General features: G+C 62.2%; 53 protein-coding genes (1 of these 53 only partly in view). 35 read left to right on the top strand and 18 right to left on the bottom strand.

All coding sequences use genetic code 11. The annotated features are described in order from the left end of the window. The 20 genes from Q1A07_RS20435 to Q1A07_RS20530 form a co-directional block, all read left to right on the top strand. On the top strand, positions 1-586 hold a 586-nt coding region (locus Q1A07_RS20435), incomplete at its 5' end, for a methyltransferase domain-containing protein (protein ID WP_299784087.1). Then, on the top strand, positions 583-2,184 hold the full coding sequence (locus tag Q1A07_RS20440; RefSeq protein WP_299784089.1) for a transporter substrate-binding domain-containing protein: 1,602 nt from the start codon (positions 583-585) through the stop codon (positions 2,182-2,184). The genes Q1A07_RS20435 and Q1A07_RS20440, both read left to right, overlap by 4 nt. Continuing rightward, positions 2,181-2,783 (top strand): hypothetical protein, encoded by a 603-nt coding sequence (locus tag Q1A07_RS20445; protein WP_299784091.1) that lies wholly within the window; start codon positions 2,181-2,183, stop codon positions 2,781-2,783. The genes Q1A07_RS20440 and Q1A07_RS20445 overlap by 4 nt, the downstream gene beginning before the upstream one ends. A 123-nt stretch (positions 2,784-2,906) precedes the next feature. After that, positions 2,907-3,479, top strand: coding sequence for a DUF4255 domain-containing protein (locus Q1A07_RS20450; RefSeq protein ID WP_299784093.1), 573 nt, complete (start codon positions 2,907-2,909; stop codon positions 3,477-3,479). After that, positions 3,479-4,216 carry a hypothetical protein gene (locus Q1A07_RS20455; protein ID WP_299784095.1) on the top strand — a complete coding sequence of 246 codons (738 nt, stop codon included), beginning with the start codon at positions 3,479-3,481 and terminating at the stop codon, positions 4,214-4,216. The genes Q1A07_RS20450 and Q1A07_RS20455 overlap by 1 nt, the downstream gene beginning before the upstream one ends. Before the next feature lie 13 nt (positions 4,217-4,229). Then, positions 4,230-6,407 (top strand): cadherin-like domain-containing protein, encoded by a 2,178-nt coding sequence (locus Q1A07_RS20460; protein WP_299784098.1) that lies wholly within the window; start codon positions 4,230-4,232, stop codon positions 6,405-6,407. Between the two features lie 20 nt (positions 6,408-6,427). Continuing rightward, positions 6,428-6,886, top strand: coding sequence for a phage tail protein (locus Q1A07_RS20465; protein WP_299784100.1), 459 nt, complete (start codon positions 6,428-6,430; stop codon positions 6,884-6,886). A 5-nt stretch (positions 6,887-6,891) separates the two neighbouring features. Beyond that, entirely contained in the window at positions 6,892-7,347 is a 456-nt protein-coding gene (locus tag Q1A07_RS20470; RefSeq protein WP_299784102.1) for a phage tail protein, read from the top strand. Next, positions 7,347-7,520, top strand: a complete 174-nt coding sequence (locus Q1A07_RS20475) for a hypothetical protein (RefSeq protein ID WP_299784104.1) — start codon at positions 7,347-7,349, stop codon at positions 7,518-7,520. Before Q1A07_RS20470 ends, Q1A07_RS20475 begins: the two co-directional genes overlap by 1 nt. Before the next feature lie 3 nt (positions 7,521-7,523). Then, positions 7,524-8,216, top strand: coding sequence for a peptidoglycan-binding protein (locus Q1A07_RS20480; protein WP_299784106.1), 693 nt, complete (start codon positions 7,524-7,526; stop codon positions 8,214-8,216). A 9-nt stretch (positions 8,217-8,225) separates the two neighbouring features. Next, positions 8,226-9,989, top strand: a complete 1,764-nt coding sequence (gene vgrG, locus Q1A07_RS20485; RefSeq protein WP_299784108.1) for a type VI secretion system tip protein VgrG — start codon at positions 8,226-8,228, stop codon at positions 9,987-9,989. Between the two features lie 15 nt (positions 9,990-10,004). After that, positions 10,005-10,295 carry a PAAR domain-containing protein gene (locus Q1A07_RS20490; protein WP_299784110.1) on the top strand — a complete coding sequence of 97 codons (291 nt, stop codon included), beginning with the start codon at positions 10,005-10,007 and terminating at the stop codon, positions 10,293-10,295. A 2-nt stretch (positions 10,296-10,297) separates the two neighbouring features. Further along, the gene (locus tag Q1A07_RS20495; protein WP_299784112.1) at positions 10,298-10,729 is read left to right on the top strand and encodes a GPW/gp25 family protein; all 432 of its coding nucleotides are present in this window, start codon (positions 10,298-10,300) and stop codon (positions 10,727-10,729) included. Beyond that, a complete protein-coding gene (locus Q1A07_RS20500) occupies positions 10,726-11,640 on the top strand; it encodes a hypothetical protein (RefSeq protein WP_299784114.1) in 915 nt (304 codons plus the stop codon). The genes Q1A07_RS20495 and Q1A07_RS20500 overlap by 4 nt, the downstream gene beginning before the upstream one ends. A 149-nt stretch (positions 11,641-11,789) precedes the next feature. After that, entirely contained in the window at positions 11,790-15,698 is a 3,909-nt protein-coding gene (locus Q1A07_RS20505; protein ID WP_299784116.1) for a hypothetical protein, read from the top strand. Then, a complete protein-coding gene (locus Q1A07_RS20510) occupies positions 15,695-16,540 on the top strand; it encodes a hypothetical protein (RefSeq protein WP_195822703.1) in 846 nt (281 codons plus the stop codon). Before Q1A07_RS20505 ends, Q1A07_RS20510 begins: the two co-directional genes overlap by 4 nt. Continuing rightward, positions 16,537-18,729 (top strand): hypothetical protein, encoded by a 2,193-nt coding sequence (locus tag Q1A07_RS20515; protein WP_299784123.1) that lies wholly within the window; start codon positions 16,537-16,539, stop codon positions 18,727-18,729. The genes Q1A07_RS20510 and Q1A07_RS20515 overlap by 4 nt, the downstream gene beginning before the upstream one ends. Further along, a complete protein-coding gene (locus Q1A07_RS20520; RefSeq protein ID WP_299784125.1) occupies positions 18,726-22,016 on the top strand; it encodes a contractile injection system tape measure protein in 3,291 nt (1,096 codons plus the stop codon). Before Q1A07_RS20515 ends, Q1A07_RS20520 begins: the two co-directional genes overlap by 4 nt. Further along, positions 22,009-23,370 (top strand): ATP-binding protein, encoded by a 1,362-nt coding sequence (locus Q1A07_RS20525; protein ID WP_299784127.1) that lies wholly within the window; start codon positions 22,009-22,011, stop codon positions 23,368-23,370. The genes Q1A07_RS20520 and Q1A07_RS20525 overlap by 8 nt, the downstream gene beginning before the upstream one ends. After that, a complete protein-coding gene (locus Q1A07_RS20530; RefSeq protein WP_299784129.1) occupies positions 23,367-26,681 on the top strand; it encodes a hypothetical protein in 3,315 nt (1,104 codons plus the stop codon). The genes Q1A07_RS20525 and Q1A07_RS20530 overlap by 4 nt, the downstream gene beginning before the upstream one ends. Before the next feature lie 18 nt (positions 26,682-26,699). Here Q1A07_RS20530 and Q1A07_RS20535 read toward each other — a convergent pair whose 3' ends face one another. The 5 genes from Q1A07_RS20535 to Q1A07_RS20555 are packed head-to-tail and all read right to left on the bottom strand — an operon-like array spanning position 26,700 to position 30,341. Continuing rightward, positions 26,700-27,275 carry a TetR/AcrR family transcriptional regulator gene (locus tag Q1A07_RS20535; protein ID WP_299784131.1) on the bottom strand — a complete coding sequence of 192 codons (576 nt, stop codon included), beginning with the start codon at positions 27,273-27,275 and terminating at the stop codon, positions 26,700-26,702. Next, positions 27,265-28,338 carry an FAD-dependent oxidoreductase gene (locus tag Q1A07_RS20540; RefSeq protein ID WP_299784133.1) on the bottom strand — a complete coding sequence of 358 codons (1,074 nt, stop codon included), beginning with the start codon at positions 28,336-28,338 and terminating at the stop codon, positions 27,265-27,267. Before Q1A07_RS20540 ends, Q1A07_RS20535 begins: the two co-directional genes overlap by 11 nt. 3 nt (positions 28,339-28,341) lie before the next feature. Continuing rightward, a complete protein-coding gene (locus Q1A07_RS20545) occupies positions 28,342-29,025 on the bottom strand; it encodes an SDR family NAD(P)-dependent oxidoreductase (RefSeq protein WP_299784135.1) in 684 nt (227 codons plus the stop codon). Further along, positions 29,025-29,693: a cupin domain-containing protein gene (locus tag Q1A07_RS20550; RefSeq protein WP_299784137.1), complete on the bottom strand. Its 669-nt coding sequence runs from the start codon at positions 29,691-29,693 to the stop codon at positions 29,025-29,027. Before Q1A07_RS20550 ends, Q1A07_RS20545 begins: the two co-directional genes overlap by 1 nt. A gap of 27 nt (positions 29,694-29,720) precedes the next feature. Next, complete coding sequence (locus Q1A07_RS20555) at positions 29,721-30,341, bottom strand: glutathione S-transferase (protein ID WP_299784139.1); 621 nt, start codon at positions 30,339-30,341, stop codon at positions 29,721-29,723. A 289-nt stretch (positions 30,342-30,630) separates the two neighbouring features. On the opposite strand from Q1A07_RS20555, the gene adhP reads away from it, so the two are divergent. Together adhP and Q1A07_RS20565 are read left to right on the top strand one after the other, a co-directional pair. Then, positions 30,631-31,653 (top strand): alcohol dehydrogenase AdhP, encoded by a 1,023-nt coding sequence (adhP, locus tag Q1A07_RS20560; RefSeq protein WP_299784140.1) that lies wholly within the window; start codon positions 30,631-30,633, stop codon positions 31,651-31,653. A gap of 59 nt (positions 31,654-31,712) precedes the next feature. Continuing rightward, positions 31,713-34,385, top strand: coding sequence for an HAD-IC family P-type ATPase (locus Q1A07_RS20565; RefSeq protein ID WP_299784269.1), 2,673 nt, complete (start codon positions 31,713-31,715; stop codon positions 34,383-34,385). 15 nt (positions 34,386-34,400) lie between these two features. Here the strand turns inward: Q1A07_RS20565 and arcC are convergent, their stop codons facing one another. Then, positions 34,401-35,315 (bottom strand): carbamate kinase, encoded by a 915-nt coding sequence (gene arcC, locus Q1A07_RS20570; protein WP_299784142.1) that lies wholly within the window; start codon positions 35,313-35,315, stop codon positions 34,401-34,403. A gap of 117 nt (positions 35,316-35,432) precedes the next feature. Next, positions 35,433-36,056 carry a hypothetical protein gene (locus Q1A07_RS20575; RefSeq protein WP_299784144.1) on the bottom strand — a complete coding sequence of 208 codons (624 nt, stop codon included), beginning with the start codon at positions 36,054-36,056 and terminating at the stop codon, positions 35,433-35,435. Between the two features lie 85 nt (positions 36,057-36,141). Here Q1A07_RS20575 and Q1A07_RS20580 point away from each other — a divergent pair, with 85 nt between their 5' ends. After that, on the top strand, positions 36,142-36,849 hold the full coding sequence (locus Q1A07_RS20580; protein ID WP_299784146.1) for an endonuclease/exonuclease/phosphatase family protein: 708 nt from the start codon (positions 36,142-36,144) through the stop codon (positions 36,847-36,849). Here Q1A07_RS20580 and Q1A07_RS20585 read toward each other — a convergent pair. Beyond that, a complete protein-coding gene (locus Q1A07_RS20585; protein ID WP_299784148.1) occupies positions 36,839-37,678 on the bottom strand; it encodes a universal stress protein in 840 nt (279 codons plus the stop codon). The genes Q1A07_RS20580 and Q1A07_RS20585 overlap by 11 nt on opposite strands. A 54-nt stretch (positions 37,679-37,732) precedes the next feature. Continuing rightward, on the bottom strand, positions 37,733-38,218 hold the full coding sequence (locus Q1A07_RS20590; protein ID WP_299784150.1) for an Hsp20/alpha crystallin family protein: 486 nt from the start codon (positions 38,216-38,218) through the stop codon (positions 37,733-37,735). A gap of 148 nt (positions 38,219-38,366) precedes the next feature. Between Q1A07_RS20590 and Q1A07_RS20595 the strand changes: the two genes are divergently transcribed. Next, the gene (locus Q1A07_RS20595; protein ID WP_299784152.1) at positions 38,367-39,548 is read left to right on the top strand and encodes a hypothetical protein; all 1,182 of its coding nucleotides are present in this window, start codon (positions 38,367-38,369) and stop codon (positions 39,546-39,548) included. 20 nt (positions 39,549-39,568) lie between these two features. Then, positions 39,569-40,000, top strand: coding sequence for a DUF2267 domain-containing protein (locus tag Q1A07_RS20600; protein ID WP_299784154.1), 432 nt, complete (start codon positions 39,569-39,571; stop codon positions 39,998-40,000). A gap of 13 nt (positions 40,001-40,013) precedes the next feature. Here Q1A07_RS20600 and Q1A07_RS20605 read toward each other — a convergent pair whose 3' ends face one another. Then, positions 40,014-40,691 carry a helix-turn-helix domain-containing protein gene (locus Q1A07_RS20605; RefSeq protein ID WP_299784157.1) on the bottom strand — a complete coding sequence of 226 codons (678 nt, stop codon included), beginning with the start codon at positions 40,689-40,691 and terminating at the stop codon, positions 40,014-40,016. Between the two features lie 173 nt (positions 40,692-40,864). Between Q1A07_RS20605 and Q1A07_RS20610 the strand changes: the two genes are divergently transcribed. After that, positions 40,865-41,626: a response regulator gene (locus Q1A07_RS20610; protein ID WP_299784159.1), complete on the top strand. Its 762-nt coding sequence runs from the start codon at positions 40,865-40,867 to the stop codon at positions 41,624-41,626. Here Q1A07_RS20610 and Q1A07_RS20615 read toward each other — a convergent pair. Then, complete coding sequence (locus tag Q1A07_RS20615; RefSeq protein ID WP_299784161.1) at positions 41,593-43,143, bottom strand: ATP-binding protein; 1,551 nt, start codon at positions 43,141-43,143, stop codon at positions 41,593-41,595. The genes Q1A07_RS20610 and Q1A07_RS20615 overlap by 34 nt on opposite strands. Positions 43,144-43,306: 163 nt before the next feature. Between Q1A07_RS20615 and Q1A07_RS20620 the strand changes: the two genes are divergently transcribed. Continuing rightward, positions 43,307-43,753, top strand: coding sequence for a universal stress protein (locus tag Q1A07_RS20620; protein WP_299784162.1), 447 nt, complete (start codon positions 43,307-43,309; stop codon positions 43,751-43,753). A gap of 13 nt (positions 43,754-43,766) precedes the next feature. On the opposite strand, the gene Q1A07_RS20625 is transcribed toward Q1A07_RS20620, so the two are convergent. Then, positions 43,767-44,897, bottom strand: coding sequence for a site-2 protease family protein (locus tag Q1A07_RS20625; protein ID WP_299784164.1), 1,131 nt, complete (start codon positions 44,895-44,897; stop codon positions 43,767-43,769). Between the two features lie 217 nt (positions 44,898-45,114). Between Q1A07_RS20625 and Q1A07_RS20630 the strand changes: the two genes are divergently transcribed. Continuing rightward, a complete protein-coding gene (locus tag Q1A07_RS20630; RefSeq protein WP_299784167.1) occupies positions 45,115-45,468 on the top strand; it encodes a phasin family protein in 354 nt (117 codons plus the stop codon). Here Q1A07_RS20630 and Q1A07_RS20635 read toward each other — a convergent pair. Genes Q1A07_RS20635 through Q1A07_RS20655 form a run of 5 tightly spaced genes read right to left on the bottom strand, consistent with a single transcriptional unit; the run spans position 45,465 to position 51,978 of the window. Next, positions 45,465-47,117, bottom strand: coding sequence for an alpha/beta fold hydrolase (locus Q1A07_RS20635; RefSeq protein ID WP_299784169.1), 1,653 nt, complete (start codon positions 47,115-47,117; stop codon positions 45,465-45,467). The genes Q1A07_RS20630 and Q1A07_RS20635 overlap by 4 nt on opposite strands. Then, positions 47,114-48,325, bottom strand: coding sequence for an HlyD family efflux transporter periplasmic adaptor subunit (locus Q1A07_RS20640; RefSeq protein ID WP_299784171.1), 1,212 nt, complete (start codon positions 48,323-48,325; stop codon positions 47,114-47,116). The genes Q1A07_RS20635 and Q1A07_RS20640 overlap by 4 nt, the downstream gene beginning before the upstream one ends. Positions 48,326-48,329: 4 nt before the next feature. Further along, positions 48,330-50,693, bottom strand: coding sequence for an ABC transporter permease (locus Q1A07_RS20645; protein ID WP_299784173.1), 2,364 nt, complete (start codon positions 50,691-50,693; stop codon positions 48,330-48,332). Positions 50,694-50,699: 6 nt separating this feature from the next. After that, on the bottom strand, positions 50,700-51,407 hold the full coding sequence (locus Q1A07_RS20650; protein ID WP_299784175.1) for an ABC transporter ATP-binding protein: 708 nt from the start codon (positions 51,405-51,407) through the stop codon (positions 50,700-50,702). Positions 51,408-51,465: 58 nt separating this feature from the next. Further along, positions 51,466-51,978 carry a hypothetical protein gene (locus Q1A07_RS20655; RefSeq protein ID WP_299784177.1) on the bottom strand — a complete coding sequence of 171 codons (513 nt, stop codon included), beginning with the start codon at positions 51,976-51,978 and terminating at the stop codon, positions 51,466-51,468. 53 nt (positions 51,979-52,031) lie between these two features. Here Q1A07_RS20655 and Q1A07_RS20660 point away from each other — a divergent pair, with 53 nt between their 5' ends. Together Q1A07_RS20660 and Q1A07_RS20665 are read left to right on the top strand one after the other, a co-directional pair. After that, positions 52,032-52,622, top strand: coding sequence for a cyclic nucleotide-binding domain-containing protein (locus tag Q1A07_RS20660; protein WP_299784179.1), 591 nt, complete (start codon positions 52,032-52,034; stop codon positions 52,620-52,622). 152 nt (positions 52,623-52,774) lie between these two features. Then, positions 52,775-52,957 carry a hypothetical protein gene (locus tag Q1A07_RS20665; RefSeq protein ID WP_299784182.1) on the top strand — a complete coding sequence of 61 codons (183 nt, stop codon included), beginning with the start codon at positions 52,775-52,777 and terminating at the stop codon, positions 52,955-52,957. Positions 52,958-53,322: 365 nt separating this feature from the next. Here Q1A07_RS20665 and Q1A07_RS20670 read toward each other — a convergent pair whose 3' ends face one another. Then, positions 53,323-54,093 carry an IclR family transcriptional regulator gene (locus tag Q1A07_RS20670; RefSeq protein WP_299784184.1) on the bottom strand — a complete coding sequence of 257 codons (771 nt, stop codon included), beginning with the start codon at positions 54,091-54,093 and terminating at the stop codon, positions 53,323-53,325. Between the two features lie 218 nt (positions 54,094-54,311). On the opposite strand from Q1A07_RS20670, the gene Q1A07_RS20675 reads away from it, so the two are divergent. The 5 genes in view from Q1A07_RS20675 to Q1A07_RS20695 are tightly spaced (at most 43 nt apart) and all read left to right on the top strand, a layout consistent with a single transcriptional unit that may run on beyond the window. Further along, complete coding sequence (locus Q1A07_RS20675; protein ID WP_299784186.1) at positions 54,312-55,148, top strand: cyclase family protein; 837 nt, start codon at positions 54,312-54,314, stop codon at positions 55,146-55,148. Then, positions 55,148-55,501, top strand: coding sequence for a cupin domain-containing protein (locus Q1A07_RS20680; protein ID WP_299784188.1), 354 nt, complete (start codon positions 55,148-55,150; stop codon positions 55,499-55,501). Before Q1A07_RS20675 ends, Q1A07_RS20680 begins: the two co-directional genes overlap by 1 nt. A 4-nt stretch (positions 55,502-55,505) precedes the next feature. Further along, positions 55,506-56,291 (top strand): SDR family oxidoreductase, encoded by a 786-nt coding sequence (locus Q1A07_RS20685; RefSeq protein ID WP_299784190.1) that lies wholly within the window; start codon positions 55,506-55,508, stop codon positions 56,289-56,291. Between the two features lie 3 nt (positions 56,292-56,294). Beyond that, positions 56,295-57,221, top strand: coding sequence for a 3-hydroxyacyl-CoA dehydrogenase NAD-binding domain-containing protein (locus tag Q1A07_RS20690; protein ID WP_299784192.1), 927 nt, complete (start codon positions 56,295-56,297; stop codon positions 57,219-57,221). Positions 57,222-57,264: 43 nt separating this feature from the next. Next, positions 57,265-57,528, top strand: the start of a protein-coding gene (locus tag Q1A07_RS20695; RefSeq protein ID WP_299784193.1) for an ABC transporter substrate-binding protein. The gene runs 1,017 nt beyond the window's last position; 264 of the gene's 1,281 nt are visible here — the first part of the coding sequence; the start codon lies at positions 57,265-57,267; the stop codon falls past the right edge of the window.

Here is a 57,528-nt window from a genome sequence, read left to right on the forward strand (position 1 = left end):
GAAAGGGCGGGCAGGGGTGGCGGCCGGGTTCGACATCAACACCGCGGCGCTGGAGATGCTGGCAGAGCGGGCGGCGGAGATGGGGTGGTCCGACCTGAAGGTGCTGGGCCCGGAGAGGGAGATGTTGGATGCGCATGTCACGTCGCAGGGGCGGGCCGATCTGGTGTTGTGCCTCTTTGGCGTGCTGGCGCATATTGACGAACGGGCCGCGCGGATTGCGGCCCTGCGCCAGATGCACCGATTGCTGAAACCGGAGACAGGACGGTTGCTGATATCAGTCCCTAACAAGGCGCGGCGCTTCCTGCGGGAACAGCGGGCGGCGGGGTCCGCGGCGCAAGGGCTGATCCGCTACACCCGTACCATGGAGGGCACCGAGGTTACGCTGCCCTATCAGCTTTACGACCCGGACCACCTGCGCGCCGAATTGTCTGAGGCGGGGTTCCGGGTCGATAGCCTGCGCGCCGAAAGCGTGCTGCCAGAAAGCCTGCTGACCACCCATGCGCCGCTACGCTGGATCGACAGCCTGCTGGTGCGTTTTTGCCCTGCGCGGCTGGGCTATGGGCTGATTGCCGTGGCGGTGCCGTGATCCGGTTTCTGAGCGTGGTTTTCTGCCTGTGGGGGCAGGTGATGCTGGCGCAGGTGCAGCTGCCGGAGGCTGCCGACGGGCGGCTGGCGCATATCCTGCAGCGCGGCACGCTGATCGTGGGGGTAAAGACCGATTACCCGCCCTGGGGCATGCTGGACGCAGAGGGCAATATAACTGGGTTAGAGCCTGATCTGGCCCGCGCACTGGCCGCGCGGATGGAGGTCAAGCTGGAGCTTGTGCCGGTCACCGCCTCGAACCGGCTGGCGCGGGTCAATCAGGGGGTCATTGACGTGGTGATCGCGACCATGGGCGACACGGTCACGCGGCGGGCGCAGGCGGGGCTGCTGGAGCCCAGTTACTATTCGAGCGGGGTCGTGGCCTACGGGCCGGGAGACCGGGCACATCAGTCGTGGGAGGACCTGCGCGGGCAGCCCGTCTGCATGACGCAGGGCGCCTATTACAACCGCACGCTGGAAGAAACCTACGGCGTGGCGGGGCAGTATTTCCCGGCCAATCGCGAAGCCAAGATGGCGCTGTCCTTTGGGCGCTGCGTCGCCTGGGCCTTTGACGATACGGCGCTGGTGCAGCGGGTGCTGGCCAATGCGGACGATCCCTATACCGTCATGGAGGAGCGTATCCTGGTCACGCCCTGGGCCATTGCCGTGGCGCGAGGCGAGGCCGAGGCGACGCTGGGGCGGTTTATCTCTGCGATGATCGGAGAGTGGCACGCCACCGGGCATATTCTGGCGCTGGAGCGGAAATGGCAGATCGGGGAGAGCGCCTATCTGCAGGGGCTGAACGCGGCCTGGGCGCAGCCGTCGCTCTGCCGGGGGGATCCCTTGCCCGCCCCCTGTCTGGGCGCGCCACCCTTCCCGCAGGCCGAAGAGACCGAGCCCCCGCCTGCCTGGATGCTCACCCTGCGGGACCGCACCGGGATTGATCTGCGGGTTTTTCACGATGCCTACAGCCGGGGGCGGTTGATGCGCGGGCTGGGGCTGACGCTGGCGCTCTCGGCGGTGGCGATCCTTGGGGCGCTGACGGTGGGTCTGGCGCTGGGGATGATGGAGGCGGCGCTGCGCGGGCGCGGCCCTTGGGCGCGCCTGCTGCTGGCGCCGCAACGCATTCTGGTGACGGTCGCGCGGATGACACCGCCGATCCTGCAGATGTACATCGTGTTCTTTGGGTTGGGCGGTGTGCTGGCGCAATCGGACCTGATCACGCCGGGGGCCTTTGGGGTCGCCGCCCTGATCCTGTCACTCTATGCAGGCTCTACAAACGCGGTTTTGCTGTCGCACGCGCTGGCGCAGGAACGCAGCACACGGCCCGAGGCTACCGTTTGGGCGCTGGTGCCAGGCGCGTTCCAGCGCGCCTATGACGGGCTGGTGGCGGCCTGCGTGAACATCGTCAAGGCGGCGGGCATGGCGAGCGCGATTGCGCTGGCCGAGCTGGTGTCGACCGTCAATCTGATTGTCTCCGAGGGCGGCGACGTGGCCACTTTCATGAACGGGCTGCTGGTCTTTTACTTTCTGCTGATGCTGGGGGTGCTGTGGCTCTTTCGGCGTTTGCGTGGCTGGGTCGTGCGGGAGGGCGCGCGATGATCGAGGTGCTGCTGACCCATACCGGCTATCTCGCGGGCGGCTTTGGGACCAACCTGCTGATCTCGGTGCTGTCCATGGCGATGGGAACGATAATCGGCGGCGCTTTGGGCTGGCTCCGGGCGCGCCGCATCCTCGGGGCGGGGCATCTGGCGCATCTGGGGACCAACCTCTGCCGCAATGTGCCCAGTTTTGTGCTGCTGTTCTACATGGCCTCGATGATTCCGAGCGAGGTCGAGATCAGCGGCACGATCATGGCGGTGCCGCTCTGGATCAAGGCAACGCTGGCGCTGACCTTCCCGGTGATCGGTTTCACCTCGGACCAGGCGCGCGGCTATTTCGAGCAGCGCCAGAAAGGCCTCTCCGGCGCCGGGGAGACCTTTGGGGTCGCCTGGGTGCAGTACTTCCTGATCATCATCATGGCCTCTGCCACGGCGTCGGTCATCGGCGCGGATGAGATCGTGGGCCGGGCAAACATCATTATTTCCCAGAACGAAGGCGCACCCTTCCTGCTTGTCACTTATCTTTATGTTTCGCTTTGGTTTTTGGCTTCGGGGCTGGTGCTGACGGGCCTTGTTAAGGCTTTGGTTCGGGTCCGTTAACTTTACGTAAGGGAAAGGGCGCTTGCTTTTTGGCGGCGGGTCGGTACGGTAAATTCAAACTAAAGTTGAATTTTCTATCCGCCCACACGTTTTCGTAGGCGGGTGGCGGGCGGAATATTGTCGATGATTGACCAGGCACTTCAACTCGTACGTGATCGGCTGAATGATCACCTCAGGGTGCGGTTTTCGGTGGCCGAAGACCTGGTAAATCTGTCCTCGCTGACCGATGCCGACGGCAAACCCGCGCAGGCCGCGCGTAACCGGCTGGCGCTTTTCCTGACCAATATCTCCCGCGATGCGGTGCCCAGATCGCGCCCGGGCGGCGGGGTAGGGCCGGTGGCGCAGGCGCAGCCGATGCATGTGGATGTCTATTTCATCGTGGCCTCGGGCCATGACGCGGATCTTTACGGCGAGGGGCTCAAGCTGATCTCTGCTGCCCTGATGTTCTTTCAGGCGCAGCCGGTCTTCACGCCGCAGAACACGCCCGATATGCCACCGGGTCTGTCGCAGCTGACGGTCGAGGTGAGCAACCTGAGCGTGGATGAGATTTCACAGCTGTGGTCCAATCTGGGCGGACGCTATGTGCCGTCGATCATGTTCAAGATGCGGTCGGTTCTGATTGATGCGGGCGCGGTTGCCGGTGTGACGCCGACCATTACCGCGCCATCGCAGCGGGCCGAAGCGGAAGCCGTCTGATGGCCTATGCCGAGATACTGCGCCTCTCGCTGAGGCATGCGTATTTCGGCTCCGAGGTTCCGCCGGTGACGGTGGCCCCGACCGATGCACAGGGCTTTGGCCGGGCCGGGTGCCTGTTGCGCCAGCGTGGCGCGGTGGTGCATGTGCTGGCGGATGAGGCAGAGGCGCGGCCGGATGCCGTGCGGCTGACCGTCACGGCGCAATCGGATCACGTGATGCAGGTCACGCGCGGCGTGGTCTGGGGCAGGGCGGCGGCGGTTGCGGCCCCGCTGCAGGTGGCGGAGGTCGGCCTGCCGGAGGCGGGCGATGCGCCGCCCTCTGACGCCCCCCGCACATTGGGTGCGGATATCTGTGTTCTGGAGATTGACCTGCCTGCAGAGGGGCTGCGCGATCTGACGCTGTCGCTGGAGGCGGTGGAGAGCCATTGGGCCTATCATCTGGTCGGCATGCGCGATCTGGATGGGCTGGAGGTGATCGACAGCGCCGGTGAGATGCGGTTCGAGGACCTGGGCCTTCTGGATCTGCCCGACGGTCGGCCCGCCCGGGTGATCCGCACCGCTGAAGCGCTGGCCGCCCGCGCGCGGCCCGGCGAACGTTTTGCCCTGCAGAAATCAGGCGCCTTCGGGCCGGAGACACTGGTCTCTGTGCTGCCCGCGGCGGCCCCCCCGTTCAAACCCATCCCGGAACCGGGTGCGCCTGCGCGCCTGCAATCCGACATCTTCGTCACGCTTTGGTAAAGGAGAGCCCACAATGGCTATGAAGACCCCCGGTGTATATGTCGTCGAGAAGAGTGCGTTTCCCAATTCGGTCGTTCAGGTTGCCACGGCGGTGCCTGCCTTCATCGGGTATACGCAGACCGCGATGAACGGGAATGTTTCGCTGCACGGCACGCCGTGGCGGATCACCTCTATGTCGGAGTTTCACAGCTATTTCGGTGGTGCGCCGGAGCCGAGTTTCGAGATCAAAGCTTACGAGGATTTCGATGATGTCTCGCCCCTGTCGGCGAAGGGGGCGGACAAGCCTGCAGCACTTCCCCGGGCGGTGTTCACCACGCAAGGCCCGCGCGGGCAGGAGCAATATGAGCTGGTGCAGAAGAACCGCGCCTTTGCTCTGTATGGTGCGATGCGGCTGTTTTTCCAGAACGGGGGCGGCGCCTGTTATGTGACCTCCATCGGCACCTATGACGCGGATGAGATCGATGCCGAAGCGATGCTGGCGGCGATCACCCGGCTGAAAAAGGAGCCGGAGCCCACGATGGTGGTGATCCCCGAGACCACGCGGCTGGTGCGGCAGAATGCGGTCAAGGTGCAGCAGGCGATGCTCAAGCATTGCGGCAACGACATGAAGAACCGCTTTGCCATTCTGGACATGTCGGGCGGCTACCTGCCGCAGGCCGATCCGCTGGGCAACCCGGTGGCGACCTTCCGCAATGACATCGGCATCAACAACCTCGATTTCGGCGCGGCCTATTACCCCTGGCTCGACAGTTCGATCTATCAGTCGCGCGATTTCACCTTTGAGAATATCGAGCCGGGCAGCCGCAAGACGCTGATCGGGCTGATGCGCCGCAGTGTCGGCAAATCGGACGAGCTGCGCCACGAGATCGAGCGGATTTCAGCGCCGGTGCTGATGGGGGATTTCACCCTGTCGCTGCCCAAGGGCGGGACCATTGCGCTGACCACCACCGACATCAGCGCCAGTGATGACGAGAGCGATGCCGAGGGGCTGACCTATCTGGTCGAGGGCGACGAAGACGCGATGGCGGGCAAGCTGGTCAAGACCGGTAGCACAGATGCGCTGACCAGCTTTACCCAGGCGCAGCTGGAAGCGGGTGAGGTGAGCTTTATCCATGACCCCGAGAAAGGCAACGCGGGTCAGTTCGACCTCGTGGTGACCGATGAGAATGAGATCGCCACGGATGCGCGCACCATTGCGGTGGAAGTTGTGGGTGGTCTGCTGGACGCGCCTGCCGTGGCGGCGGGCACCTCTGTCGTGGTGGATGTCCCGGCGGATCATCCCGATGGCGACAAGGCCAGCGTGAAGCTGGTGGATGCGGACACTGATGCGGGCAAGGCCAAGACCGAGGAAGGCGTGGGCACCTGGAAGGTGGGCAGCGGCGGCAAGGTCACCTTTGCGCCGGACCCCGACTTTGTCGGGCCGGAGGCCACGGTCAGCTATACCATCGAGGTCGGTGGCGCGGTGCAGCCGCCGCAGAAAATCCGCATCCTGATGAACGACAGTCAGGACGGGGTTGAGACCGACGGGCCGTCCCCCGAGACCATCGACAAGACGCTGCGCGCGGTGGTGCCGATGTACACGGATGTGATGAACGAGATCACCGGCTACATGAATTCCATGCCCGCCTCGGCGGCGATGGCGGGCATCTACACGATGGTCGACAACAGCCGGGGGGTCTGGAAAGCGCCTGCCAATGTCTCGCTGAATTCCGTGGTGGCGCCGATGGTCAACATCAGCCACGAGGAGCAGGAGAACCTCAACGTTTCCACTACCGGCAAGTCGATCAACGCGATCCGGCCGTTCGTGGGCGAGGGCACGCTGGTCTGGGGCGCGCGGACGCTGGACGGCAACTCGCTTGATTGGCGCTATATCAACGTGCGGCGGACGATGATCATGATCGAGGAATCGATCCGGTTGGCCTCCAAGGCCTATGTCTTTGAGCCGAACAACGCGCAAACATGGGTCACCATGCGGTCGATGATCGAGAACTTCCTGACCTCGGTCTGGAAACAGGGCGGTCTGGCAGGCGCTGTGCCGACGGATGCGTTTTCGGTGCATGTGGGCCTGGGCGAGACCATGACGCCGGTGGATATTCTGGAAGGCATCCTGCGGATTACCGTGCTGGTGGCGGTGACGCGGCCTGCGGAATTCATCGAGATCACCTTCCAGCAGCAAATGCAGAAATCCTGAGTTAGAGAGGAAAATCAGACATGGCAGACGACGGTTCCGCACAAACGCAGGCCATCTGGCCGCTTCCCAAGTTCCACTTTCAGGTCAAGTGGGACGATACAGAGCTGGCCTTTCAGGAGGTCTCGGGCCTCGACATCGAGAGCGAGGCCATTGAATACCGGGCGGGCAACAACCCGGTGTTTTCCACCATCAAGATGCCCGGCATGATCAAAACCGGCAATATCACCATGAAGAAGGGGGTGTTCGCCAAGGACAACGCCATCTGGGACTGGTTCGCCGAGATCAAGATGAACACGATCACCCGCAAGGCGTTGACGATTTCGCTGCTGGATGAGGGGCAGAACCCGACCATGGTCTGGAAGGTGCAGAACGCCTTTCCGGTCAAGGTCACGGGCACGGATCTGAAGGCCGATGGCAATGAGGTCGCGGTGGAGAGCATCGAGATCGCGCATGAAGGCTTTGTGATCGAGAACGCCTGAGCCTGATGGACCTGTTTGATCCTCCTGTCGCGTTTCATTTTTCGGTGGTGTTTGCGGGCATGGTCCCGCCGGTGCCGGATATGGCGTTTCAGGAGGTCAGCGGGCTGGAGAGCGGCATCGATCTGGAGCCGCTGGTGGAGGGGGGCGAGAACCGCTTTGTGCATCAGCTGCCGAAACCGGCGGCCCGGAGCAATCTGCAGCTGAAACGCGGGATGACCACATCGGCCAGCGGGCTGGTGCAATGGTGCAAGAGCACGCTGGAGGGGGATTTCGCCGAGGCGATTGTGCCCAAGGACATCACCGTCTCGCTGCTCAACCAGATGCGGATTCCGGTGGCCTCCTGGTCGGTGGGCAATGCCTTCCCGGTGAAATGGAGCGTCGGGAATTTCGATGCGATGAAAAACGAATTGGCCATTGAGACGATCGAGCTGGCCTACACGACTTTGAAGAGGATGATGTGATGGCGATTGAAATCGGATCGCTGGTGGTCAAGGGACAGTTCGGCCCCGCCCCGCGGGCCGCCGAGCAGGAGCGTGTGGATTTGGCGCGGGCGCTGGCGGAGATGCGGCGCGACCTGCTGGAGGACATGCGGGAGATGATGGCGGACGCGCAGCGCCGGTCGCAGGATCGCTGATCCATGGCGAAGTTGAAGATCATCCGCTGCAAGATCCAGAACGGGCAGATCAAGGAGCAGAAGGGGGAGGCCAATACCTTTGAAGCCACCATCAACCCGCAGGATTATTCGCATAGTTTCGGGCTGAAATACTCCGGCACCGGCGAGGGCAGCAGCACGGCGGGCGCGCTTGGAAAATCGGCACCGGTGGCGAAATTCGCCAGTTCAGAGGCGGAAAAGCTGGGGTTCACCATTGTGCTGGACGGCACCGGTGTCGTGCCCGATGCCGCCGGTGTGACCGTGGCCGAGCAGATCGATAAGCTGCGCACCATTGCCTATGACTATGACGGCGACGAGCACGAGCCGACGCCGGTCAAGGTGATCTGGGGCAAGGGGCTCAAGGCGTTTTTCGGGCGGCTGACGTCGCTGAATGTGGATTACAACCTCTTTCATCCCGATGGCTCGGCGCTGCGCGCCAAGATCAAGCTGGATTTTGTCGAGGCCAAGACCGATGCGGAAGAGGCGCGGGAGGCCAAGCGCAAATCCCCCGACATGACCCATGTGATCCGCGTACAGGAGGGCGATACGCTGCCGCTGCTCTGTCAGCGGGTCTACAAGGACGTCAGCAAATACCTCGAGATTGCCCGGATCAACGAGCTCGACACCTTTCGCGATCTGCAGCCCAACACGCTGCTGCGCTTTCCGCCGATGCGATGAGGGGGACCGATGGCTGACAGTCCCAATACCGGCGCCGACGGGCCGATCACGGTCACGATCAAAGTGGCGGGCAGTGCAATCGATGACGAATTGCAGATCGCGCGCGTGCAGGTGGATGCGGGCGTGGGGCGTCTGCCCGAGGCGCAGCTGGTGCTGATGGCGGGGTCCATCGCGGAGAATGAGTTTCCCGAGGCGGATGGGTCGGATTTCAAGATCGGGTCGGAGATTTCCATGGCCGCCGCTTATGGGGATGGGTCGGATCAGGAGCTCTTCAAGGGGGTGATCATCGCCAAGCGTCTGCGCATCACCCGGGGCGCGCCGCGGCTGGAGCTGTCGTGCATCGACAAGGCGGCCAAGCTGACGCACACGCGCAAATCCGCGTTTTACGAGCAGAAGAAAGACAGCGATGTGATGTCGCAGATCCTGTCGGATGCGGGTTTGTCGGCGGATGTGACCGCAACGACGGATACGGCGCGCGACATCCTGCGCCACGCCTGCACGGACTGGGGCTATCTGCGCAGCCTTGCGGACCGGAACGGTCATGTGCTGACGGTGAGCGACGGCAAGGTCACCTCGGCGCCGCCCGAGGCGGATGGCTCTGCGGTGCTGACGGTCACGCTGGGGATCGATATGATCAGCTTTGACGCGCGGGTGGATGCCCAGACCAGTCTGGGCGGCGCGCAGGCCAGTGCCTGGGATTCCGTGGCGCAGGAGATCGTGCAGGAAAAAGGCAAGGACCCGGCGACGGGCAAATGGGGCAATTACACGCCTTCTGATCTGGCCGATGTGCTGGGCGCGCGCGACCATCTGCTCAGCACCCCGCGCGAGATCCCGGCGGCAGATCTGAAACTCGTCACCGATGCGCGCACCCTGCGCACGGTGCTGGCCTCGATCCAGGGCACCTGCAGCTTTCAGGGGTCCGGTCTGGCCGTGCCGGGCGCGGTGATCGAACTGGTGGGGCTGGGCGATCGCTTCAGCGGCGATGCCTATGTCGGCGGCGTGCGGCAGGTCATCGAGGAGGGGGCCTGGACCACGGAGGCCATGCTCGGCCTGCCCGACAGCTGGAACGTGGATACGCCGGGGTTCGAGGGCGAAAGTGCCGCCGGGCTGGCCGCGCCCATTCACGGGTTGCAGGTCGGCAAGGTGGTCAAGCTCGACGAAGACCCCGACAGCAAGATGCGGATCAAGATCAAGCTGCCGATGATCGCGGACCCGGCCCCGGAGGTCTGGGCGCGCTATGCGCAGCCCTATGCCTCCAAGGATGCGGGCATCCAGTTCATGCCAGAGATTGATGACGAGGTGCTGGTGGGGTTTCTGAATGCAGACCCCAATGCGGCGGTGGTGCTGGGGTCGGTGCATAATGCCAAGACCCCGCAGGCGGAGACCCCGACTGCGGAAAATTTCATCAAGGGCATCGTGACCCGCGAGGCGATGAAGCTGACGTTCGATGAGGAGAAGAAGATCATCACCATCGAGACGCCCGGCGGTCACAAGGTGACGATGGATGATGATGCCACCAGCGTGACGCTGCAGGATTCCACCGGCAATAAAATCGAGATGACCAGCAGCGGGATCGCCCTGAGCAGCCCCGGCGACATCTCTCTGACGGCCACGGGCGCGGTGACCATCGCGGCCACCAGCGACACCAGCATCAGCGGCATGAATGTCACCGCCGAGGGCGATGTCGGGTTCACCGGCAAGGGCGGGGCCACGGCCGAGGTCAGCTCCGGCGGGCAGACGACCGTCAAGGGCGCGATGGTCATGATCAACTAGGGGGAGGAGAGGGCAATGCCACCAGCAGCACGGATCACGGATATGCAGACCTGCCCGATGGTGACGGGGATCGTGCCCCATGTCGGCGGGCCGGTGATCGGCCCCGGCGTGGCCACGGTGCTGATTGCAAGCCTGCCCGCGGCGGTTCTGGGTGACAATTGCACCTGTGTCGGTCCGCCTGCGACCATCGTCAAAGGGTCGGCCACGGTGCTGATCGGCGGCATGCCCGCGGCGCGCATGGGCGATTCCACCTCGCATGGGGGCAGCATCGTGCTGGGCGCCCCCACCGTGATGATCGGGGGTTAGGGATGGCTGATCCATCTTTCCTGGGGCGCGGCTGGGCCTTCCCGCCCGCGTTTGACAATGGCACCGGCGAAGCCCGTCTGGTGCAGGCCGAAGAGGATATCGCCGAGAGCCTGCGCATCCTGATGGAGACCCGCCCGGGCGAGCGGATCATGCACCCCAACTACGGTTGCCGTCTGCATGATCTGGTGTTCGAGCCGATGAACAGCGAGACCGAAGCGGAGATCGAAGTGGCGATTTCGCGTGCGATCCTGTTTTTCGAGCCGCGCATCAAGCTCGGCGCGGTGACCGTGGACGTGCGTCAGGCCCTGGAGGGGCATCTGGCGGTGACGCTGACCTACACGGTGATAGAGACCAACGAGCGGCACAACATGGTGTTTCCCTTCTACCTCACCGAGGGGACGCTTGTGTCGCAGAAACCGGTGCCCGCTGCATGAAGGCTGCCGTCACATATCTGCTGGTCTTTGCGCTGGCGGGCTGTGGCGCAGTGGAGGCGGTGCAGACCAGCAAGACGTTCGAGTTGCTTGGGCTGGCACCGGATGAACCCTGCGTCGTGACCCGGCGCGAAGGCAAGCGGCTGGCCGGGTCCTATCTGCGGCAACCGGTGGCGTCCGAGGGCAGCGATGTGTTCTTCGTGACAGGCAAGACATCCCGCAAGGGCTTGCCGCGTAATCTGGTGTTCAACGATCAGACCCTGCGCCGCATTCGCCCGCAGGAGGATGGCACATTGGATGGGTCCCGCCGGTCGGTGGCCACACCGATTGACGGGCTTGGCATCGCCGGGCAACTGCCCGCCGCCTATACGATGACCTACCGCGCGGAGCGGATTGACTACGACGGTCCGGTGGTGGTGGGGCCGAGCCCGACCGGTTTTGAAATCCCGACGACGGGCCGGGTGGTCTATGTGGGCAAGGTGCAGCTGACGCTGACGACATCCCCCGACGCGGGGGCGCCGGTCACCACGGTCAAGACTGCCGACTTCACCGCCGATATCGGGTACGGATCGCAGCAGGCGCAGTTTACCGTGGACGCAAGCGCTGCCGGTCTGCCGTTCGAGGGCGTGCAGTGGACGCGGCTTGGCCTCTGCGGCACGCGGGTGACCAGTTCGGGACAGGGGCAGGTGTTTTTCACGCAGCAAGACGGCAGCCGCCAGATCCCGTTTCAGGCCGGGCGTGCGGCGACGCCGATTCGCGCTTTGCTAGAATCATCGCAATTTGCCAGCGCTGACCGGCCTGGCCCGCCGGACAGTTTCGGGGGGACATTCATTATTGCCGGAGATGTCGGCACGCTCAGCGGTGTTTTCATCGCAACACAACCTGAAAGGGAAGGAAATACCGACCCGTTATAGGGTCAAGGACTGCGGTTTTGCTTGCATCAGGCAAGCGGACGCATAGTGTTAAAAGGTCTCCTATTGTTCTCAAACGTTTATGATTGCTCAGGTTTTTTGGCCAGGGGTGGCCGCTGTTTCAATGACTGCCAGAGGTGTCGATAGCTGCCGTGCATCGAAATTGGGATGATATTCTTGTAACACCGGGGTCGCTCAGCAGCGACAGGTTGCCGGTTGCGTTGCACCGGGGTCGCACGGATGTGCGGCCTGAAACGCTGGCCGAGGCGTTTTGCAAGGCCGGGCGCAGGCTGCACGCAAAAGATGTGCCACGGGGTGACCGGCCCAAGAGATCCGGCCCCTGGGTGCGGCTTTTCCGGTCCGAACCGGCCTATATTTGTTCGGAGCTTGCATCCTTCGACGTGCGCCAGGCGGCCTTTGCGTTTGACCGGGCCATCGAGACCGATCCGGAGCGGGCCGCGCAGGTAATCTCTGAGCTTGCGAGGCGGTTGCAGGATTGGATTTCACGGCTGGAGACCGGGCGATCTTCGCCGTTTTCGAAACAGATCCAGCGGCTGAATGCCGAGGCCGATCTGCAGGCGCGGCTTGTCAGGCTGACCGGCGTCGCGCCGCCCGGCATCCTGCGGGTGGTGCGCAGCATCATCCCCAATGTCAGCCGCGTGCGGGGCGATGCGCTGACCCAGGCGCGGGCGGTGGTCACGGCCTACCGCTCGACCCATGCGCTGCTGCGCAACGCGGTGGAAACGCTGCGCCCCCATGCAATTGCCGCCTTTGAGGCGCGCATCAACTCCGGCGACATGGACCCGGCTTTGGGTCTGCTGGTGGCAGAGCTGCAGACGGCGCTGCAGGTCGACGGGGTGATCAACGGGGTGGTCGACCGGTTTGTGCATTTCTACTACGAGGACATCATCGGTCAGCAGGCGGCCCCGGCCTCGCCGGAACGGGTGCTGCTGCATCTGGACGCAGGACCGCAGGCGCTGTTCCTGCCGGAAGGCACCACGCTCTCCGCGCGCAAGCCGGACAACAGCGTACAGCGCTTTGCCACCGAAGCGCCGGTGCATGTCAGCTCCACCCGTCTGAAATCCGTGGCCACCCTGACCTATGAGACGGACCCGCAGATATCCTTCAACGCGGAGTTGGGCGGGATCACCGGCCTGCAGTTCACCCATTGGCAGCCGAAACCGGAGGTGGCGCAATCCGCCGGGGCAGGGGTTTTTTCCGTAGGCACCGCAGGGCCGGTGCGCATGGGGCTCGACATCAGCTCGCCCATGCTGGCGCTGGCGCAGGGCACCCGTCGGATCGAGGTGGCGCTGGTGCTGCAGCGGGCGTCCGGCCTGCCCGCGCTGCCCGACGCAGCAGAGGTGGTGCGGTTTTCGGAAGAGGCCCCGGCAGCGGCGGAGACGCTGGTCACCCTGCAGTCCGATCCCGCGCTGGTGCGGGCGTTCTTTCCGGGCAAGCTGGAGGCAGGCATTCAGTCGCTGGCCAAAGGGGCGGAGCGCATGGCCGCCGAGGCGGGGGAGAGCCTGTGTCTCAGCAGGCTTTATCACTATCTGGCGACGCGGATCGAGACGGCGGGGCAGCTGCGGTTGCTGTTGGGTAGGATTGTCACGCTCTGCCTGATTGAGCGCGTGCCCTTCCCGCGAGATGGTTTCCGCGATCTGCTTAACAACAAGATCGAGACGCACCGCGCGGCGCTGTCCGAAGGGGTGCGCGACCTGACGGGCATCGGCGATGTGCCCGCCTCCATGATCCTTGAGATTTTTGCCGACGGGCCGGACAGCCTGACGCCGGAAGACCTGTTCCAGAAGCTTCTGGGCGATGCCTTTGACCTGTCGCTGAGCACCAAGGACGGGCCGATCACCGCGTCGGTCAGTCAGGTGCTGCCCTCGGGCAAAGCCGGGCAGGCAGGGATCACGCTGGTGCTGGTGCTGGCACCGGGCATGCCTGCCGTCGCGGCAGGAGAGGGGATGCCCGCGCCGACCCTGATGCTGCGCAATGCCGCCAATCCGCGTATCTGCCCGGTTTCCTTTCTGGAGATGTATACGCTGGAGGCCATTGACATCGAGGTGTCGGCAACCGGTATGCAAAAGCTGCTGGCCTGGTCGGACGACGGGCCGCTGGCCACGGATCAGTCGTTCCTGCCCTTCGGTGCGCGGCCACAGGATGGGGCGAGTTTCATCGTGGCCAGCCCGGAAATGGCGCAGAAACCCGTGACGGAAATCGCCGTCACGCTGACCTGGGCAGAGATGCCGGACCCCCTGGGCGGGTTTGCCGCCCATTACGCCAGCTATGCCGGGAAACCCGACATCCCGCAGCCGAAACTGTCGGTGACCTATCTGAGCGGCGACGGCTGGAAACCGGTGAGTGACGCGCCGCTGCCGCTTTTTGAAACCCTACCGGTGACCGGGGAGTTGACGCCCGAGCGCAGTTTCGGCGGGCGCATCAAGGGGCATTCGGTGCGCGCACCTGGCCGTCTGACGCCGGAGATGTTCACCGCGCGGCAAAGCCTGCGCGCGGGGGCCGTGCGCCTGACGTTGTCGGGCACTGCAGGCGGGTTTCACGCCGATCAATATCCGCTGGCGCTGGTCGAGGCGATGCGACCCCGGTTGCTGCCCTTTCCCGCGCGCAAGATCCCGCCCGCGCCTTTCGTGCCGAAGATCGATGCGTTCGAGCTGTCCTACACGGCGCGGGCGTCCATCGAGGTCAACGCGCCCGATGCCGCCAACCCGGGTGAGCGGATCGTGCAGATCAACCCCTTTGGCCGGGTCGAGGTCTTTCCCAACCGGATGCTGCGCGAGATCGGGGTTTTCCCGCGCAGGCTGGGGTTCGGGCATCTTTTCCTGCATCTGACGGGCGATCATGCCACCGGCCCGGTGCCGCTGTTGTTCGATATGGCAGAGAGTGGTCATCTGCGGCTGGTGCCCCGGCCCAACCCGGTGAAATGGTTCTATCTGGCCAGCCATGGCTGGACCGAGCTGCCCGATACCGCGATCTCGTCTGATACCACCGCCGGGCTGATGCGCTCGGGGCTGGTGATGGTGGACCTGCCCGAGGATGCCGCCCAGCATTCGCCGGAAATGCCTGCTGGCGGCGTCTGGATGGCGGCGGTGGCAACCGAGCCGGACCTGAGCGTTTTCCCGGACCTGTCGGACTTGCGCACAAACGGTGTTTGGGCCACGTGCACGGATGGCAGCTATCATGACCGCAGCCTTGATCGGGTCTGGACCTTCAACCCCGCACAGCCGGGCATTGCTGCGATCACCGAAATTCCGACCCCTGCCGACGTGCGCCCGCCCGAGCATCGCGATGCTTTTGTCGCCCGCGTGGCGGAGCGGTTGCGGCACCGCAAGCGGGCGGTCACGCCCTGGGATATAGAGCGGCTGGTGCTGGATGCCTTTCCGGAGGTCTGGATGGCGAAATGCCTGCCGGGTTTGCGCCGTGACGATCCCGCCCCCGCGCCCGGTCAGGCCATGCTGGTGGTGGTGCGACAGCCCCCGCCCGAGCCCACGGCACAGATGTTTGATGTCAGCACCCTGCAGCGCATCCGCGATTACGTGGATGCCCACGCGCCCGGTTTTGCCCATGTGGAAGTGGTCAACCCAACCTATGACCGTCTGCTGGTGCGCGCCAAGCTGGCCTTTGACCCCTACCGCGATGACGGGGCCATGGCGCAGCGGTTGCAGCGCGATCTGCGGCGGTTCCTGTCGGTCTGGACGGCACCGCAAGAGCTTGGGCGGTTCGGCTGGTCGCTCAACCTCAAGATGCTCAACGCCCATATCAACGATCTCGACTACGTGCGCGGGGTGACGGATTTCTCGCTGCTGCATCTGGCGGCGGATGATGCGGGCGCGCATGTGCTGCTCGATTCCGCGCAAAGCGACTGGCGCGGCACCCTCGGGCCCAGCCTGCGCGGGTCGCGTCCGTGGAGCCTGCCGCTCTCGGCGGCGGAACATGCGCTGACGGTGGTGCAGGCCACGCAGAATGAAACGCCGGTGCAAAGCGGGATCAGCCGACTGTCTGTGGGCGGCAACCTTATCGTCGGTCAAAGGAGTCCCTCGTGACAAAACAGGATCGCACCACTCTGAAATCGTTTTTCCGCGACGGGGCATTGCCGACCGCGCGTGAATACCGGGATCTGATCGACAGCAGCGTCAACCAGGTCGAGGACGGGTTTTCCAAGACGCCGGGCGACGGGCTGCAGCTGAATTCCGTGGGCACATCGCTGCGGGTGATGAGCCTTTACAAGGGGCTTGGCGCGCCGCGCCCGGCCTGGGTGATGGAGCATGGCAAGGCCGAAGGCGCGCTGCATCTGCGGCCCGAGCAGGGCATTCTGGCGCAGGCTGATCCGGCGGCAGGTGTCGAGAACCCGAAGGCCTTGGGTCTGTGTTTCACGGCGGACGGGCGCGCGGGCATCAATACCGATGCGCCCGACTGGCGGCTGGATGTCGATGGCGTGGCGCGCATGGGCGGGCGGATCGGAGTGAACTCCCCCGACATCCCGCATGTGCCCGCCGATGGCCGGTGGCACGATATCACGCCCGACATCACCGGCTGTCAGGCCTTTGAGGTGATGGCAGGGGTGGGCGGCACGCCGCGCACGGGGCGTTATTCCATGCTGCATGCCATTGCGATGAACGCCTATCATCCGCGCAATCCGATCCTGAACTGGCTGTTCAAGCGGCGCAGCATCAAGGCGCAGACGGCGGTCTATGGCAGCTATGCCGACCGGCTGAAGCTGCGCTGGGTGGCGGGCGAGGGGCGGCATTTCTTCAAGCTGCAGATCCGCTCGAACGCGCGGTTCGGCAAGGGCATGGTCATTCGCTACGGGCTGACGCGGCTGTGGTTTGACACCACCATGGGCGGGTCGCGCGGCGAAGGCGACCGCGACGCGGGGCTGCTGTGAGCGCGCCCGAGGCCACCGATTTCGACAGCCTGCGGGCGCAGGCGGTACAGTTTGCGCAGGCCGCATCCGGCAACATCTGGACCGATTTTAACCTGCATGATCCGGGTGTGACGCTGCTGGAGCAGACCTGTTTCGCGCTCAGCGAGATCGGCTATCAGACGGCGCATCCGATCCGCGATCTGTTGACGGATGCGGACGGCCAGCTGCGGTATTTTGATCTCGCGCTTTACGACCCGCGCGCGGTACTGCCCTCGGCCCCGGTCACCGATCTGGATCTGACCTCCTACCTGTCAGACCAGCCCGGCGTTTCGAGTGCCTGGGTCACGCAGGGCGCGCGCCTCGGGCTTTACGATGTGGTGGTCATCCCCTCTGAGCCGGAAGCGGGGGATGTGGATGAAGACGCCCTTGCGGCGCAGTTGGCGACGTGCTTTGCGCAGAGGCGGCCACTGGCCACCGATCTGGGACAGATCACCATCGCGCGCAAACGCGATACCGTGCTGAGTGGTCGGATCGACGTCAGCCCCACGGCGGACCCGGAGCGGGTGGCGGCGCGGTTCTATTATCATGTCGCGGCCATCCTGCGGGGCCGCACAGCGCCACGGGACCGCAAGCATGGGGCCACCCGCGACGCGGTCTATGCCCAGCCGGAGCTGTTCTTTCGCCCCCGGGCGGAGACCGGCGAGCGTATCCCCGACATCGACGTGCATCTGACGCGGCTGCGCGCGATCCCCGGCATCCGGGACATCGGTGAGTTGTCCTTTCGCAAGCTGCCGGTGGCGGACCCGGAGGAGGAGCTGAAACCTGGCTATCTGGCGCTTGTTCTGCCGCAGTCTGCGGAGGAGATCGAGCTGGATCTGCGCGTCGGCGAGAACCGCCTGAGACTTGATCACAACCGCATCCACGAAGAGTACATCCGGGTGTCGGCGGAGAATATCTCGCGTGCGCACCACCATCTGGCAGAGGCGGATTGGGCGGTGCTGAAAGACGGGCGGCGGCGGGATTTCACCCGCAGCCATGTGGATGACATGCTGCCCGCGATCTATCGGCTCTATGGCGCCTCCGCGCGGGCGGTGCAGAACCCCGCCACGCCCAAAGCGCCTGTCGATGATCTTTTTGTGCAGTATCGCGATGCGATCAACACACAGCTGGAGGGCATGTCACAGGCGCTGGCGCAGCTGCCCGCGTTGTTTGACGCCGAGACGGATCAGGACACGGATGATCCGGCTGTGCATGCGCGCCGGACCAAACTGCTGGATTTGCTGCTGGCCATACAGGGCGAAACCCTGCCCGCCATCCGTCATTCCGGGCTGCACCAGTATCGTTCCGTCGCCGCGCGCCAGCGCTTTGACCTGCTCTGGCGGCTGGCCTATCTTCGCGCCTTGCCAGAGTTGAACGCCGCGCGCGGCACCGGACCAACGGGACCCGCCCCCGGCGGGTTCATGGCGCGGTTGGGGTTGCTGGCGGATATTGCCGTTGAAAACTGGGCCGCCGCGCCCGGCAGGATGCAGGAGCTGGGCTGGGTTCTGGATGATCAGGCCGATTTGCCCGCGCCCGGTTTTGCCCGCCGCGATCTGCTGCTGCCGCTGAACCCCTTTGACATGATCGTGCCGCGGGATGATCTGGTTGACCCGCTGCCCGGTGAGGCCCTGCCACGCCTGACCCCCTGGGTGAGGGAGGGCGCGATGCACCCGGATCTCTTTCAGCGGGCCGCGGATGCGGATGCTTTTGTGATCAGTCCTGTCAGCGGCGGGCGCTACGCCGTGCTCTTCGACAGCGGCGATGCCGAGATGCTCTACGAGATCGAGACCACGGCGGATAAAGCCGAGGCGATGGCGCGGGTGAACGCACTGCGGGCCAGCTGGCGGGGGCTGCACGAAGAGGCGGAATGCGCTTGTCTGGTGGAAGATGTCTTGCTGCGCGGGCCGGATGCGGATTTCGCGGCGCATAGCGCCACGCTGGTGCTGACCGGGTGGACGGCGCGTACCCGGCGCACAAGCTATCGCAGCTATGTCGCGGAGCTGGTGCAGCAGCTGGCGCCGGCGCATGTTGTTGTCACCCTGCAATGGCTGGACATGGCGCAGATGGCGCGATTTCGGGAGCTGCGCCGGGCGATCGAGGAGCAAGGGGCGGAAACAGATGCCCGCGCTGACCTGCGCGCCTTTTTGCATGAGATGGAGGGTGTCGCGTGAGCGCCCGCCCGGCAAGATATGATGCGGAGGCGCGCCACAGGATCGGCCGTTTCGAGGCCGATTTCGCGGTTTCAGCGGAGTCCGGCCCGCTGAGCACGCCGGAGCGGTTGGCGCATCAGGTCAGAGCAGAGATTTTGCCTGCCTTGGAAGATGTTTTTGCGGATGACAGCGTGGCCGGTTGCGACGCCTGGATCGAGACGTTGGAGATTGATCTTGGGGCGTGGCCCGCGGCGCCGGATTGGCCCAGTCTGCGGGAAACCCTGCGCGTGCAGCTTCTTGCGGCGCTGGCGCCCTATCTGCAGAAAAAGAAGGACGGCGGGACGCCTGCCGACCGGCTGGCGGTGGTGGAAACGCAGGGGCCTGTGCGCCCTTCTGTCGATGACCCGGCTGCGGCTTCGTCAGACGTGGCCAGTTCTCGCAGTGGTGCGATTATACCCCTTGCCCCGGGGCGCGAAGCGCCAAGTGTGCCTGCGGTTTCCGACAAGATCACGGCGCTTGTCGCCCGACCGGATCAGGACGTGTTTGCGGTCCTGCGTGCCGCGTTCCGGCGCAGCCCGCAGGGTTTTGAGAAAGCCTTGGCGCGCCTGCCGGATGGGTTTCACCGACAGGCGTTGCAGCGCGTTCTGTTGGAGGGAGGAGAGGGCCCAGGTCGAGATATCGGCACTGTGGAGTCCGCCCTGACCGAGATTTTTACGCGGGCCGGTCATGCGTTGAAGATCGCGCGCCGCAATGCGACGACACTGACCGCGCGGCTGCTGATGCATCCGAAGGCTGCGGGTCTTTTACGCGCCGATGCTGATATTGGTGCGGACCCTCACGCGAACGCCGGGCCGCCGGAGCATGGTGTTTTGGAGAGATCCAAGGCCCGGTCATTTGCGCGGTTCCGCACCGTGCGGGAAACGGATGTCCCCGGTCCGGGCAGAACCGCAGAGGCGCGTTCCGCCCGATCGCCGTGGGTTCCGGGAGATATGTCTGACGCGGATAGATTAAGGGCCGATTGGAAAGCAAAGCGCGCATCGGTAGCCGCGTTTCTTGTGGCGCAGACAGCAGAGGACCTGATGCGCATCCTTGAACAACTGGTGCCCGCCGGCAATTCAGGTTTTCACCAGGCCATTCAGGGGTTCCTCGCGACCACCGCGCACCGGCAGAGGGCATTGGTGGCGATTGTATCTGCCATTCTGGACGAGACAGCGGTGGATATCGAGGCCCTGCGACGTGCGGAGAAGACTGCGGCAACCAGCGGCGTGTCTCCGGAGGCTAATGATGCCGGTGCGGTTGAACGGGACGGGGATCAGACGGAATGGACCCGGGTGCTGTCTGTGTTGGCGGGGGCGCGGTCAGATGGCGAGAGGGTCACACCGCCCAAAGGTGCCCTACACCCCGCGCAAATCCGTGATACTGACGGCGATGCGCCCGGGTTGTTCAGGCACACCGTTTCGCCAAGTTCTGCTGACGTTGAATCGCAGCGGTCAGCCTCCAATGCCAAGGACGTTGTCAGCACCGCAGCGCACCTGTCTGCCTCTGATGCCGCTCTGGGCGGGACGGATGAATTTCCGCCGCATGCTGGGGTCTCTGAAACCAAGGGAGTAGGGGACCAAGACCGTGGTACACCCGCGCGCCGTGCGGGGTCTGACGCAGATATCTCCTGTACGCCCTCGTCGGAAGCGGCGGCGGAGGGCAGCGACGGACTTTCTTCGGGTGAAGGTGGCGCAGGTTCCGATCCGGCTCAGTTGGAGCCGGGTGATGCCTTGGAACGAGACCCGCCCCAGTGTGAGGTTGGGTCCATGGGATCGTCGGGTGACGTTGAAGCGCCGCCGGGCTTAGAACCCGAAGTCTCAGAGTCGCACACGGCAAAGATTCGCGGTCCCCGACATGGTGTCTCAGAGCGGGCGCCGAAGTGGTCTGAGGATCACCTGGAAGATACGCCGGACGATGATGCCCGTAAGGTGAACCGGCCATTGGAGGGAAGGGATACCAGTGGCGGTCGAACGGATGCCTCTCCCAGTCGAGGGGGCACAACCGGTCAGACGGGGCAGGGTACGTCTCCCGCTGTGTCCGAAACGTCCAAAGCGGGACAACAGACGCAACCCTACCCAACGGGGCCGCAGACACCGGACGCGCAGGATGGGGTTGATATCGGCGCGACGGCTGGATCGGAAGAAAGCGCGCGCGGATCGGATACCGGGCGTGTGACCGGCGATCCGGAGGGACATGGTGAGGGCGCGCCCCCCACACCATCAGATCGGTCGGAGACACGGTATCCGGCTACGGATCACCTGCGCACGGGTGCGACCGATACCGCCTCGGCGATTGTCCTCGTTGAAGCCGCTTTTGGCGATGCCGCGCCCGACATCATAGCCATCGCGGATATGGTCTGGGACGCGGTGCCGGGTTCTGTCAAAGCGAAGGCCGGGGCACGGCCGGGTAGTGGCGCATTTGAGAGGGCGGAAGATGCGGACGGTGACCCGGTCGCCGAATTGTCTGCGGATGTGCTGCTGGACCTGATCGCGCGGGCCGGGCCAACCGCGCCGAGCGAGAACGTCATCCTGCGGTACCTCGTGGATTTTGCCAGTCCGGAGATCGAAGACCAACAGACCCTGTTGCGCCACGTGATCGCGCGGTTGAGTTACCCGGTCTCGGGCCACTCGCCCGCACTGCGGCGAGAGGTCTTGCGTGGTTTGAAAGAGCTTTTCGATGAGATAAGTCATCCCGCTCCTGAATCCTCTGGCGGTTCCGATATGGCGGAGCCTCAAACACCCGACGCCGGGCCGACGCCCCGCATTCTGAGCCATCAGGCGGGGCTTGTTCTGTTCCACCCCTATTACAAATTGCTTTTTTCCCGGCTGCAGCTTCTGACCGAAAAGAACGACCTGCAGCCGGATCAGCTGGGCCGCGCGCGATCTGTGCTTGCCGCGCTGGCTGGGGAAGCGGAGGCGGTGGCTCCCCTCGATCCGCTGGCCCGCGTTTTGCTGGGGCTGCCAGAGGGCGCCACACCCCCGCCGCCGGTGCCGCTGACAGAGGAAGAGGCGCAACTGATCGAGGGCCTGATCCGGTCTGTCATCGCGCAATGGTCGGCATTGGGACAGACGTCCCCCGCCGGGTTGCAGGAGGCGTTCATCCGCCGGGGCGGACAGCTTTGGGTTGACGCAACGGGGGCGCATCTGCGGGTAGATCCCGGCCCCTTCGATGTCCTGCTCGACAGCCTGCCGTGGTTGCTGGACACGGTGGTCGCCCTGCCCTGGATGCCGGTGCCCTGTCACGTCATCTGGAGGACGCAGGATGGATGATGGCCGCGAATTGTCCCTGTCGCTGGACAGCGGGACGCCCCACGCCCTGGCCGTGGCGGCGGAACTGACATGGTTGGCGCAGGTCATCGATGCGCGGTTGACGCATTTCTTTGACGCGCCCGAGAGTGCCTGTGATCTGCCGCCCGCGCCGCAGGCTCTTGTCGGCTCTGCCCTGGGGGACCTCATTGCGGAGAATGATCTCGATGTGGGTGCCCGCCTGGTGCTGGCGCTGGCCATCGCGCCGCATGTCAACTCTGCGATCCTCGATCCGTTTTTCGTCAAGAATTCCGCCATCGACCGGGCGTTTTCGCAATTCGGCGGTACGGGGGCAACTGCGACAACCTTCCAGCCGACGGCGGAAACGGCGCTGTTCCTGCTGGCGGGGGCGGATACGACGGCGCGGATTGCGGCGATGTCGATGTTTGACGCGGACCATCCGTTGCGCCGCAAGGCCGGTGTGACCTTGAGCACGACAAATCCCGATACGCCTGCATTCGGCCAGATATTGACGCTGCCGGTGCACCGAATCGTGGCGCTTTGTGACGGGGCGGCCCCGCGGCCCGACTATTCGCCGAGCTTTCCCGCGCAGCGTTTGACCACGGCGCTGGACTGGTCCGATCTGGTCCTGCCCAGCGATCTGCACCACGCGCTGGGTCATATTCTGGCCTGGCTGGAGAACCGCGACAAGATCCTGTCGGACTGGGGCCTGCACCGGCAGTTCGGTCGCGGGTTCAAGGCGCTGTTTCACGGCCCGCCCGGCACCGGCAAGACGCTGACCGCGTCGCTGCTGGGCAAGCGCACGGGCATGGATGTCTACCGGGTCGATCTGTCCATGGTGGTGTCGAAATACATTGGCGAGACGGAAAAGAACCTCGGGTTGGTGTTCGATCTGGCGGCGGAGCGTGAGTGGATCCTGTTTTTTGACGAAGCGGATGCGCTTTTCAGTGCGCGCAATGCGACGACCACTTCCAACGATCGTTATGCCAATCAGGAAGTGGCCTACCTGCTGCAGCGGATCGAGGAATGCGAGAGCCTTGTGATCCTCGCCACCAACCTGCGCAGCAACATCGACGAGGCGTTTTTCAGGCGCTTCCAGATGTCGGTGGGCTTTGTGAAGCCGGACGCCAGCCAGCGGTTGCAGATCTGGTCGAATGTGCTGGCTGAAGTGCCGTTGGCGGAGGATGTCGATGTGGCCGCGATGGCAAAGAAACATGCGCTGGTCGGCGGGGCCATTTCCAACGTGGTGCGCACGGCGGCGATCACCGCGTTGCGGCGGGGTCAGTCCCAGGTGGCCGCCGAAGATTTCGACCACGCCATTGCAACTGAGTTGCGCAAAGAAGGACGCACCACATGAGCGTTTTGAGCCGAGTTTTGACCCGCCTCTGCATAGTTGTCGCCCTTTGCCTTGTGGCGCCTGCGGCCGTGCTGGCCAATTGCGCGGATTTCCAAAACCTCAATGAGGATGCCCTGGAAGGGTATGATATTGCGACCGTGCAGACCGGGTTGCGGGCAGCGCTTGAACGGGATGATCGCAATCTTCGGGACGGACGGCTGGGGGCTGTGACGCGGACGGCGCTGGCGGATTTGTGTCAGAACGTGCCGCGAAAAGGGGCGGGGACGGATATTGCGCAAACGCTTGATCTGGCGACGGACTACGGCACGCTGTCGGCACTTTTACCCGAGTGGCGCAGCATCGCTCTGCGGCCCGACCGGCTGTCGCAACTGACGACGTCAAACAGTACCTCGCAGATTGCCTTGCGTCTTGCCGCCGGGCCGCAGATGGCGGCTGGTGTGCTGACAGATGCGGAACCTCCCGCGGATTGTGCGGCACTGGGGACGGCCTCAACCCTGGGTTCGCAGGCGGTGCAGACAGCGCTCGATCTGCTGGCGGGGCCAGAGCTGGGCTACGCGCTGGTGGATATCTGTCAGGCCTTCCCGATTGTCGGGACCGGGGAGGATTTCCTCGCGGCCATGGCGCGGTTGGGGCAGATGGATGTGCAGCTGCCGGACGCGATTGACGATCTCAGTTCTGACACGTTCGGCGCGTGGCTGACCCTGTCCTCCGGCGACAGGCTGCCGCGCCTTATGGGCTCGCCCCCCGCCGTGTTGGCGCTGCTGGAGGAATATCAGGCGAGCAAGTCCCAGGCGCCTCTGGTGCCGGATGAGCCGACATCCAGCCCGCTACCCGCCTCCTGCACGGTGAACACAACCGACAGTTCCACCCGCTTTTTCGCCTTCTCACAGGAAAACCTCGACGCGTTGACGGAAAGCGCCGATCTGAAAGCTGCCTTTGACGCGGTACAGGAGCTGCAATTTGCCAGTGCCGCACAGCTTTGGGCAGCGCTGGAGACCAACCTGCAAGCAGTGCTGGACCAATGTACGCTGGACCAGATCAGGGCGCTGGTGCTTGGGCCCGATTTTCTGGGTCGGGCGTTCCTGATCGATGAAGAGGCCACCAAGTCGTTGAGTTTCATCGAAGACCTGCAGGATGTCATGCCGGTGGTTGAGCCCTTCATCGGTCGGATCGCCCCTGATGAGGCGACATTGGTGTCCGGCCTGACGGCGGCCGTCACCCAAGCGGTGTCCGAGGCGATCAATGCCGAGGTTGAACTGGCGGCCACGACGCTGGCAGCGGCGGCGGAACCGGTAGCGCCCGTGCTGGACACGCGGCCCGAAGGCGTGCCGGAGTTCGAGCTGCCGCCCCTGCCGGAGGTGGTGGGCGTGACCGATGCCACCGATCTGGCGATTGCCAGCACCGTGCTCAATGAGCCGTTCCGCGATGCGCTGGCGCAGAGCAACTATTTGCCTGCAACCCAGCCTGAAATCCTCAAGGCGGATGTGCGGCGGATCCTGCGCCCGGTGGCGCAGGGTCAGATCGACACAGCCGTTGCGACCAAGATGGCGCAGATCGAACCGGTCATCGTTTCGACATGGTCCCTGACGCCAGCGCTGAAGGCGCGTATTCTGGGCCTGCCTGATATTGGCACGACAGTGGACGACCCAACCGGGGTCGATCTTGCGAAGCGGATGCGGTCGCTGGTGGGTGTGGAATACCCGAGCGCCGGGCTCTTCCGCGCCGCGCTGGATGCCGTCCCCCCGGCACCGGATGCGCCGGAAGGTCAGCCGCTGTTATCCGTTCCTCTGATCCAGGCCGCTACGGCGCTGGCGCAACGTACCGTCGAGGATCCGTTCAAGGAGCGCGTCTTTGGCCCGCTTGCCGCGCCCGATTGCGGGTGCGTGCCTAACCGCCCGCCGACTGCGGATGTCTATGGGTTTTATCCCTTCTGGTTCGCACCGCTGAAGGACGCACCCGAACCGCCCGAAGGTGAGGAGGCCCCGCCTGCCCCCACGCTGCAACTGGTGGACTTTGGTCTGGTCAGCCGCCTGGCCTTTTACGGGATGGAGCTGGCTTATGCCAACCCGCAGGGGGATGCCGCAAACCGCAACCTGTCGCTGTTGCATGCGGACCGCTGGATTGAGGCGCGCCGCGATTTCGTCAATTCGGCCCACCGGCATCGGGCACGGGCGGATGTGGCCTTTGATCTGCGCGACTGGTCTAACTGGTCAGCGCGCGAGATTGATCGGGCCACGACGGATATCACCAAGCAACTGCAGGCGTTTGAGCGTATCCCGACCACCAGCCTCGCGGACATTCGGGCGGCGCTGCCCACTTTCTTTGATCCGACCCATCCGGACGGGGTGACGCTGATTTTCGAGAGCTACGAGGGTAAGACCCTGAGCGATCTGAATGTGCAGAACCTCATCGATATCGTGCAGGCCGTACACGACAAGCTGCCCCAGCCCGATCATCAGAAAATCAACGTCGCGGTCGATTTTGCCATGGTGGATGTGCCCGGCACGCAGCCCGTTCTGAGCGATCTGAGTGACTTGCTGCTGACCGGTCGGATGGTAGAGCAAAAGCGCGCGGATGGGTTGGAAGAGGGCCAGTTTTCCCAGCGCGAACAGCTGGAGGCGGAGATCGTGCACAAGATCCTGATCTTCCTCGAACGCCCCACGACAGAGACGAAAAAGACGCTGCGCGCGCGCATGGACCGCAGCAATTTCCGGGGCAAGGAACGGTCAGAGATCTTGCGCAGCATCGTGCCCATCCTGCCGCCCGGCGGCCATGAGTTCGTGTTCCAGCGTCAGCAGGCGAATGAGACAGCCAATGAGGAATCCCTGAAATTCTCGCAGTTCATCGATGATGTGATCTATTTCGAGGACAATTTTTCAGGTGTCGGGTTCTGGCCGGTACCGCGTCTGGAGGACCCGGATTTCCCGGCGATTCGTCAGGCTGTGTCGCTCGATTGGAACCAGTCCCGACTGCCCGCGCATCTGAGCGGATTGGAGACGTCGGTGGTGCAAGTCTGCACCTGGGCCTGCCCCAACCGTGCCTATATCGCCTTTGCGGCGGCGGGGCTTTTTGCAGTGGTACTGCTGCTGACGGTGCGGTCTTTCTACAGCGGTGCGATCAACCAGCTGGCGTTCCGGTTGGGGGTTGTCTGGATCGGTATGGGGGTGGTGATCGCCATGCTCTTCGTGCTGGACGTTTGCGATCACGAGTCCTTTTGGCCGGGGGTGTTCATGATCTGGCTGATCGCGATACTGGCGCTGATCATCGGGTATAATTTCGTGCAACGGGTCAAAAACGGGCCGAAACCCTGACCGATTTGCGCGGGCGGATCAGGAGGGATTGGCGAGCCGTTGGCGCAGTAACTGGACGCCGTTCTCGAACAGGTCGAGGTTTTCTTGTGCACGGGCGGTCAGTTGCGCACCCTCCAGCAGGGGCAGGGTGGCAGCCGCTTCCTTGTCGGGCATCGTCACCCCGGCAATCGTGCCGTCGGACTGGCCCAGTTCAAAGGTCCGGGTCAGCCAGCCGATGACCATCTGGCGAAAGCTGCGGATCTCGGTGATCACATCGGCGGGCAGACTGTCGCGGCTGGTGGAGAAAGAGACACAGAGACAGAGAGTTTTACCGCCATTGAGAGCCGCTCGGTAGTGGTCGATCAACGCGGCCAGACGCGCGCACCCTGAGGGATGCGTCGCGTCCAATGCGGCCAGAGCCTCCTTGATCTCAGCAGCATAGCGCTGCATCAGCGCCACCGACAGTGCGGCCTTGGTCGGGAAATGGTGATGAATGCTGGCTTTGCGGATGCCCACGTCCTCCGCCAGATCGGCATAGCTGAACCCGTCGAAGCCGCGTGCGCGCGCGGCCCGTTCCGCCGAATTCAACAGGGCTGTTTTTGTATCAATCCGCATGCGCGTGACCTGTGCCATTGCCTTGCACCGTCAGTAATACGTTTTCGGCGGCTTCCAAAGCCCCTTCGAGGTAGCCGCCAAACTGGGGGGCCACTTCGGTGCCTGCAAACTGCAGTTTTCCGTCCCACAACCCGCGCAACGTGCCTGGTAACCCATAGGTCGGATGCGCGTGAAGGGGCGCTTTGTCTACGTCGGTTGCGGTAAAGGGGTCGAAGGCCCAGTCCTTTATGTACAGCGCTTTTGGCGTTGCTGCCTCCTTGCCGAACAGGCGCACCAACTGGGCGGTGACATCCCGGCGCAAGGCTTCCGCGTCGGTTCGGTGCTGCGGTGGGATGCCGATGAACCCGAAGAGAGCATAGGGTCCGCCGCTTGTGGGTGACGCATCGTGCACCTCGACCATGGGTCCGAACCGGCTCATGGCATCCCCGGACAGACCCGCGTCGCGCCAGAACGGCCTGTCGTAGATGGCCACTGCCTTGGCCTGCCCCGCCATCCAGGTGGCGATGCCCTGCATGGCATGCATTGACGTCGCGGGCAGGGCGGGGGCGTAGGTCATCTGCGCGGCGACACGGGGCGGCAGGGCCAGCACCACCTGTCTGGCTTTCAGTTTCTCACCATTTTGCAGCGTTGCGGTTACACCGTTTTCAGAATGCGCCAACGTCACGACCGGCGCGTTCAGCCGTTTTCGGTTGTCAGGGAGCCGAGCGGCGAGGGTTTGCGTCAGCGCTTCAAGGCCACCCTTGAGCCGCCGTGACCCATGCATAGAGGCAAACCCCCTCCCGCGCTCCACCTGGCCGCGTTCATCCTCAAAGGTCAGAACCCCATCTGCAAATTGATCGAATCTTTGCAAACCCAGATGGTCGATCAGGGCTGCGATGCGGGGTTGCCCCGGCCAGAACCACGCGGGGCCAAGATCAAAATAGCCTGCGTCGTGAAAAACCGTCTTGATCCGCCCGCCAAAGCGCTCGCGCGCCTCGATCAGCAGGTAGTCATGGTTTTGCGCCTCAAGAGCCTCTGCCAGCGCAAGGCCGGAGAGCCCGCCGCCGATGATCAGGGTGTCCATGGTTCAGAACCCTTCGGAGGCAGGGCGCAGATCAAGCTCATTTGTCCAGGTTGATTTGGGCTGCTGGGCGAGCTGCCAATAGGCTTCGGCGATGTCTGCCGGGTCCATCATCCGGGTTGGGTCTAACCCGTGCCGATCGCGTGACCGGGCGCTATCGACGATGCCGTCGAGGATGACGTGGCAGACATGGATGCCAGCGGGCTGATATTCCCGCGCGAGCGATTGGGTCAGTCCGCGCAATGCGAATTTGGCGCTGGCAAAGGCTGAGAACCTGGCCCCGCCGCGCAGGGATGCAGTGGCCCCGGAGACAATAAAGCTGCCGCCGCCCGCGCGGACCATAGGCTGTACCGTGGCTTGTGCCAGCAAGACCGCCGTCTGCACCATGGAGGCCCATGTGTTTTGGTAGTCCTGCAGCGTGGTGTCCGAAAACGGGTTGATGACCAATTCGGCGGTGTTGTGCACGACGACCTTGGGCGGGCCGTGGTCTGCGATGATCTGCGCAATGGTGTCCGGCACAGCAGTGTCATCCGCAAGATCGAGGGTGTGAAATGCGCCAACTGTTTCAGCAGGCCGGCTCCGTCCCAGCCCGACCGGGGTGAGACCGCCTGCCTTGAACCGCGCCAGCAGGGACTGGCCAAGGCCAGCCCCCGCGCCCGCAACCAGCGCCAGTGGGTTGTCGTGTCCCATCAGACAGCGGGCGGTTTTGCGTGGGGCAGGTGACCGGTCTTGATCCAGACCTTGGCCCCGTCATCTCCCGCAATAGCCGTTAAAGGCGCGCCTTCGGGCAGGCGCAGCCACGCGCCCTTGCTAAGGGTTTCACCGCTTTCCACGACGGATCCGTCGATGACCAGCATTTCGATCCCGCCCGCATCCGCATTGGTGAGCGTCGCACCTGCATCAAGGTGGCTGTAGGTCACGGTTTCGCGCGCATCTTGGTGCAGCTGTGTGGTGGCGACACCATCGACGGCAGCACGCAGGTCATCCGCCATGTTCTTGCGGAACTGGTTGCGGTCGTCCATATCGAACTGCCAGAGTTTCACGAAAATTGTGCAGCCCACATCCGACCCCGGCGTATGCGATGTGGTTGGCGGATTGCGCACATAGGTTCCCTCGGGAAAGTCGCCATGCTCGTCCTGAAACACCCCGTCCAGCACGATGAACTCTTCACCGCCGGTATGAGTGTGGGCCGAAAACTTGCTGTTGGGCGCGTAGCGTACAATGGTTGTCGCCCGCGCGACCTCGCCCCCGATGCGGTCTAGCATGCGCCGGTCCACGCCGGGCATCGGCGAGGCGCTCCAGTCCAGTTGATCCGAGTGCACGACCACCCGGGCGTTGAAATCTGCGTTCAGCTCCATGGTTTTTTCCTTTCCCATCCGGGCAGGTTACCCAGCGATGCTTGGGCGCGCCGCAACTTTCGTGCGCCACGCGATAAGATTGGACAGGCTGTCGGGGATGTCCACCTTGGCGAAATCGGCAAAGGCCAGCCCGGCAAAGGCAGTGATATCCGCGATCGAAAATCTGTCTCCCGCCAGATAATCATTATCCGCCAGAACACCGTCCAGATAGGCCATTGTCTGGCCTGCAACGTCCTTTTGTCTGTGCCCCCAGTCCGCACACTGATCGGTTTCGATGTCCGGACCAAGGCCAGGTGTCGCGTGGTGGAAATATGCGCTGACCGCATTCAGCAGACCGTTTTCCGCCCGCAGGTTCATCATGGATACCCGGGCCCGTTCCTTGGGGGTCTCTCCGGTCAGCGATGGCCCTTCGAAATGCCCGTCAATGTATTCGGTGATCGCGTTGCATTGGGCAATATGGCTGCCGTCTTCAAGCTCAAGACAGGGCACAACCGCATCGGGGTTCTTGGCCCGGAAGGCATCGGACCGGTGTTCACCGCTCATCACGTCAACCGGAACAAACTCGACCTGGTCGGTTACGCCTTTTTCGGCCAATGCGATGCGCACACGCGCGGGGTTGGGGAAGCCTTCGGCGTCATAGATTTTCATGAAAATACCTTCCTTGTTCTAGGGCTGATTTTTATCTACCTACTACTTGGTTGGCAAATCTGCAATAGAGTTTCTGACTGAAACCGGGAGGTCACGCGACCGTGATAGCCCCCATGTCCCAGCGTGCGCTCTTGGTCGGATCAGCCAGATTTTGGCGGATTGATCAAAGGAAGTTCATCAGCGGAAAAATATTGCTCAACACGCGCTGCAATTGATGTCGATCAACGCTGTGGCCCTCTTGCGCGCTATCCATCCGACAAACTGAAATCTGAGTGCGGAGTGTTGGACGATGCAAAAGAAGATGAAGGCGGCGGTGGTCACGAAACTGGGCGATCCTCTGGACATTCGCGAGGTGGCGGTGCCCCAGATCGGACCGGGGCAGGTGCTTGTCAGGGTGCGGGCGTCCGGGGTCTGTCATACGGATCTGCACGCCGCCATGGGGGACTGGCCGGTGAAGCCCACGGCGCCCTTTATTCCTGGTCATGAAGGCGTTGGGGAGGTCGCGCAGGTCGGGGCCGGCGTGACACATCTCAAGGAGGGCGACCGCGTTGGCGTGCCATGGCTGCACACTGCCTGCGGCCGTTGTGAGCATTGTTCGGGCGGGTGGGAAACCCTGTGCGAAAGCCAGCAGAACACCGGCTATTCGGTGGATGGCGCCTATGCCGATTTTGTGCGGGCGGATGCAAATTACGTCGGCCACATCCCGGATGCGCTTGATTTTGGTACTTCCTCACCGGTGCTTTGTGCCGGTGTGACCGTCTACAAGGGGCTCAAGGAAACCGAAGTGCGTCCCGGCCAGTGGGTTGCGATCTCCGGGATCGGCGGTTTGGGGCATATGGCGGTGCAATACGCCAAAGCCATGGGCATGAATGTGGTTGCCGTCGATGTGGCCGACAGCAAGCTCGATCTGGCGCGATCCCTCGGGGCGGATGAGACGATCAACGCAGCCAAGCTCGATCCAATCAAGGAAGTGGAAAAGCATTTAGGTGGTGTGCACGGCGCTCTCGTCACTGCCGTCAGCACCAAGGCCTTTGCACAGGCGACGGGCATGCTGCGCCGTCACGGCACCATGTCGCTGGTGGGCCTGCCGCCGGGTGATTTCCCGCTGCCGATTTTCGAGGTGGTGCTGAAGCGGCTGACCATTCGCGGGTCCATTGTGGGCACCCGTCTTGATCTGTCTGAGGCGCTGTCCATCGCGGCGGAGGGGAAGGTTTCGACCACTTACACATGGGATAAGCTGGACAATATCAACGACGTTTTTGACCGCATGCGGGCAGGCACGATTGAAGGCCGTGTTGTGCTGGAAATCTGATCCCTGCGCCTCTCCCCCAGATGAACCTTGGCTCCAAAAACGGAGCCCGACCGGAGACTATTGTGCCGCCCGTAGCCACTCATCCGCACGCCGACACAACTGAAACCTGCCTGACCAAACTCGGATCCTTTGCCCAGGGCCTCTCAACCGGTGAGGCCGGGGTGAGGTTGGAGACGCATGGCAAAAATCACCTGCCCGAAGCCCCGCCGCGCCCCGCCGTAATGCGGTTCCTGATGCATTTCAACAATGTGCTGATCTACGTGCTTATTGCTGCAGCGGCGGTGACGGCGTCCTTGGGTCACATGATCGACACCTGGGTGATTCTGGCCGTTGTGCTGGTCAACGCGACCATGGGCTTCATCCAGGAAGGCCGCGCGGAAAACGCGATGGCCGAAATCCGGCAGATGCTGGCGCCGCATGCCTCGGTTCTGCGCGACGGGAAACGGATCAGCATCGATGCAGCGGACGTCGTGCCCGGCGATATCGTGCTGCTGGAGCCCGGGGATCGGGTCGCGGCGGATCTGCGGCTTTTGCAGGTGCACGGGTTAATGGTGCAGGAGGCCATTCTGACCGGCGAATCCGTGCCGGTGGAAAAATCGGTGGCGCCCGTAGGAGCAGATGCAGCCCTAGGGGACCGTACCTGCATGGCTTTCAGTGGCACACTGATCACCGCCGGGGTCGGGCGCGGGGTCGTCACAGCAACCGGCGCGGTGTCAGAGATCGGGCGGATCAGTGGCATGCTGGGCCGCGTGCGCGGGTTGAAAACGCCGCTTGTCGTGCAGATGGACAAATTCGCCCGATGGCTGACCGTGCTCATTCTGCTGGTCGCAGGGGCTCTGCTGGCCTTTGGCTACTATGTGCAGCATTTTGACTTCCACGCGATGTTCATCGCCGTGGTCAGCCTTGCCGTTGCCGCGATCCCCGAAGCCTTGCCCGCTGTCATGACCATCACACTGGCCATCGGGGTCCAGGCGATGGCGAAACGTCATGCCATTGTGCGCCGCTTACCCGCGATCGAAACAATCGGGGCGGTTTCAGTGATTTGTACCGACAAGACCGGCACGCTGACCCGGAACGAGATGATGGTGGCGTCGGTTGTGACAAGTGCCGGGCGCTTTACGGTTACCGGGGACGGTTATGCGCCGACGGGCGAGATTACTGCTGAAGAAGGTGTGGCGATTGACAGCACGCTTTCGGGCATCGCGCAGGCGGCGCTGCTGTGTAACAACGCGGCGCTGCGGGAGGCAGGCGGTGTCTGGACCGTTGACGGCGATCCGATGGAGGGCGCGCTGCTGGCCTTTGGGCAGAAGGCAGGAGAGAGCGCCTCTGGTTGGTCCCGTACTGGCGAGATCCCGTTTGATGCGGTCCGCCGCTACATGGCCGTGCAGGTGGAGAACGCTGATGGAGAGGCCCTGCTCGTGGTGAAGGGCGCCCCCGAAAAACTGCTGGAGATGTGCCGTGATCAGATCGGCGAGGCCGGGCCCGAGCTGTTGGATAGGGGACATTGGACCGCCGAAGCTGCCCATATTGCGGCCCGTGGCCAGCGTGTGCTGGCCCTCGCGCGCAGGTCGCCAGAGGCCGGTGTACTGGCAGATACCATCGAAGGAGACCTGAGCCTGATTGGTCTGGTGGGCCTGATCGACCCGCCGAGGGCGGAGGCCATCGCTGCGGTTAAGGAGTGCAAAAAAGCCGGGATCGCCGTGAAAATGATCACCGGGGACCACGCGGGCACGGCCTCGGCCATTGGCCGTCAGATCGGGCTGGCCAATCCCGACGCGGTGCTGACCGGCGCGGATATCGACGCTATGGATGACGGTATCCTCGCCGTGGAGGTCATGAGCACGAATATCTTTGCCCGCACTTCGCCCGAGCACAAATTGCGTCTGGTCACCGCCTTGCAGGCGCATGATCTGGTGGTGGCCATGACCGGCGACGGGGTGAATGACGCACCTGCGCTCAAACGCGCGGACATTGGGGTTGCCATGGGGATCACCGGCTCGGCCGCCTCCAAGGAAGCTGCCGATCTGGTGCTGGCCAATGATAACTTCGCCTCCATCTCGGCAGCGGTGCGCGAGGGGCGCACGGTCTGGGACAACATCCGCAAACTCGTCAGCTGGGTTCTGCCCACCAGCGCCGGGGAGGCGGGCACAATCGCCGCCGCCCTCCTGCTGGGCTTTGCGCTGCCGGTATCACCGGTGCAAATTCTCTGGGTTAATATGATCACAGCGGTCACGCTGGGCCTTGCGCTCGCCTATGAACCGCCCGAGGCCGAAACCATGCAGCGCCCCCCGCGTCACCGCAACACCGGGCTGCTGACCGGCGGCCTTGTCTGGCATGTCATTTTTGTCACCACGCTGTTTCTGGCCATCGTCTTTGGCCTTTTCACCTACGCGCTCGAAAAAGGATATCCGCTGGTACTGGCGCAAACCATGGCCATGAACATGTTGGTGGTGCTGGAGATTTTCCATCTGTTCTACATCCGCAACATTTTTGGCACCTCGATCAACTGGAACGCGTTCAAAGGCACGCGCGCGGTGTGGATCAGCGTGATTATCGCGACGGTCGCGCAGTTTGTGGTGACTTATCTGCCCTTTGTGCAGCCGATCCTGGGCACGCAGTCCGTGCCGCTGGTGGATGGGATGTTGATCATTGCGATCGGGCTTGTCTTCTTCGCCGTCATCGAGACGGAAAAGCAGCTGCGTCTGGTGCTGACAGGCCACAACGGGATTTAGCGGGTTTGCGGGACCTCAGGCCTCCCGCGCAGCCTCACGGCGCAGGCTGATCCGCGTCCCGGTCTTGCCGTTGACCAGGTCCAGCGTATCCGAGAGACGCCCGATTGCAGCAAAACCACCGGTGGCCCGCGCAAATTCACAGGCCGCGTCGACCTTGGGACCCATGGAGCCCGCCGGGAAATCCATCTGGCCGGCTTCTTCCGGTGAAAGATGAGAGATCAGCGCTTGCTCGGGCGTGCCCCAGCCGGAATAGACACCCGCCACATCGGTCAGCATCAGGAAGGCGTCCGCCTCCAGCATGCGCGCCAGAAGCCCGCTGGCGTGGTCCTTGTCGATCACGGCTTCGATGCCGATCATCGTGCCATCGTCCTTCTGCACAACCGGGATGCCGCCGCCACCCGCGCAGATGATCACAACGCCCTGATCCAGCAACAGTTGGATAACGTCCAGTTCCAGAATCCGTCGGGGTCGGGGCGAGGGGACCGTGCGCCGAAAATGCGCGCCATCCTGCCCGATTGTCCACCCATGATCCGTGCTGAGCCGCGCGGCCTCTTCCTGCGTGTAGATGGGACCGATGAACTTGGTCGGGTTCCGAAAGGCCGGATCGTCCGCGTCCACCTCGATCTGGGTCAGCAGGGTCGCATATCTGGCGTCGGGCAGATAGGCGTTGTCCAGCTCCTGTTGTAGCACATAGCCGATCATCCCATCCGTTTCCGCGCCCAGAACATCCAGCGGAAAGGCGCCCCCGCGCAGCGCCAGATAGCCGACCTGCGGCCCGTTGCCGTGGGTGATCACGACCTCATGTCCGGCGTCCAAGACTTGGGCAAGTGCACCTGCTGCGGTGCGAATACTGGCACGCTGGCTTTCGGCGGTCAGGGTCTCTCCTCTTTTGGACAAGGCGTTTCCGCCCAAAGCGACGACAATTCTCATTCGGGACCTCGACACGTCAACAGGATTGGATGCACAGGCAGGCTCGCGCATTTCTGTCTCAGTAGTGTGAACTGCTGCCCACCGGTTGAGATTGATCAATCGGGCAGACCTCTGCCGTCACTTCTTGAGACGGTTTTTCGACTTTTGATAGAGCCGCTTGTTAAGGTCTATGAACTGCGCAAGGCCGCGACCAAGCAGTCCGGCCGCGTTGCGAACAAGGTAGAGATATCCGGTCACGCTGGCGATCAGACTACCGACCGCGTTGATCATCAGATCGCCCATGGTGTCAAGAAGGCCAGATTTCTGCATGTTCAGCCCAAAAATCTGGTCCATGCCGAATTCGAATATCTCCCAGATCGCGCCGATGGTCATGGCGACGCAAAAGGTGACGAAGGCAATGGCAGAGGGGGGGGCTGCAAAACGGTCCCCCTCGAACAGCATGAAGACAAAAAGGAACCCGATCAGGCCAAAGCCGATGGCAGAGAATCCGTGCAGAGCCAGGTCCCACCACCATAGGCGTTCGTAGAAATCGAAAGCCTCGCCCAGAAAGATCGAGGCAAAGAAAAACAGGGTGGTGGCCAGAAGAAAGGGCACCGGCAGGGTCAGCGACCATCGGGATGCCAGAGTGGGCGGCACGAGCGACAGGGCCAGTGTGGCCAGCGTGACAAAGGCCAGCGACCAGCGGGCCAGACCAAAGGCCACGATGACGGCAAGCAGCAGCGAGGCCCAAATGGCCAGCATAATGGGTTTAAAGTTTTTCGTAGTATGCATCGCAAGATCGCTTTCTTGACGTTCAATCCTGATGGGCTTGCCCTATATATAAGGTATGACCAACACAGTCCTAAGGATCGCAAGCTATAATATTCGCAAAGCCCGGGGCCTTGACCAGAAACGGTTGCCGGGGCGGACCTTGCAGGTGATCAACCAGCTGCAGGCCGACATCGTTGTTTTGCAGGAAGCAGACAGGCGGGTCGGGGTGCGCAAACCGGCCATCCCGCGCAAGCTAATCGAGGCGGAAACGGATTTCCGGCTGGTTGACGTGTGTGAGAACGGGATCAGCCTTGGGTGGCACGGCAATGCTGTTCTGATGCGCGATCCGGCGCAGGTTCTGCGGGTCGAACGGGTGCCGCTGCCCGGGCTGGAGCCTCGGGGTGCGGTGCGTCTGGACATGACGTTTGGTGGGGGTCTCAGCGTTGTCGCAGCTCATCTTGGGCTTTTGCGCCGGGATCGCCGGGAACAATTGCAGGCGCTCTGCCAAGCGACGGCAAACAGCCCGCATGCCGTGATTGCCGGTGATTTCAATGAATGGTCGCACCGCAAGGGGCTGGAGCCTCTGGTGGGCAAGTTCGACACACATGCGCCGGGGCACAGCTTTCACGCCCGCCGCCCGATTGCGGCACTGGACCGGTTCGCCCTCAGTCACGGTGTCGAATTGCGCGGTGCCGGGGTAGAGCAGGGCGCGCTGGCCAGACGCGCGTCAGACCACCTGCCCATTTGGTCAGATATTGCCATTCCAGCAGCTGCTACGTGCTGAACATGACGGGCAGCTTTGCATCGCGCAGTAGCGCATAGGTGGTTGCGCCAATCACGAAATCATAGACTTTCGAATGCCCGAAGGCTCCGGTAACAATCATATCTGCACCGCGTTCGAAAGCCACCTGACCCACCACATCCGCGACGGTATCACCAGCCGTATTGCGATGTTCCAGTGTGGGTTTCATCCCATGTCTTGAAAACATCTCGGCCACGTCGACCCCTTCGGAATCCTCCAGAGCATCAGACGGGGTGCTGCCAACGCGCAGGACGGTAAGGGTCGCCCCCTCATCAGCAACACTCAGCAGATCATGCGCCGCGCGCGCAGCCTCCCGCGTCGCGCTCCAGCCCAGCAGGACGTTTTTACCGATCTCCACACCGTCGTAGTCCGGCGGCACGACAATCACCGGCCGACCACTCTCCTGAATGACCTCGCTTTGCGCATTGCGCTGTTCATAGCGGTCCGCTTCCTTGTCCCCCCGGGCCATGATGACCAAATCGGCCGTGCGGGCACTCTCCACAAGGCGCTCATTGGCAGAGACGGCGTCGGCCCGCACGAGGCGAAACTCGCTTTGGAAATCCTCATTTGTCGTATGTTTCGTGAAAACCGCCTTGATGGCCGCAGTTTCGATTTTCTGACTTTCGTTGAATGCCTCGAAGGCGGGCTCGGGGATGTGCATGGCGATGCCCGGATACACGACCAGCGCTTGCAGGGTGTGCAGCCCGATCAGATGTGCGTTGTGTTTACGTGCCAGCGGCACCGCAAGCTTCAGCAGCGTCTCGGCGTGTTCCGCCGTGGTCAGGCACACCAGAAGTGTCTTGATCCCCATAACATACGTCCTTTCCAAAGAGGCGGGGGCACCGAAGGGCGCCCCTCGCGCGTTTCAGGTCTTGCTGATGTCGATTTTATGAAAGTCAGCCTTGGCCGCCGCCGGTTTCGCGATCCGCAGCTTCAGGATGCCATCTGCGAATTTCGCCTCGACGGCCCCCGCATCCGGCGCGAACCCCAGCGGGATCTGCCGCCGAAAGCTGCCGTAGCGCCGCTCGATCAGGTGATATCCGCTGTCGGATTTTTCGTGATCCGCGCTCTTTTCGCCCTTGAGTGTCAGCAGATCGCCCGTGATCGACGCGTCCAGATCCTCTTCTGCAACACCGGGCAGCTCTGCGCTGATCTCGACCGCCTCTTCGGTCTCCACCAGATCAATGGCGGGAAACACCGGCGTGGAAAAAACAGAAGGTGCACCCGTTTCCGGCATGGGGAAACCCGTCCGGAATTGTTCCAGCAGCCGGTTCATCTCCTTTTGGAAGGACGGAAAAAGAGCAGACCCACCGGCCTCGGAGCGCAATTCGGGAAGTATTTGGCGTGACATCACACGTCTCCTTTCTGAAGTCCCGACACGGGATTGTGTCGCCGGTGTCCTAGCAAACCAGTGTCCCACGCGATTGATTCCGATCAATCCACAGCCTCCTGCTTGCAGTAGCTCATAGGCGACTGCAGTCTGATTGGAGGAGCATCCCATGCTGTTGCTCAGATACGCGCTGACCCTTATCGCTGTCCTTGGGAGCGGCACGCCGCTCTGGTCCGATACGGTCTCTGCCCAAAATGGCAGCGACACGTTCTTTTCCGGATCCGTCGTCAGTGAAGCAATTGATACGCGTGGGGATACGTTTCTGTCCGCGCGCTCGGCGGTTGCCCGCGGTGTTTCGCAGGGGGATCTGCACATTGCCGGCATGGATGTCTCCGTGCAGGCCGACACCGCCGAAGATCTCTATGCCTTTGGCGGCACGGTGCTCATCCGCAGCGCCGTTGCCCAGGATCTGACAGCGGGTGGTTTTTCGGTGCGCACGGAAAGCAGCTCTGAAACAAGCGGGAACGCTCGGATTTTCGGCAATTCGGTCACCATTGAGGGCAAGGTCGAGGGGGCACTGCTGATCGCCGCACGTGATGTGATCCTGAACGCACCGATCGAGGGCGACGCCCGCATTCTGGCAAAAACCATCTCCTTCGGTCCGAACGCGGTTGTCGACGGAACCCTGACCTACAGCACGCGGGAAAGACTTTCGGTGCCCGAACGTGTCGCCCCGACCGAACGGGTGGTGTTTGAACGGGCAGTGGACCGCGATGTCTGGAAGGAATGGAGCGAGATGCGCAAGGACATGCCCGTCTTGCCCACCTTTGCGTCCCTGCTGAGTGCCTTTGTCATCTCGCTGTTGTTCTTTGTGGTCTTGGGCACCTTGATGCTCACTTTCATGCCCAAACGCCTGGAAAAGATGCGTCATAGCATCGCGACGGCGCCCGGTCAGACCATGCTGCTCGGCATCATTGGCCTGTCCATCCTGTTTGGCATGGTGCCCATCACCGGTCTGACGCTCGTCGGGCTGCCCTTTGTCCCGATTGCGCTGCTGGGGATCCTTGTCACATGGACGCTTGGATACGCATTGGGCGCCTATAGCGTCGCCATGCGTATCTGGACCGGGTTCGGCGGAGATCAAAACCCCGGCAACATCGCGCGCGTGCTGGTCTTTGCGGCGGCGATTGCCTTTGTCGCACTGCTGAATTTCATCCCCTTCGTCGGATGGGTGGCGAACTACACGCTTGTGCTGCTCGGCATCGGCGCCATGACCCATGCGGTGTTCCAATATCTGATCGGCAACCCGGGTCAGGCCTTTGATATCGACATGAAACCCATCGACGACTGATCCCGGAAAGGAGCGCGCATATGTCTGCACAAGGTTTGGAAGTGATCGATCACACTGTTCAGCTGACCCATGAATGGATCAATGAACTGGCCGCCCGGCTGGACTGGTCCTCGAAACGCAGCGCCCTGCGGTTGCTCCGCCTGACCCTGCACCGCGTGCGTGACCACCTTTTGCCCAATGAACTGGCGCAGTTCTCCGCGCAGTTGCCCTTGCTGGTGCGGGGCATGTTTTTCGAAGGCTGGGTGCCCAAACACACACCGATCAAGGACCGCAATGCCGAAGAGTTCAAAAGCGCCATCGACAGTCAGATGCGCGAGGCCGAGGAGTACCGCGGACCCGAAGACATTCGTTGTGTGTTTGACCTGCTGAATGCCCGTCTGACGGAGGGTGAAATCGAAGACGTGCGGGCCAATCTGCCCATGGCCATTCGCGCCTTGTGGTCAGCACCCTAGCGGCATCTCGCCTCTAGCGTCCGCGATCCCCGAGCGACAGCGCAAGAAGCGCTTTCGGGCGCAGAATGATGATCGTGTGAATGTTGTCGATCGCGATGGTCTCAGACTTGCGCAGCTGGGTAAAAGTGCGGCTGATCGTTTCCGTCGTCAGCCCGAGGAAATCGGCAATGTCGGCGCGGCTCATCGGCAATTCCACCTGCCTGTGCCCTGCCACATCCTGACCCACCCGGTCAGACAGGATACACAGGAAGGACGCCACTTTTTCCAGCGCTGATTTCTGTCCGAGCATCATGAAGTGATCCTGCATCGCGCTGATCTCGCGCAGCGCGGCCTGCAGCAGTTCCTGATGCAGTTTCGGATCGCCTTCGCCATTTTCCAGCGCTGATCTGCGATAGGGTTGCAGGCGCGCATCCACCAGCACCTCGCAATCCGTGTGGTGCAGCCCACCGGCCGGGAAGCCCACGACATCGCCGGGATATCCAAAGGCGATCACCTGGCGGCGGCCGTCTTCCAACAGCCGGGTCAACCGCAGCACACCGGTGGTGATCTGGTAGAGCCAGACCACCGGGTCCCCTTCGAAATAGACGTATGACCCGGCTTTCAGCCGCGCTTCGGGACATTTGACGCAGGCGCTTTCGAGCGGGACTGCAGGTGTGGTTTCAGCGTGTTCTTTTGGAATTGTGACATACATCCTTGCAGGCCCCCCGAGGAATTGGGCGCCAACTTGGACAGTCCTTGTATTTTCGCTTATCCTGCCCCTGCAAGATTTTGTATCATTTTGTATGAGACACTATTTGGCGCCGAACCTTCGTACTAAATTGAGATGGCAAGAGGCCACATCAAGCAGGGCCGGGGACGCAGACTATGTCAGATCAGAAAATTCTTGTTGTTGAGGACGATGCAAAGATTCGCACGCTTCTGCGCAACGTGATGGAACACGAGGGCTATTCCGTTCTCGAAGCGGAAAACGCACGTCAGGTCATGGATCTGGTCAAGTCTTCCTGCATCAGCCTGATCACATTGGATATCCATCTGGGCGCGGACAATGGTCTGGAGCTGGCGCGGGACATCCGGCGCCTGTCCAGTGTGCCGATCATCATGATCACCGGCAAGGACGATATCATAGACCGCGTCGTCGGTCTGGAGATTGGCGCGGATGACTACATCACCAAGCCTTTCCATGTGCGCGAAGTCATCGCCCGGATCAGAAGTGTGCTGCGCAGAACCGCGGACACCACACAGCAAGCCATTTTGGTCGATGCCAACACCGCCGAAAGCCCGGCGTTCTGTTTTGACGGCATGACGGCTATTCCAGACCGCCTTGAGCTGCTGGACAGGTCCGGGACGGACTGCGGACTGACCAGCGGCGACTTCAGGCTGCTGATGGTCTTTCTTGAGCGCGCCAAACGCGTCCTGTCCCGTGATCAGCTGATGGACCTGACCGGGGGCGTGGAATGGAGTCCGCTGGACCGGACGATCGACAACCAGATCGCCCGACTGCGCAAGAAGATCGAACGCGATCCGTCAAACCCGAAACTGGTCAAGACGGTGCGCGGCGTAGGCTACACCTTCGCCTGCGACGTGCAATCGGTTCACCCTTCGGAACGGTCCGCCAAAAGCGCCTGAAGCCGCTGCGCCAGATCGGATTGGCGATAGGGTTTGCGCAGGATATCGTAACTCTGGCCGCGCGCCATCGCATCCGTCACCACATCGCTTGCGTATCCCGAGGTCAGCAAAACCTTCAGATGTGGAAACTCCGAAGTCACTTTGGCGGCGAGGTCATATCCGTTGAGTGCACCCGGCATGACAAGATCCGAAAATAGGACATCGGCACGGATGCCATTGGTGAGCATACTGTAGGCCTCGTCACCGGTGCTGGCTTCTTCGGTCCTGAATCCCAGGTCGCGAATGCGTTCGACCGACAGCTTGCGCACTTTCGGATTGTCTTCGACAACCAAGACGGTTTCACCGTGTCCAAGGGGCAGATCACGCCGGGCCTTCGTGTCACCAGACGCGTCAGACAGGTCATCATGGACAGGGACTGCGGGGAAATAGAGGCCAAAGCTCGTCCCATGGCCAAGCTCGCTATAGAGGGTTATGTGCCCGCCCGACTGGCGCACGAAGCCATAGACCATGGCCAGCCCCAGACCCGTCCCGCCACTCTCCGACTTCGTGGTGAAAAACGGCTCAAACGCGCGCTGCTGTGCCTCGACACTCATGCCCGCGCCATTGTCACTGACCGACAGCCGGACGTAATCGCCAAGCTTGATGTCGGTTTCCTGCGCCATGTAGGTATCGTCGATGGTCACATTGGAGAGCGACACCAGAAGCTCGCCATTCGGCCCCATGGCATCGCGGGCGTTCAGCGCAAGGTTCATCAGGGCCGATTGCAACTGAACGGGGTCGATCATCACCAGGTTCAGATCGGGTGAGAAATTTGTCTTGATGCGCGTGTTGGCCCCCAGCGTGCGCCTGAGAATGGCCAGCGTTTCTTCACATAAAATGCGCAGGTCGGTCTCGACCGGCTTGAGATTGCTGCGCCGCGCAAAGACCATCAGACGCGCCGTGAGATCGGCCCCCAGTTCGGCGGAATCGAGCGCATCCTTGATCAGCGCCATTTGTCGGTCATTTGCCCCGCGCATCTCAAGCAGTTCCAGGTTGCCGATTACAACCGTCAGCAGGTTGTTGAAATCATGCGCGATACCACCCGTCATCTGACCAATTGCATCGAGCCGCTGCGAGCGGGAGAGGGCATGCTGCGTTGCCTTGTCCTGCGTCAGGTCGTGCATGATCGCGACAAACATGCGCTGGCCCGAAACATCCGCGTAGCTGACGGCAATATGCAGCGGAAAGACGGATTTGTCCTTTTTCTGACCCTCCACGTCACGGCCGACACCGATGATGCGCTCTTCTCCGGTCTTCATGTGATGCGCCATGAACCCGCCATGCAAATCCGCCAGCGCCGTGGGCATCAGGACGTTGACGCTTTGCCCGATCAACGCCTCCGCATCGTATTGAAACAGGCGACAGGCTGCGGGATTGGCGCGTGTGATCATACCCCGCTGGTCGGACACAACCATCGCATCCGCCGCCATTTCCAGAATGGCGTGCAAAAGCCCGTTTTCCTGATCGTCGTTACCCATTCAAATCATCGCTTTTCGATCAGCCTGCCAAAAGGTCGTCCAAAGGCGCAAGTCTGAATTGATATTCCTCAATGCCGCCCTGCAGCGCTGTGAAAAAACACTCTGGCGCCTCCCCGAACTCTAGAGCGCGCAAAGCTGTCGACCACAAGAAGGAACCAGATGGATGTTCAGACAAATCATTGTGGGCATGGATGGCTCGGACAAGGCGGAAAGGGCCCTGCGCATCGCCTGTGATCTGGCCAAGCACTACGTGGGCACGGTCACCATTCTGCATGTGCCGCATGCAGAAACGGCGGCTTTCTCCATGGGCGCCGTGGCCGGGTACCACGCCGCGATCGACAAGCCGACCTTTGCGCAAATCGAAGAAGCCGGTCAGCAGGTGTTGGACAACGGCGTGAAAATCGCCGACGACATGGGATGCAAATCGGTGAAAACACATATGCCGCATGGCGATGCCGCCACTGAAATCCTGGCGCATGCAGAGGACATTCAGGCCGATCTGATCGTCACCGGACGGCGCGGTCTGAGCAGTATCTCCGGCCTTGTTCTCGGCAGCACCACGCAACGCATCAACCATCTGGCACATTGCGCCTGCCTCTCGGTGGCCTGAATCTCGGTTTGCCTTACCGGTGGCGAACGAGGTCGGACAGGCGCAGGTAGCGGGTCAGGTCGGCCAGCGAAATGACACCCATCAGCTGATGCCCGTCAACCACGAGGAACTTGCGACGCCCGGTGTCGGCAATCCGCGCCATCAAGTCCTGCACCGGCATCTCGCCCGAAATCGAGGCCTGTCCATCCAGCCCCGCAAAAACATCACCCACGCGGGTGTTGGACCAGTGTTCGCGGTCGATACCTGCCAGCACAGCCTGATCCATATGGCCCAGGAGAACCCCGTCTTCGACAACCGGCACAAAACTGACGTTGTGGCGCAGCATGATGCGGTTCACGAATTCTGACAGCGTCATCTCCGGGCTGATCACAATCGGGTCGCGTTGCATCAGGGTGGCCACTGTCTTGTGGTCAAACGCAACCTTGGCCAGTTGGGTCTGATAAGCCGCGCGCGCGGCCATCAGGACGAAAAACCCGATCATGATTTGCCACAGCCCGGCAATCAGCGCCCCGTCGAAGAGCGCCAGAACCCCAAGGCCCATCAGCACATAGGCAAAGATCGTGCCCGATTGCGACGCCGTTTCCGTGGCGGCCAGCACGTCCCCGTTGCGGTGCCAGAGATAGGCGCGCAACACCCGACCCCCGTCCAAGGGGAACGCAGGCACAAGGTTGAAAAGCGCCAGGATCAGATTGATCAGCGCGAGATAACCAAGCACCATCGACACCGGCACCGCAGCCGCCACCAGTTCCGAAAGCCGCGCCAGACTCCAGAACCCCAGTGCCAGCACGAGGCTCATCACCGGACCGGCGAGCGCCACCCAGAATTCCACCCGCGCCGATCGCGGCTCGGCCTCCAGCTCCGCCACACCGCCAAAGAGGAAAAGCGTGATCCCCTTGATCGGCACACCCAGACGGCGCGCGACAACGGAGTGGGCAAGCTCGTGAAGCAAAAGCGAGACGAAGAAGCACAGCATCGCGATCAGAGCCATGGCCAGATAGGTGCCCGTGCTCTGATGTGGCAGGATGGCGGGGAAGTACCCCTGAGACAGGGACCAGGTGATCAGCGCGGCGATGAGAAGCCAGCTTGGGTCCAGCTTGATATCGAAACCGTTGATCGAAAAGAGTTTGACTGCGTTTGAGAACATAAGCCGCCTCGTCTTTGGCCACCAGACTAGCGGTGAACAGCGCCTGTTCATTGACTTTTCTCAAGAGCCGGGGCGCTTGTGCCCATCCGCAGGTGCCGCACCGGCGCCTGCCCGCCGATGTGCGCCACGTGCGGTCCTTGGGATTGAGCAATGTCAATCAGGCAGGGGCCTTCGGACCTAGACTTGCGACGCGCTACCCCAAACTGGAGGACCAGACATGGCAAACAAAGCGGAGAAATCACCCTCATCCCTGAGCGAAGCACCCCTGGCCGCGTTCACCCAATTGCAGGAAGCCGGGCTTGGAAACATGGTCGGCATGAGCAATGCGTGGCTCGAAACCATGGGCGACATGGGGGCCGAAGTGGCCAGTTTCATCGCGGAACGGATCAAGGAAGACGTGAAAACACAGCATGCAATTCTGCAGTGCAAGAACATGACAGACCTACAGACAATCCAGACCGAATTCGTCCAGAAAGCGCTGGACCAATACCAGGCCGAAACCGGCAAACTGGTCGAGATGGGCACCAAAACCTTTGCGGCAAACCTCAAGGATCAGGACGGCAAGGCCTAGCCAAAAACATAGCGCCCCGGCGCTTTGTCCAAAACGCTGATGCGTGACGAGCGGGGATCTTCAGGATCGCCGCTTTGTTTTTTCAGCCATGCGGACCAGTGTTCCCACCAGGATCCGTCCTGTGGGGTTTCCCGGTCAAACCAGTCCTGCGCCGTGACGTGAGCGTCGCCTTCCACCTTGTGCCCGTGGCGAAAATGCCGACCCGCATGACCGGGCTCGGACAGGATGCCACCGTTATGCCCGCCGTTGGTCAGCACAAAGGTGACATCGGTATCGGTCAGCAAGGACAGCCCGAAAACCGATGTCCAGGGCGATACGTGATCGCTTTCGGTCGCCACACTGTAGATCGGCGCGCGGATATCCGTCAGGGCAATGGCAACGCCGTCGACCTCAAACCTGCCCTTGGCCAGATCATTGTTCAGAAACAGCCGTCTGAGGTATTCCGAATGCATCCCCGCCGGCATTCTGGTCGCATCCGCATTCCACGCCATCAGCGGGTTGTCCGGCGTGCGTTCGCCCAGCAAATAGTGCCGTATGACCCGGCTCCAGATCAGATCGTTGGAGCGCAACAGCTGAAACGCCCCGGCCATCTGATCCGCTTCGAGATATCCGCGCGTTGCCATCATGTCTTCCAGAAACGCGATCTGGCTTTCATTGATGAACAGGCCCAGCTCCCCCGGTTCGGAAAAATCAACCTGAGAGGCCAGCAGGCTGACCGTGCGAAAAGGATCGTCCGCGTCTCGCGCCAGTGCCGCTGCTGTGATCGCCAGCAATGTGCCCCCCAGACAGTAACCGGCGGCATGCAGCCTTTTGGCACCCATAGACTTGATCTGCGCCACAGCGGCCCGAACACCCAGATCGACATAATCCTGCATCGACAATCCGGCATCTTCCTCATCCGGGTTTTTCCAGGAGAGGATGAAGACCTCGAACCCCTGATCGCGCAGATAGGCTACCAGGGACCGTTGGGCCGTCAGATCGAGAATGTAGTATTTCATGATCCACGCTGGCACGATCAGGATCGGTTCCGGGTGCACTTTATCCGTGGTTGGATGATAACGGATCAACTCGATCAGGTCGTTGCGGAACACCACATCGCCCGGCGTGGTCGCAAGGTCCTCGCCAACAGCATACGTACTCGGGCGGCGCGGCTGGTTGGAGATCAGCCGGTTGAAATCTTCCATCCAATAGCGCGCTCCCCGGACAAGGTTCTGGCCCAATTCTTCCCGCGTCCGGTTCAGAACCTGCGGATTGGTGTGCGCGAAATTGGCGGGCGAGAGCATGTCCAGCCACTGCCGCACGGCAAAGCGCACGATTTCGGCATGTTTCGGATCGACGCCGGGCATGTCGGTTGTCGCTGTCTCCCACCAGTTCTGCGCGGTCATGAACCCTTGTGCGACCAAATTGTAAGGAAACATGCGCCACGCGGCGTGCCTGAACCGCGGATCGCGTGACAGATCGGCATCAGGGGCCGGTGCCATCGACAGTTTCAGCAATTCCGACTGCTTGTCTGGTGACGCCATCAGATGCAGGGACCAATCCAGATAGGCCGTGGCCAGCGCGGCGGGCGACAATCCCCCGGTCAACTGACCAAAGGCAGCATGCCATTTGGCATCGAGCTTATGCGATTTTTCCTGCGTCTGCGTCATAGCTGTGACCTTTCGACAAGAGAGACACCACTTGAAATCGCATCGCTGGGATGAGTGACAACCTGTTCACCGGGTTCCAGACCGCCCTGAACTTCGGTCATCCGTTCGTTGCGACGGCCCAGCGTCACAATCCGTTTCTCGGCCACGCCGCCGTTCGATACGAAAACCGCCCAGTTGTCCCCATCCCGAAAGGCGGCACTCAGCGGCATTTGCAGCACATCATCCGCATGCCATTCGACGATCCTGAGAAAGACGGAGAAACCGTCCCCCAGATTGGGCCGATCCGCGCGCGGGCTGGTCAGGGTGAAATAGGCGTCCACCCGCTGCTCTTCGATGCCCAGAGCGGAAACCTTGGTGCGCGCCTTGGGGTCGATACGGTCAAGCCGGGCCTGCAGCGTCTTGTCGCCGCCCCAGCGCTCGACATAGGCCAGCGCCCCGGCCTCCAACCGGACCGCATCATGGGACAGGATGTCGGCCACCAGTTCGAGGTCTTCCGGATCGCCGATGCTGACCAGCGGGGTGCCGATGGACACCGGGCGCTGACTGATGGCACCCACCGACAGGATGACACCATCCGCCGGGGCTCTCAGTTCAACGCAGCAGCTGGCAGGCCGGTGATCCGTTTCATCGGTTTCCAACAGGCTCGCGCGCGCGCGTTCGATCGTGCCTTGCGCCATTTCGATCCGCGCCTCTTCGGCCTGCACGGCGGCCTCGGCGACCGCCAGACGCTGCGTGTCATCCTCCAGCTTGGTGATCGAGGCGACACCCCGGTTGACCAGGGCCTGCGTGCGGTCGAATTGCGACCGGGCAAAGCTGAGGGTTTCCTCGGCCTGTCGCAAATCCGCCTGCGCCACGTGTCGCGCTGCCAAGGCTTCCTGCAAGGTGGCCTCAGCCTGCAGCCGCGTGCGGGCGTCCAATAGGCCCGATGACGCGGGCTGCACAATAGCGACCACCGTTTCCCCCGCCCGCACCCTGTCACCCTCCTCGACGGGGGAGCGCAGTGCCGTGCCCGCAATGGGAGAGGCCACCTCGAAGAGGTCGCGCACTTCGGTTTCGCCTTCAGCATTGATCGTCACTTCCAGCGGTCCGCGCGTGACCTCTGCGAGGTCCACCGGCACCGGGTCCTCGCGGAAACTGACATAGGCGAGCGCCGAAACCACGGCAACGCCGAACCCGATCAAAACCAATGTACGTGTAGAATAGGCCATGATTTCATTCCCTTGTCTTCATGACGGCAACCAGATCCAAACGATCCAGTCGCCGTCGAACGATCATCACCGACACCAAGGCGGCAGTTAGAACAACCAGACTGGCGCTGGCGAATGTCGCGGGCTGCAAGACCAGCGGAATGGCGTAGACATCGCTGGTGAAAGCATTGGTCATCGTGCGCGCAATCCATGCCCCGATCAGCCAGCCAAAGGGCTGGGCGATCAGGGCGATCAGCATCATTTCCCCCACGAGGATGTAGGACACCTCGCCCCGGTCGAAGCCGAGGATACGCAGACTGGCCAGCTCGCGTGCGCGTTCCGACAGCTGAATGCGCGCGGCGTTATAGGTCACGCCGACGGTGATGAGCACGGCAATCACGATGTAGATGGTGTTCATCACGGTCACATTCTGGTCGATGGTGTCCTGAAACGACTGCCGGTTCTCGGTCATCTCGATCAGGCCCGACAGTTCGGGCAATTCCTTGATCGCCTTGTGCAATGCCGCTGTCTGGTGTTCATCCAGCGTCACATTGGCCGTGGTCAGCTGCGGGGCCTGCCGGAACAGGGTGTTCAGGAACGCCAGATCCATATAGGCGCCCAGCCCGAAATGCTGTTCAACCAGCCCGGTCACCACCAGATCAAAGGTTTCACGCCTGCCGCTGAGAAACTCTGCCTCAATCGTGTCCCCGGCCTGCACATCCAACTGGTCGGCCAAACGCTGGGACAGCAGAATACCCCCCCGCGGCGCGGTCATCAGACGCCCCGACGCATCCATGACGCGGCTGAGGTCCGTATCCGGACGCCGCGCCTCGACCGCCACGCGTTTCGACAGGTGCCCCTTGTGCAGGATCGCTGTGTGAAACTGCTGGCTTTCGGCCTGAAGCACGCCAGGCAGGTTGCGCACGTCTTCCAGCGCCGTCTCAAGAACGTCGTCAGAAAAGATCAACATCGCGTCCTGACGGTTGGTCTGAAAAAAGGCGAGGTCGACGATTTCATCCAACGCGTCATTGATAAAGAGCGACGCAATGACCGAGGCAACGGCCAGCGCCAGCCCTAAGGAGGTCAGAAAGCTGCGCAAAGGCCAGCGCAGAAGGCTGCGCAGGATCATGATCGTCGGCTGTGTCAAGCGCAGGCGGGCCATCATCTCATCAATGAATGATCGTTTGAACCGGGGCGGGGCAGGGGGTTGCATCGCAATGGCCGGGGCCAGCCGCGCCGCCTGCAGCGCACTATGCGCGGCCCCCAGGCTGGTGGTCGCCAGCCCGGCCAGCCCCGCTGCGGCGTAGACCCAATAAGACACGCGAAAGATCACGAAGGGAAAGTTGAAAAACTGCGCGTATTGGTTCGCCATGCTGCGGGCCAGCACGGTCCCGGCGACCCACCCCAGCAAGACCCCCGCCAGCGCGATCAACCCGGCCAGCATGAGATAGTGCAGGCAAACCTCCGTGTTGGAATATCCGATGGCCTTCAACAGCCCGATCTCACTGCGTTCCAATGCGATGATCCGGCTCAGCACCATGCTGACCAGAAACCCCGCGATGCCAAAGAAGATCGGCGGCAGGATCGCGGCCATACCCTTGAGCTGGCTGATCTCGGCATCCAGAAAGGCATCCGATTGCTGCGTGGTCCGGTCGTACGCCCCGAACCCGCCGTAGGGCTCCAGCAGGTCATCCACCGCATCGATGACAGGGGCCGTGGGCAGGCCCGCCGCCACCGCAATCGCCACGTCATTGAACGCGCCCGTCATGTCAAAGGCCGCCGCAGCCGCCCGCTCCGACATCCAGATGATCCCGAAGGATGTGTTGTCCGGCATCAGGGCACCGGGCCCGATGGTATAAACGAATTCCGGTGACAGCACCGTGCCCACAATCGTCAACTCACGCTTTTGCCCGCGCAGATTGGCGCTGAAACTGCCCCCCGGCTCAAACCCGTTGGCCGCCGCAAAAGGCGCGTTGACCACAATCTCATCCGTCACCATCGGATTGGGAAACCGGCCCTGTACCAGCAGGGGCACGTTCAAAACCGGCTCCCTGTCTTCAGGGTAGGACAGCACCCGGCCCACGGCCGTTTTCACCCGCCCCGGAATATCGAGGATCGCATCGCCGGAAATCCGGGCTTCGACATTCAGAACCCCGTCGATCCGGGCAATCTCGGGCAGGAGCGATTCAGGGGCCCGGGTCGTGTGCACAAAGACATCCGCAAACCGGTTACGCTCGTAATAGGCGGTCCGGGTTTCCGACAGCGCCGAATACATCCCCACCGAGGTCAGCAGGATCGCCACTCCGCAGGCCAGCACCAGCGCGATGGCAATCGCCTGCATCCAGAGCCTTCTGAAATCGCGCAGCAGCTTTCTGTCAATCGCCTGCATCACAGATCACCACACAATCTCGGACGGGGCGAGCCGTTCGGCATTGATCCGAGTCTCACTGATCTTGCCGTCCTGGAAAAAGATCACACGGTGCGCCATGCGCTGGATTTCGGCGTTATGCGTGATCACAACCGTGGTGGTGCCGAACCTCTCGTTGATGTCGCGCAACACTTCCAGCACCTGCACGCCGGTGGTACTGTCGAGCGCGCCCGTCGGCTCATCACAGAGCAGGATCTGCGGGCGTTTCGCAATGGCCCGCGCAATGGCAACCCGCTGCTGTTCGCCGCCAGACATCTCAGATGGAAAGTGATCCATGCGCTTGCCCAGACCCACAAGCTCCAGCGCCTCTTCGGCGGGCATCGGGTGCGGGGCCACATCCGTCACCAGCTGCACGTTTTCGCGGGCCGTCAGGCTGGGCACCAGATTGTAGAACTGGAAGACGAACCCGACATGGTCACGGCGGTACCGTGTGAGGCCCCGGTCGGACATATCCGTCAGTTCCAGATCATCGAACCAGACCCGCCCGTCCGTTGCATGATCCAACCCGCCGAGGATGTTGAGCAGCGTCGATTTCCCACTGCCAGAGGGGCCGAGCAGTACCGTCAACTCGCCCTTGAAAAGCTCAAGATCGACGCCATCGAGCGCGTAGACCTTGAGCTCACCAGTGTCATAAACCTTGGTGACGCCTTGCGTTTTGAAGATGATGTCTGCCACGGGTTTCTCCTGCTCCCCCGGGTGATACAGGGCAGCGACGGGCATGATTTGACGGATATCAAGTCCCGTAAGAAGACGCGCGCGCATCCTCGAGATCTCTCAGGAACCGCTTGATGACATGGGCCTCTTCATCGCTGCCTTCATCCGCATTGGAAACGCATGCTGTCGCCGCGAAGCTGTGCGTCAGATCGGCCTCACCCGCCGTAAACGCCTTGTGCGGCGGTGAATGCGCCCCGCTGGTCAGAAACATCGCAACCGTATAGGGCAAATCCACATCAGAGCGCAGCAAAGCCCGCAACGGGACGGCAGGATAAGAGGTCCAGACCGGCCCGCAGAGGATAAGGCGGTCATATTCCGTCAGCGACATGAAAGACTGCGGACCCAGCACGCATTGCTGTCGCACACTGTCAAAACCGGCGCGCAGATAGCTGAGAAAACCGGTGGTATAAGCTGGTGCCTTGAGCTCGATCAGGCTGCCATTCACGAGACTGGACAGCTTGAGAGCAATGCGCCGCGAATGTCCGGTGCGCGAGTAATACACAATGCCTGTTTTCGGGTGATAGATTTTCATTGGGACTCTCCGATGAAGTTTGCAAAATCGTCGCAGAACACGCATGCAGGCTGTTGATAAATGTCAAAAAGCGGCGGCGAAACTGGCATATCAACATCCGAAAACGGATGATGACCATGCAGTTGAAAACATCACGCCGCACAGGCCTGGAAAAGCTCCCATTCCTTTCCGACAGGGTGTTCAGTTTGCTCACGCAAAGGGCACACATCATAAATGCGCCTCAGGGCACATTTCTTCTCGACCCGAACGCGCATATCGACACGATGTGCCTGCTGTTGTCCGGCACCCTTGAAGTAGAACAGCGTGATTTGGAGGGGCGGCGACGCACCCGATATAGTGTCTGTTCGGGGGGCGGGCAGGCTGAGAAAAAAGCATGCCTGATTGCCTTGAAAAACTGTTCCACAAGAGCTGTGGCCGAAACCGACGTGGAGGCAATGCTCGTTCGGCAACAGGATTTCGACATGCTGATGACCCTGTCACAGCAATTCCGCGCCTTCGTTTTCAACGCATACGCCGTGCAGATAGTCGATCTGCTCACCAAAACCGACACATCCGTGCCTGCTCAACAACACGGTCTTCCCATCGTATCCGAGATACGATTGACCCAAAGGGTATCGCACCACTCAATAGGGTTAGCCCACTAGGGTCACCTTGCGATTGGCCGACTGCGCCGCCGAACGGAACGCGGATCTTTTGCAGGCTGCCTCCAAACGAGTTCCGGCAGACTTGATCCCAATCAAGTCAGCACAACGGAACCTCAGATATACAGAGCAAAATCGACACCGAAGGACGCATCATGGTTCCCCCAAACGCGCAAAAGCCACCGGAAAAGCCGCCCGCCGAAGCGCCAATGCCGACCGACCCGCAACCCAGCCCGATATCTCCTGAAAACCCGCAGCCTGTCGATCCGGCACCCGCTCCGACGCCGACAGAAGAACCGGAAGACGACCCGTTTGATGAGGGCAATTTCCCGGTTTAACGACGCGGCTTTGCCAACGTGCCAAAAACAAGGTGACGTATATTTTAACATAAATCATGTTATAAGGCCGCATGGTGAAATGGATGCGGCACACAGGTTCACCCCTCTGAATTCGGTGACTTGGAAAAGATCTGACAGTATGCCGCCAACCCACCCCCTAGCGCCCCTTGGCATTTTCCGCATGCAATCCGCCGGATTGACCAAAATGCGGACAGTCTAAGAGGCTGCAAAGCTTCCATTCAGCGCGAAAATCAAGATACAGGCCATTGCAATGCAGGCGAAAGATGGTCAGCGCTGCAGGCCGAGAGTCATGAACGGAAAGCCATGCTGACAGCACACGGTGACCGCGGATCACGGTTGCATCGCTACCTTTGACGATTACTCTGCATGACTTTCTCAACGGCGCGCGCCGCGCGCAGGACGGCGGCTTCAATCTCGGGTTTTTGGCGCAGGAAACGCGTTGTCGGAACCGGCACCGAAATTGCGTGCAGGTCTCCCGCCAAGTCTTCAAAGGCAAAGCCGACAGCGGAAATACCGTCAGAATGCTCGTCATTGTCATAGGCAAGACCGGTTTCCGCGATCTCATCCAGCATCGCACCAAACTCTTTGAGATCGAGATCAACACCGCCACGGCGGGCCTCGGATTTCGCGCGTTCAAGGGCAATGTCCCGCGGAAGCCTGGCAAGACAGGCCCGACCGTTGGCCGTTGTGGTGATCGGGAAAACTTCGCCAACCGACGACACCGTGCGCAGCCGATGCGTGCCCGGCACCTGATCGATGAAAATCATCTTGTCCCCGCGCAGAACCGAAAGATCAGAGGTCTCGCCCGTCGCCTGCGTCAGATCACTCAGCAGCGATCTGCATTGCTCCGCCGTATTGTAGCGCGCCGCCTCTGCCAGCGCGCCAAGCTCCGGGCCCAGTCTGACGCCGCCGCCCGATGCATTTGAAATCAGCAGACGCTCCGTCTGGAGCGCCCCGACGATTCGCTGGACCGTCGAGCGCGGCAAACCAACCTCAGACGCAATCTGGCCCAGGCTCAGGCCTTCCGGGTGTTCCTTGAGGCTGCGCAACACGGTCGCGGCGCGGGAAATCACCTGGATGCCACTCCTACCGCTGTCAAATTCTTCAGTTTTCATGGGATCTCCGGGGATTTTTCACAGCCTAGCTCTCTCGTTTGTTGCGTCCAGTGTCAAGAGAATAACCCACGATACGATACAGAAATACCGTATTGCAATTAATTATTGACCGCTATGCGATGCATGTGTATCAAAATATGCACTGAGGCTGGGAGGCCCAACCGAACATTCGAAAACCAACCAACACTGCCCTGGCAGTGAACAGAGGACGTGACTCCATGGTGGAAATCCGCGGTATTGAGTTTCAGGCAAATGACGACAACGACATGGGGCTGAACTTCGTGAACCTCAGCCACCGGTTCGGCTATCAATGCCCGAACTGGCCCTACTTCAAAGACGTCGCCATCGAGCGGAAACACTACATGGCAAAGTCGGGTGTGCTGAGCCAGACCATCACGACCACGATGCATGTGACCACCCATATCGATGCGCCGGCGCATGTGGTGCAGGGCACGCCCTTTATCGACGAGGTGCCGCTGCCGCATTTCTTTGGCACCGGTATCGTGGTGTCGATCCCCAAGAAGAAATGGGAATCGATCACCGGCGACGATCTGGAGCAGGCCTGCGGGCACGCGATCCGCAAGGGCGATGTGCTGATCATCAACACCGGCTGGCACAAACAGTACGAAGACGGCGATTACTTTGCCTACTGCCCCGGTCTGGTGCAATCCGCCGCCGACTGGATGGTGGAAAAAGGCGTGAAGGTGGTCGGCCATGATACCCAGGCCAACGACCATCCGCTGGCCACCGCAATCGGCCCACAGCGCAACGGCCCGATCCTGCCCCATCTGGAGGCAGAGTATAAGGAATGGTCCGGCGGCAACGACTGGAAAGATGACTTCCCGGAATGGGAACCTGTCCACAATACGCTGTTCTCCAACGGTATTCTGGGCATCGAAAACGTCGGTGGCGATCTCGATGCAGTGACCGGCAAACGGGTGACCTTTGCCTTTTTCCCCTGGAACTGGGATCGCGGCGACGGCTGCATCATCCGCCTGGTTGCGATCACCGACACGGCGCAGGCGTACCGCATCGAAGCCGGAGAGGCCTTCTGATGCATCTCAAACGCTTCTCAGAGGCACAGCCCTATGAGGCCCCCAACCATTGGGGGGTCGCAGGCTTGCGGCTGCAGGGGTTCGAAGACGGCGGGCCGGAAAATCAATGGATCGGGTTTTCGCAATTCCTGCCCGGCGGTGGCGCGGGCCCGGACAGCACACCCTTTGAAAAGGTCTATGTCGTTCTCGAAGGGGAGATGACCGTGGAGGTCGATGGCACAGAGACGGTTCTGACCGCGATGGACAGCTGCACCATCCCCCCGGATGAACGGCGGCGCATCGAGAACAAATCCAACCATATCTGCAAAATGCTGGTCGTGATCCCCTATCCCGATGGCACAAGGCCGGAGTAGACCCATGGCGTTCGACAATGCCTTTTCGATGTTCGACGTGAAGGGCAAGGTGGCGCTGATCACCGGGGCCTCCGGCGCTTTCGGCGCGGTCGCTGCACAATGTCTCTCCGGCGCGGGCTGTAAACTGGTGCTGGCGGCGGGCAATGCCGCTGCGATGACCGAGGTTGCGGCGACATGCGCAGGCCCCGTTCACCAGATCAACGCGCGTCCGGACAGCGAGGCCGCTTGCACCGACATGGTGACCGAAACGGTTCAAACCTTCGGCCAGCTCGACATTCTCGTGGTCGCCTCGGGCATGAACAAGGTGGCCAAGATCGACGACATGGCACCTGAGACGTTCGACAACGTCATGGACGCCAATGTCACGCAATCCTGGCTGATTGCGCGGGCCGCGACCCGTCGGATGAAGGCGCAGGGCACGGGCGGCAAGATCGTCTTTGTCTCCTCCGCCCGTGGTCTTCTGGGCCACCCGGCAGGCTACACCGCCTATTGCGCGTCAAAGGCGGCGGTGGACGGCATGACCAAGGCACTTGGCTGCGAGCTCGGTCCCACCGGGATCACGGTGAACGCAATTGCGCCCACGGTGTTCCGCTCGCCTCTCACCGCGTGGATGTTCGAAGACACGCCCGAGGCCACGGCGGTGCGGGACGGCTTTCTGGCGCGCGTGCCCAAGGGCCGCCTGGGCGAACCGGAGGATCTCGCCGGGCCTTTGCTGTTTCTCGCGTCAAAGGCGTCTGATTTCTACACCGGGCATATTCTTTATGCCGACGGCGGCTATACGGCGGGCTGATCCATGAGGAAAAACCGTCAGATTGCTGTGGTTGGTGCGGGGCTCATGGGCCACGGGATCGCCCTGACGCTGGCCCGCGCGGGGCAGTATGTCTGTATCACCGATCCGGTTGCAGAGGCCCGGGAGAGCGTCTCGCACCGGATCTCCGACAGCCTGCGCACGCTGGGGGAGCCAGAGGAACGTATCGCGAAAATCCTCAAGAAAATCGAGGTGTCGAACTCCATTGCTGCCGCCGTCCGGGACGCCGACGTCGTGTTCGAGGCCGCGCCCGAAAAACTGGCGCTCAAGCAACAGATCTTTGCCGAGGTCGAGGACCACGCCCCGGACAATTGCATTCTGGCATCCAACACCTCGGTCATGCCGATCACCGGGATCATGGGCGGGCTGCGCCTGAAATCCCGTGCGCTTGGCACCCATTGGTGGAACCCGCCCCACATGATCCCGCTGGTGGAGGTTGTCTGCACCGAATGGACAGAGGATGCCGTTGCCAACGACATGATGGCCCTGCTGGAAGACGCCGGAAAAACGCCGGTACGGGTACAAAAAGACGTGCCGGGGTTCATCGGCAACAGGCTGCAGCACGCGCTCTGGCGCGAGGCGATCAGCCTTGTGGAAAATGGCATCTGTGACGCGGAGGCCGTTGATACCGTCATCAAGTCCAGCTTTGGGCGCAGGCTCGCCGTTCTGGGTCCGCTGGAGAATGCGGACCTCGTCGGCACCGACCTGACGTTGGATATCCATGAAAACGTGCTCTGCGATCTGGAGAGCCGGACAGCCCCCTCACCCTATCTTGCCAGGCTCGTCGCGGAGGGGCGGCTTGGCATGAAATCCGGACAAGGGTTTCGCGATTGGACGGAGGAGGACGCCGCAGCCCTGCGCCAGCGCGTGGCCCGGCACCTGACGCGTCTGGAGGGAATTCTTCTCGACTGACGCCACGATAAACCGGTTAGACTGCCGGATAAGGGAGGAAGATATGACAACCAAGATCACACCATGGTCGCGTCGGCGATTCCTGGCAGGCAGTGCGCTGACACTTGCCGCCCCCGCCATTCTGACCAGCACCCGCGCCTATGCCGCCAATCCGGTCATCAGGGTGGGCCACGTCAGCCCCCGCACCGGCCCCCTGGCGGGCTTTGCGGAAGCCGATGACTACGTGCTGGGCGCCATCAATCAGGCCTTCGCCGCCGGTCTGGAAAACAACGGCAAGGCCTACGGTGTCGAGATCATTTCCAAGGAC

Source organism: uncultured Roseobacter sp. (assembly GCF_947492555.1).
In the GTDB taxonomy this organism is placed as follows: Bacteria; Pseudomonadota; Alphaproteobacteria; order Rhodobacterales; family Rhodobacteraceae; genus Roseobacter.

Coding starts and splice junctions, on each gene's coding strand:
- Q1A07_RS20495 (WP_299784112.1), top strand. CDS start 10,298: ATGGCTGATCCATCTTTCCTGGGGCGCGGCTGGGCCTTCCCGCCCGCG.
- Q1A07_RS20580 (WP_299784146.1), top strand. CDS start 36,142: ATGACCAACACAGTCCTAAGGATCGCAAGCTATAATATTCGCAAAGCC.
- Q1A07_RS20645 (WP_299784173.1), bottom strand. CDS start 50,693: ATGCAGGCGATTGACAGAAAGCTGCTGCGCGATTTCAGAAGGCTCTGG.
- Q1A07_RS20550 (WP_299784137.1), bottom strand. CDS start 29,693: ATGGAGCTGAACGCAGATTTCAACGCCCGGGTGGTCGTGCACTCGGAT.
- Q1A07_RS20530 (WP_299784129.1), top strand. CDS start 23,367: ATGAGCGTTTTGAGCCGAGTTTTGACCCGCCTCTGCATAGTTGTCGCC.
- Q1A07_RS20665 (WP_299784182.1), top strand. CDS start 52,775: ATGGTTCCCCCAAACGCGCAAAAGCCACCGGAAAAGCCGCCCGCCGAA.
- Q1A07_RS20610 (WP_299784159.1), top strand. CDS start 40,865: ATGTCAGATCAGAAAATTCTTGTTGTTGAGGACGATGCAAAGATTCGC.
- Q1A07_RS20575 (WP_299784144.1), bottom strand. CDS start 36,056: ATGCTGGCCATTTGGGCCTCGCTGCTGCTTGCCGTCATCGTGGCCTTT.
- arcC (WP_299784142.1), bottom strand. CDS start 35,315: ATGAGAATTGTCGTCGCTTTGGGCGGAAACGCCTTGTCCAAAAGAGGA.
- Q1A07_RS20655 (WP_299784177.1), bottom strand. CDS start 51,978: ATGAAAATCTATCACCCGAAAACAGGCATTGTGTATTACTCGCGCACC.
- Q1A07_RS20630 (WP_299784167.1), top strand. CDS start 45,115: ATGGCAAACAAAGCGGAGAAATCACCCTCATCCCTGAGCGAAGCACCC.
- Q1A07_RS20525 (WP_299784127.1), top strand. CDS start 22,009: ATGGATGATGGCCGCGAATTGTCCCTGTCGCTGGACAGCGGGACGCCC.
- Q1A07_RS20540 (WP_299784133.1), bottom strand. CDS start 28,338: ATGGACACCCTGATCATCGGCGGCGGGCTCTCCGGCCTTGCGCTGGCA.
- Q1A07_RS20465 (WP_299784100.1), top strand. CDS start 6,428: ATGGCAGACGACGGTTCCGCACAAACGCAGGCCATCTGGCCGCTTCCC.
- Q1A07_RS20480 (WP_299784106.1), top strand. CDS start 7,524: ATGGCGAAGTTGAAGATCATCCGCTGCAAGATCCAGAACGGGCAGATC.
- Q1A07_RS20500 (WP_299784114.1), top strand. CDS start 10,726: ATGAAGGCTGCCGTCACATATCTGCTGGTCTTTGCGCTGGCGGGCTGT.
- Q1A07_RS20450 (WP_299784093.1), top strand. CDS start 2,907: ATGATTGACCAGGCACTTCAACTCGTACGTGATCGGCTGAATGATCAC.
- Q1A07_RS20585 (WP_299784148.1), bottom strand. CDS start 37,678: ATGGGGATCAAGACACTTCTGGTGTGCCTGACCACGGCGGAACACGCC.
- Q1A07_RS20685 (WP_299784190.1), top strand. CDS start 55,506: ATGGCGTTCGACAATGCCTTTTCGATGTTCGACGTGAAGGGCAAGGTG.
- Q1A07_RS20670 (WP_299784184.1), bottom strand. CDS start 54,093: ATGAAAACTGAAGAATTTGACAGCGGTAGGAGTGGCATCCAGGTGATT.
- Q1A07_RS20690 (WP_299784192.1), top strand. CDS start 56,295: ATGAGGAAAAACCGTCAGATTGCTGTGGTTGGTGCGGGGCTCATGGGC.
- Q1A07_RS20640 (WP_299784171.1), bottom strand. CDS start 48,325: ATGGCCTATTCTACACGTACATTGGTTTTGATCGGGTTCGGCGTTGCC.
- Q1A07_RS20555 (WP_299784139.1), bottom strand. CDS start 30,341: ATGAAAATCTATGACGCCGAAGGCTTCCCCAACCCCGCGCGTGTGCGC.
- Q1A07_RS20490 (WP_299784110.1), top strand. CDS start 10,005: ATGCCACCAGCAGCACGGATCACGGATATGCAGACCTGCCCGATGGTG.
- Q1A07_RS20445 (WP_299784091.1), top strand. CDS start 2,181: ATGATCGAGGTGCTGCTGACCCATACCGGCTATCTCGCGGGCGGCTTT.
- Q1A07_RS20680 (WP_299784188.1), top strand. CDS start 55,148: ATGCATCTCAAACGCTTCTCAGAGGCACAGCCCTATGAGGCCCCCAAC.
- Q1A07_RS20535 (WP_299784131.1), bottom strand. CDS start 27,275: ATGCGGATTGATACAAAAACAGCCCTGTTGAATTCGGCGGAACGGGCC.
- Q1A07_RS20590 (WP_299784150.1), bottom strand. CDS start 38,218: ATGTCACGCCAAATACTTCCCGAATTGCGCTCCGAGGCCGGTGGGTCT.
- Q1A07_RS20545 (WP_299784135.1), bottom strand. CDS start 29,025: ATGGGACACGACAACCCACTGGCGCTGGTTGCGGGCGCGGGGGCTGGC.
- Q1A07_RS20615 (WP_299784161.1), bottom strand. CDS start 43,143: ATGGGTAACGACGATCAGGAAAACGGGCTTTTGCACGCCATTCTGGAA.
- Q1A07_RS20600 (WP_299784154.1), top strand. CDS start 39,569: ATGTCTGCACAAGGTTTGGAAGTGATCGATCACACTGTTCAGCTGACC.
- Q1A07_RS20625 (WP_299784164.1), bottom strand. CDS start 44,897: ATGTTCTCAAACGCAGTCAAACTCTTTTCGATCAACGGTTTCGATATC.
- Q1A07_RS20605 (WP_299784157.1), bottom strand. CDS start 40,691: ATGTATGTCACAATTCCAAAAGAACACGCTGAAACCACACCTGCAGTC.
- Q1A07_RS20595 (WP_299784152.1), top strand. CDS start 38,367: ATGCTGTTGCTCAGATACGCGCTGACCCTTATCGCTGTCCTTGGGAGC.
- Q1A07_RS20455 (WP_299784095.1), top strand. CDS start 3,479: ATGGCCTATGCCGAGATACTGCGCCTCTCGCTGAGGCATGCGTATTTC.
- Q1A07_RS20620 (WP_299784162.1), top strand. CDS start 43,307: ATGTTCAGACAAATCATTGTGGGCATGGATGGCTCGGACAAGGCGGAA.
- Q1A07_RS20460 (WP_299784098.1), top strand. CDS start 4,230: ATGGCTATGAAGACCCCCGGTGTATATGTCGTCGAGAAGAGTGCGTTT.
- vgrG (WP_299784108.1), top strand. CDS start 8,226: ATGGCTGACAGTCCCAATACCGGCGCCGACGGGCCGATCACGGTCACG.
- adhP (WP_299784140.1), top strand. CDS start 30,631: ATGCAAAAGAAGATGAAGGCGGCGGTGGTCACGAAACTGGGCGATCCT.
- Q1A07_RS20475 (WP_299784104.1), top strand. CDS start 7,347: ATGGCGATTGAAATCGGATCGCTGGTGGTCAAGGGACAGTTCGGCCCC.
- Q1A07_RS20470 (WP_299784102.1), top strand. CDS start 6,892: ATGGACCTGTTTGATCCTCCTGTCGCGTTTCATTTTTCGGTGGTGTTT.
- Q1A07_RS20635 (WP_299784169.1), bottom strand. CDS start 47,117: ATGACGCAGACGCAGGAAAAATCGCATAAGCTCGATGCCAAATGGCAT.
- Q1A07_RS20675 (WP_299784186.1), top strand. CDS start 54,312: ATGGTGGAAATCCGCGGTATTGAGTTTCAGGCAAATGACGACAACGAC.